At 52.8% G+C, this 49,524-nt stretch carries 30 protein-coding genes, 2 pseudogenes and 1 CRISPR repeat array; of the genes and pseudogenes, 11 read left to right on the forward strand and 21 right to left on the reverse strand.

The features are described from left to right. Nucleotides 1–210: 210 nt before the first annotated feature. From H6G62_RS13400 to crn3, 8 genes are read right to left on the reverse strand one after another with little or no spacing between them, the layout of a single operon-like run. Nucleotides 211–2,427 (reverse strand): TIGR03986 family CRISPR-associated RAMP protein, encoded by a 2,217-nt coding sequence (locus H6G62_RS13400; protein WP_190495917.1) that lies wholly within the window; start codon nucleotides 2,425–2,427, stop codon nucleotides 211–213. A gap of 13 nt (nucleotides 2,428–2,440) precedes the next feature. After that, the gene (csx19, locus tag H6G62_RS13405; RefSeq protein WP_190495919.1) at nucleotides 2,441–3,010 is read right to left on the reverse strand and encodes a CRISPR-associated protein Csx19; all 570 of its coding nucleotides are present in this window, start codon (nucleotides 3,008–3,010) and stop codon (nucleotides 2,441–2,443) included. After that, the gene (locus H6G62_RS13410) at nucleotides 3,007–4,479 is read right to left on the reverse strand and encodes an RAMP superfamily CRISPR-associated protein (protein WP_190495921.1); all 1,473 of its coding nucleotides are present in this window, start codon (nucleotides 4,477–4,479) and stop codon (nucleotides 3,007–3,009) included. The genes csx19 and H6G62_RS13410 overlap by 4 nt, the downstream gene beginning before the upstream one ends. Then, nucleotides 4,476–6,071 carry an RAMP superfamily CRISPR-associated protein gene (locus H6G62_RS13415; RefSeq protein ID WP_190495923.1) on the reverse strand — a complete coding sequence of 532 codons (1,596 nt, stop codon included), beginning with the start codon at nucleotides 6,069–6,071 and terminating at the stop codon, nucleotides 4,476–4,478. The genes H6G62_RS13410 and H6G62_RS13415 overlap by 4 nt, the downstream gene beginning before the upstream one ends. Nucleotides 6,072–6,074: 3 nt before the next feature. Then, nucleotides 6,075–6,731: an RAMP superfamily CRISPR-associated protein gene (locus H6G62_RS13420; RefSeq protein WP_190495925.1), complete on the reverse strand. Its 657-nt coding sequence runs from the start codon at nucleotides 6,729–6,731 to the stop codon at nucleotides 6,075–6,077. After that, nucleotides 6,728–8,317 carry a hypothetical protein gene (locus H6G62_RS13425; protein WP_190495927.1) on the reverse strand — a complete coding sequence of 530 codons (1,590 nt, stop codon included), beginning with the start codon at nucleotides 8,315–8,317 and terminating at the stop codon, nucleotides 6,728–6,730. The genes H6G62_RS13420 and H6G62_RS13425 overlap by 4 nt, the downstream gene beginning before the upstream one ends. Then, nucleotides 8,314–9,621: a DUF1887 family CARF protein gene (locus H6G62_RS13430; protein WP_190495929.1), complete on the reverse strand. Its 1,308-nt coding sequence runs from the start codon at nucleotides 9,619–9,621 to the stop codon at nucleotides 8,314–8,316. Before H6G62_RS13430 ends, H6G62_RS13425 begins: the two co-directional genes overlap by 4 nt. A 26-nt stretch (nucleotides 9,622–9,647) precedes the next feature. After that, nucleotides 9,648–10,613 (reverse strand): CRISPR-associated ring nuclease Crn3/Csx3, encoded by a 966-nt coding sequence (gene crn3, locus H6G62_RS13435; protein ID WP_242051983.1) that lies wholly within the window; start codon nucleotides 10,611–10,613, stop codon nucleotides 9,648–9,650. Nucleotides 10,614–10,892: 279 nt separating this feature from the next. On the opposite strand from crn3, the gene H6G62_RS13440 reads away from it, so the two are divergent. Continuing rightward, a complete protein-coding gene (locus tag H6G62_RS13440) occupies nucleotides 10,893–12,359 on the forward strand; it encodes a TIGR03985 family CRISPR-associated protein (RefSeq protein WP_190495931.1) in 1,467 nt (488 codons plus the stop codon). Nucleotides 12,360–12,367: 8 nt separating this feature from the next. Here the strand turns inward: H6G62_RS13440 and csx18 are convergent, their stop codons facing one another. Continuing rightward, nucleotides 12,368–12,721 (reverse strand): CRISPR-associated protein Csx18, encoded by a 354-nt coding sequence (gene csx18, locus H6G62_RS13445; RefSeq protein ID WP_190495933.1) that lies wholly within the window; start codon nucleotides 12,719–12,721, stop codon nucleotides 12,368–12,370. Between the two features lie 179 nt (nucleotides 12,722–12,900). Here csx18 and cas1 point away from each other — a divergent pair, with 179 nt between their 5' ends. Then, nucleotides 12,901–13,911 carry a CRISPR-associated endonuclease Cas1 gene (gene cas1 / locus H6G62_RS13450; RefSeq protein WP_190495935.1) on the forward strand — a complete coding sequence of 337 codons (1,011 nt, stop codon included), beginning with the start codon at nucleotides 12,901–12,903 and terminating at the stop codon, nucleotides 13,909–13,911. Between the two features lie 5 nt (nucleotides 13,912–13,916). Beyond that, entirely contained in the window at nucleotides 13,917–14,195 is a 279-nt protein-coding gene (cas2, locus tag H6G62_RS13455) for a CRISPR-associated endonuclease Cas2 (protein ID WP_190495937.1), read from the forward strand. A gap of 339 nt (nucleotides 14,196–14,534) precedes the next feature. Continuing rightward, a CRISPR array of direct repeats spans nucleotides 14,535–26,889; the repeat unit is 37 nt; unit sequence GTCAAACACCCTCAATTCCCCGCAAGGGGACGGAAAC. A 491-nt stretch (nucleotides 26,890–27,380) separates the two neighbouring features. On the opposite strand, the gene H6G62_RS13465 is transcribed toward cas2, so the two are convergent. From H6G62_RS13465 to H6G62_RS13470, 3 genes and pseudogenes are all read right to left on the reverse strand, one after another. Beyond that, complete coding sequence (locus H6G62_RS13465) at nucleotides 27,381–29,105, reverse strand: amidase family protein (RefSeq protein ID WP_199324958.1); 1,725 nt, start codon at nucleotides 29,103–29,105, stop codon at nucleotides 27,381–27,383. Between the two features lie 400 nt (nucleotides 29,106–29,505). Further along, nucleotides 29,506–29,655, reverse strand: a pseudogene (locus tag H6G62_RS27855) (IS4 family transposase); the annotation flags it as partial. 88 nt (nucleotides 29,656–29,743) lie between these two features. Continuing rightward, nucleotides 29,744–29,953, reverse strand: coding sequence for a helix-turn-helix transcriptional regulator (locus H6G62_RS13470; RefSeq protein ID WP_190495939.1), 210 nt, complete (start codon nucleotides 29,951–29,953; stop codon nucleotides 29,744–29,746). A 272-nt stretch (nucleotides 29,954–30,225) separates the two neighbouring features. Between H6G62_RS13470 and H6G62_RS13475 the strand changes: the two genes are divergently transcribed. From H6G62_RS13475 to H6G62_RS13505, 7 genes are all read left to right on the forward strand, one after another. Continuing rightward, entirely contained in the window at nucleotides 30,226–30,894 is a 669-nt protein-coding gene (locus H6G62_RS13475; RefSeq protein ID WP_190495973.1) for an IS1 family transposase, read from the forward strand. Between the two features lie 551 nt (nucleotides 30,895–31,445). Continuing rightward, complete coding sequence (locus H6G62_RS13480; protein WP_190495941.1) at nucleotides 31,446–32,999, forward strand: amidohydrolase family protein; 1,554 nt, start codon at nucleotides 31,446–31,448, stop codon at nucleotides 32,997–32,999. Nucleotides 33,000–33,101: 102 nt separating this feature from the next. Continuing rightward, entirely contained in the window at nucleotides 33,102–34,142 is a 1,041-nt protein-coding gene (locus tag H6G62_RS13485) for an ABC transporter substrate-binding protein (RefSeq protein WP_190495943.1), read from the forward strand. A gap of 298 nt (nucleotides 34,143–34,440) precedes the next feature. Further along, nucleotides 34,441–35,148, forward strand: a complete 708-nt coding sequence (locus H6G62_RS13490; RefSeq protein WP_199324959.1) for an ABC transporter permease — start codon at nucleotides 34,441–34,443, stop codon at nucleotides 35,146–35,148. A 38-nt stretch (nucleotides 35,149–35,186) separates the two neighbouring features. Next, nucleotides 35,187–35,993, forward strand: a complete 807-nt coding sequence (locus H6G62_RS13495) for an ABC transporter ATP-binding protein (RefSeq protein WP_190495947.1) — start codon at nucleotides 35,187–35,189, stop codon at nucleotides 35,991–35,993. Beyond that, complete coding sequence (locus H6G62_RS13500; protein ID WP_199324960.1) at nucleotides 35,993–36,478, forward strand: TIGR03943 family protein; 486 nt, start codon at nucleotides 35,993–35,995, stop codon at nucleotides 36,476–36,478. The genes H6G62_RS13495 and H6G62_RS13500 overlap by 1 nt, the downstream gene beginning before the upstream one ends. Before the next feature lie 193 nt (nucleotides 36,479–36,671). Continuing rightward, the gene (locus H6G62_RS13505) at nucleotides 36,672–38,207 is read left to right on the forward strand and encodes an amidohydrolase (protein ID WP_190495949.1); all 1,536 of its coding nucleotides are present in this window, start codon (nucleotides 36,672–36,674) and stop codon (nucleotides 38,205–38,207) included. Nucleotides 38,208–38,310: 103 nt separating this feature from the next. Here the strand turns inward: H6G62_RS13505 and H6G62_RS13510 are convergent, their stop codons facing one another. The 3 genes from H6G62_RS13510 to H6G62_RS13520 form a co-directional block, all read right to left on the reverse strand. Beyond that, complete coding sequence (locus H6G62_RS13510; protein ID WP_190495951.1) at nucleotides 38,311–39,066, reverse strand: aspartate/glutamate racemase family protein; 756 nt, start codon at nucleotides 39,064–39,066, stop codon at nucleotides 38,311–38,313. Nucleotides 39,067–39,174: 108 nt separating this feature from the next. Further along, a complete protein-coding gene (locus H6G62_RS13515; RefSeq protein WP_190495953.1) occupies nucleotides 39,175–40,971 on the reverse strand; it encodes a hydantoinase B/oxoprolinase family protein in 1,797 nt (598 codons plus the stop codon). Between the two features lie 202 nt (nucleotides 40,972–41,173). Further along, nucleotides 41,174–43,288, reverse strand: coding sequence for a hydantoinase/oxoprolinase family protein (locus H6G62_RS13520; protein WP_190495955.1), 2,115 nt, complete (start codon nucleotides 43,286–43,288; stop codon nucleotides 41,174–41,176). Between the two features lie 189 nt (nucleotides 43,289–43,477). Here H6G62_RS13520 and H6G62_RS13525 point away from each other — a divergent pair, with 189 nt between their 5' ends. Next, complete coding sequence (locus H6G62_RS13525; RefSeq protein ID WP_190495957.1) at nucleotides 43,478–44,728, forward strand: Zn-dependent hydrolase; 1,251 nt, start codon at nucleotides 43,478–43,480, stop codon at nucleotides 44,726–44,728. Here H6G62_RS13525 and H6G62_RS13530 read toward each other — a convergent pair. The 6 genes and pseudogenes from H6G62_RS13530 to H6G62_RS13555 all read right to left on the reverse strand — a co-directional run. After that, entirely contained in the window at nucleotides 44,725–44,988 is a 264-nt protein-coding gene (locus tag H6G62_RS13530) for an IS1 family transposase (RefSeq protein WP_277883025.1), read from the reverse strand. The two genes, H6G62_RS13525 and H6G62_RS13530, sit on opposite strands and share 4 nt — an antisense overlap. Before the next feature lie 63 nt (nucleotides 44,989–45,051). Beyond that, nucleotides 45,052–45,480, reverse strand: coding sequence for a hypothetical protein (locus H6G62_RS13535; RefSeq protein WP_190495959.1), 429 nt, complete (start codon nucleotides 45,478–45,480; stop codon nucleotides 45,052–45,054). A 347-nt stretch (nucleotides 45,481–45,827) separates the two neighbouring features. Further along, the gene (locus H6G62_RS13540; RefSeq protein WP_190495961.1) at nucleotides 45,828–46,520 is read right to left on the reverse strand and encodes a hypothetical protein; all 693 of its coding nucleotides are present in this window, start codon (nucleotides 46,518–46,520) and stop codon (nucleotides 45,828–45,830) included. Between the two features lie 52 nt (nucleotides 46,521–46,572). Further along, nucleotides 46,573–48,294: a hypothetical protein gene (locus H6G62_RS13545; protein WP_190495964.1), complete on the reverse strand. Its 1,722-nt coding sequence runs from the start codon at nucleotides 48,292–48,294 to the stop codon at nucleotides 46,573–46,575. Continuing rightward, nucleotides 48,291–49,061, reverse strand: a complete 771-nt coding sequence (locus H6G62_RS13550) for a hypothetical protein (protein ID WP_190495966.1) — start codon at nucleotides 49,059–49,061, stop codon at nucleotides 48,291–48,293. Before H6G62_RS13550 ends, H6G62_RS13545 begins: the two co-directional genes overlap by 4 nt. Nucleotides 49,062–49,104: 43 nt before the next feature. Continuing rightward, a pseudogene (locus tag H6G62_RS13555) lies at nucleotides 49,105–49,524 on the reverse strand (hypothetical protein); the annotation flags it as partial.

Here is a 49,524-nt window from a genome sequence, read left to right on the forward strand (position 1 = left end):
GAAAGGCTTTACATCAGCCAGTTTCGGACATGATGGGTCGATTGACTCAGCTCATGTCCGTTTTTCTTGGCGTCCCGCTACCGGATACAGAACTTCCCACTGTCCAGTATTGGATGATTAGCAAATATTTCAGGAGTCTAGATTTCGGCGTGAGTCTCATTGTGAGACAGTGCCTTCAGTATTTTTCGAGGTGCCCAATTCCGATTAAGTCTATTTTCGCTTTGGTTTCTTGGCTCGCTCGAAAGCCGCTCCCATACTGGTTTGTCCACCTTGACTAGATGAAGATTGTCTTCTTTCAGATTTCTCCTTAGAAGAATTAACTTTTTTCTGGGATTTGGAAGGCTTAGGAGTAGAGAGATCGCTCCCTTCTGAACCACTGGAACTAGGATTGTTATTGCTGGGAACCCGGCGTTGATCTGAGATTCCTCTGATATCTAAGGGGTTAGGAAGTACCTTTCGATCTTGGAATCTTTCGAGATCCATATATTCAATACCTTCGTCAGGAGGGTCACATTGCAACATAGCCAAAAGCATTTCAATTCGTGGAATTTCTCTCAGCTTGGTTGCTGTTCGGTCTTCAGGATGATCACTGTCACTAATGCCATCCTTAGGATGAAGGATAGAGAACTCAAAAGCATCGATACATTTTTGTTGCTCGTTAATAGTAGCAATATGCTCTATTTTCTCCCAATCTGAACCACTGAATAATTTCTGGTAGCGTAGGGGGCGATCACTTAAATACAATTTATGATTAATCTTCACCGCGCCCATGCCTAGCGGTTTACCCATACCCAGAGAAAAGCAATAGTGCTCACCTGCTTTTCCAGTCTGTAGTTCTTCCAATTTGTCACTGCTGAGGCTCAACACCCAAAGCAATAAACCTAGTTCAGCATCACTCAAGTTTTCAAAATGAATATCAAAAGTGAACTTTATCCCTATGTCAAGGGGCTTAATCAAGGTTGTCTGAGAGTCTGAGTTTTCAGATACAGATAAACCTTTGTATTCTTTATGCCAATACAATTTATGACCACGAATAGCAGTTTTTCCTGGCTCATTTTCTTTTGGCGAGCTGCTAGCGTAATGTTTTAGAGTTTTCTGTTTGGCTTGAGGCTGAACCAGATAGTGCTGAAATGTAGTTGGTTTCGGACTGGATAAAAGAATCTCTTGTGATTCCTTATCTAAACTAGCTTGAATATTTGCTTCTTGTTCAGGTTGTGGAATTGCATCGCTAATGAAGATACGACCACTCCGAGCCTGTTGATCTTGATTAGTTTGTTTATCACGTCGCACAAAACCAAACATAGCCTCAGCCATATCTAAAATTATGGGTTGATCTTTAGTATCTTTCAGATGGGGAGGAATGAAGTCTCGTGCTGTTGCAGCTTTGCCATTATGATCAGGAAAGAAAGGAATCCGAAAATTTGGACTCTGCCCGAATAGGATTACATCTTTTCCTGTTTCTTGAGGTTCACAGTAAAAAATGCATCGTCCGTTTACCAAAACCCCTTCTTGTTCGGTAAAATTTGGTGATTGTTTTTGAAAAGCGGTTAAAGAACTACAATAATCGCGAATAGTATCATTACTAATTTTAAGTAGTTGAGCTTGTGAATCAGGTTCACAGACTAGACAGTCATTCTTACGTTTTGTTTGATCAGCTTTTCCAGTTTCTGCCATGTTTCCACTAGTGACTAATACTCCTACATACTTATACTGATTCGGCTTGACGCTAATCTTCCTTGCAAAACGTCTCCCATTTTTTAGAGCAGTGTCTTCAAAACTAATATTAATTTTGTACTGTGGGTAGTATTCTTCGCTGTTTAAAGGAATGAAATCATTAATTACTTTTTTAACCAATTCATCCTTAATCCACACAAAGGATAAGTTATCTACTTTCTTTGCTGGACGAATAAACCACTCATCTCCTTTTTTCACGAGGTAGCCAGCCTGTACCTTTTTTAGAGTCTTCTTGTAAGGCTCTGCTAAAGGATCTTCTTTCTCAGCCGCTACAGCCCGAAAGAAGAATTTCTGAGCATCAGAAACTTGGTTGATTTTGCTAAAGCTAATAATCTCAACTAAAGTGCGGAGCATTCCTCGGATACTACTTCCTGGAATTACTGGTTTTTGAGTAATGGGATCGGAAAGAAAGTTAGCACGCCTTTGTTTTATTTCTGGCGGAAGTTCATGAAAAGGAATATCACCATATTTAGCAAAATCATCTGGTGTCCAACCACAGCGAGTGTAGAGGGGAGATTCAGTGGTGAGAGTACATTTGATTGTTCCTGTGTGGCGTCCGGGATGGTAAAGATCGCCATCTGGTAAAGAATCAGGATCAACAGTCACAACTTTATCTGGCAGCTCCACAAAATTATAAGGAGCAACTGCTTTACGATCTTCTGGTACACACTTAATATGTTTTGGAAAAGTCATGATCAACTCCTTGCTAACCTTCTGTGGTCAAATCTACAAGACGACTTAGAGTAACTCGAGCTAAGCCGTCATCGTCATAATCAATGAATTGATGAACAACTAATCGAACAGGTTGTACTAGCTTCCCATCATTTTCTAATTCAATTTCAGTGAAGGGAACAGCGTGTTTGAGCCCCTGAGAGCCGTCCTTCAAGCAAGTAAAACCTTCTGGCTCTCGTTTCTTGCCATGGGTGCCCCAGAGCAACTGCCGTTCTTCGATAATGTGCTTCTTATCTGGTGGATCAAATAAAAGGCGGGCATTCCAAGTATTGTTTGTATTCCAGAGTAAAACTTCTCCAGCCTTGCCGAAAATACGACATTGCTGAAGTGTCATTATTCGTAAAGGCGGAGATTGTTCAAGTACAGCATTAGATGTCGAGAGTTTGCCTGTTCTGAAATGCCCCCAGATCACACCATCATCAGCATGGGCCAGTAAGTATTTAAGATTATATTCCTTAAACTGAGCTTCAATCCAATCTGTTAAATCATCATTTGTCCTCAGGGATAGCTCCTTAATGGGTTCACAGATGTTTAGAATATTCATGCAGCCACCTCCTCAGAAACTTCATCCACAAGAGCTTTTACAAAGGATTCAAGTTCGTCTGGATTTTCAATCTCTAAATGCTGATCACCTTGAGTAATCTTCCATGACTTGTTTTGCGGTCCTGGTTGGTAATGAGTCACGGTTGCTTCTTTCCCTTTAAGTCGTCCCCGACCAATACTGCTCTCACCCCCAACAGGTAAGTCTCCTGTCCAGAGGTCTTTGAGTAAGAGTAGGAGTAGACCGATTTCGTATGCTTTGGGGTTATGAAGCTCTAGCTCAATAGTCAGTTTTGTGTTTTCGCCACCCCATACAGGTTGTTCGTTGAATAAGGCTCCGTGGTAAGCGCCGCCTGTAAAGCGATCGATCGCAATACGGTTTTGCACCATGTCATGTGATTCATTAATTTCAGCCTCATGAACTATCAGACGACTTGCTTGAGCAGTTTTACTCTTCTCATCAACATCCCCAAATAAAGTCTTCACTAAATTTGGCTCACCGTTTGATGGTGTTCCTTGTAAGGTTTTGACAATCCGCTCGGCTCGATGCCGTAACACTCCAGCGAGGCTAGTACCTGAGACTATAGGCTTGCCATTGGATTTGAGATGTACCACATCAGGAGCTTTGTCTGTGCTAGCTTGACCAGAACGAATGAGGAGCGAGCCATCTAGACTAAAGGTAGCTTTTAAGGTGAGGCGATCGCGCTTATCGTCCACCTTAGATAAATCAACTCCTAATGCGTTGGCAATTGATTCTGTTTTTGAGTAATTCTCTAGAAAACCTGGTGTCCAATGGTCAAATTTAAGCCATTCTCGACATTTCTGAGGATTAGTTAGGTCGAAATCCCACACTTGCCATTCAGTAACTTTGCATCGACCAAACCCACGGCGCTTTTTCATGCCTAAGCTAATTTCGCCTTTTTCAAGTCCTTGGAGGGCGATCGCCAGTCCTTGCAGCAGCTTATTTTGATTTGCCTGCTGATTAATTAACAACTCAAGTTGAAGGGAAAACTTCGTACCCGCTACCAGCACCTCCAGGTCATACTTTGCTTTGTCGCTGGCGGTGCCTGTTTTGCTCTCAATCTTTACCCCATCTCGTAATTCAATAGCTGGAACCGTGCTGCTAATCGCATCATAAACAATCAGCGGACTTTGATCGCCGTCATCATCTCGCCGGATTGCGCCAAAAAGGTAAGCTGCCATATCATCTCTGGTTTCCCTGGCACCGTAGTTATGCTCGTAGTCCCACAGGTAATTCCGCAGTGCCCCTGCGATTGAACTGCCAGTCAACAGCGCGTGTTGAGAAATGCTGTCTCGCAGTAGAGGCATATCCGTGGGACTATCGGCATCCCCACTGCCCAAACAGGTTGGTGACTCCAGCTTCAAGCAACCCCGGACAATCACCCGACGGATAATTTCACGCTGATTACGTTCGATGCGTTGAATGCTGGATGTTGGTTCAGCTTGTATCATCGTTGCTTCTCCTTGGTTGCCTGCTTCGCCACTGCCATAATCAGCTTGAGGGTGTACTCAACAGCTAATGAGTCATCGACGGTTGCTTTGACTTCTGTACTCAATTGAATTTCTGGTGGTTGAGCGATCCAACTTTGAGGATTTTTCAGTCGTTCTTGCAACCAACTATAAAAAGACTCATTAGTTTGCTTAAATCTTGTCTTCTGAAACTGCTCTAGAGCCGTTTTTGTGAGGTTGTCGCGATTCAGAAACTCACAAATATCTTGCAAGTTTACTGGTTCAGAACTTATTCCTCCACGAGCAACAAGTTGCAATCTGGAAAGTTGGCTGTTGGAAATATTCCCGATTTCCAGTTTTCTGTGATCGACTTCCGTTTTTAGAAGCTGGTCTAGTTTTTGACGCAGAAGCTGCGCTGCCATTCTCTGAGCCAAGGGCAATGATGCTGGATTGATCGAAGGTTGCTGAGATGCAGATTGAGATTTAGGGGGCTTCTTGACTTGAAGTTTTGCTTGTCGATGCCAGTTGATAGCCACGCGTCCAAAGCCTTCATTGCGGCGATCGCCAATCCCCTGCCAGTGCAACTGCTGGATTTGTTCATCGGTAAGGGTGGCATTCTCGAAAACAACTACTGTTCCAGCGGCAAGGGCTGCTACTTGGGGCAAGGGCAGTCCCCACTTGCGATTAAAGCCACCAATATAGGTCTGGCTGCAGAAGATATGATTTCGTTCAGGAATGGGTAGCTCACTACCGCAGGTTGCTTTGATAGCATCAACAATTAGGTTCGGATCAGCGCTGGGTTGGCCGTTGGTATCTCGTAGCAAAGTATCGCTAAGCAAGGTAATTGTGAGATGTTCTGCATCAATATTCTCCTCATCTCCTAATGGTTCAAACTCTTGCCATGAGTCCTTGATTTCATGAGAAATTTGAGTATGACCGTAGCCCGCGCTTCGCGATCCCCCTAGCCATAAATCGGATTGACTTAAGAGTTGTTTGAAAAACTCAATATCCTGGTTTTCACAAAGAATGACAGCCTGAAAAATTTGTCCTGCATCTAGCGCATCATATCGAAAAATTGCACCTTCACTGCTAGGTTGATCTTCTCGTTTGCTGGAGCGACCTTTGCGGCGATCACGGGTATTGTGGATGTTAATACGTCGCGCAGGCGTGTATAGTCGGACGCAGCCATCTTCAAAAATACAGAACTGATCTCGAATGACTTTCAGAGACTCTTGTTCGTCATCCTGTTCTAAGCTCAGATCGGAAACATCGATTACCTTGTCTTCTGCAATTTCATAATCCTTTGGTTTGTACCAGGAGCGAGGTATAGGTAATGTGCGATGCTGTTCTTGCTTAGTGACTAAATAGGCATTGAGATAGCGCGTGTTATTGGATTGAAAAAAGAGCCGTTGTGTTTCCGGATCGGCTAAATCTAGTTCTCTAAGTCCCTGGTGGTGCAAATAACGACCAATCAAAGCACCTCGAATCATGCTGCCCGGAATATAGTCATAGGAGACGTCACTGTTGGGATCGCCCTGAAACGAAGTTGCCAGGATGGGTTGTAGAGTTTTAATAGTGACTAAAATGACTGGCATTGTTTATGCCTCCGAAACAGCAAAGAAATGATCGAGGTGATTCTGGGGTAGAGATTCCCCATTAAGACTACAGCGCACATGACCACGCCCCCGATTACGTCCACTGCCCAGATAGCGGAGGGCTTTGGCTCCGATCATTAGCAAGCAAAGTTGATCATCTGTCGGTTGCTGCTCAAAAGAGATGTCAGCCGTAAAGATCAAGTCTCTCAATACAACACGAGCAGATCGTAAACTGCCCCGGTCTGGCACTCCTGTTTCAGGATGAATAGCAGTTTGACGACGAACTGTGGTGAGAGAATCCAGAATTTCAGCTCTGGTTAACTTTTCTTGGCTAATTTGGTAGGCAACTGCCTGACGTAAATCCTCTTCTGGTAAGCGGGCATCTCCAACATGAATCGCCCCCATCGTGTCCAGGGTGCTACCGGGTTTGCCAAACAATTCCCCAGCAACTTGTTGCCAGTCAGGTTTTTGATTGCTGGGCAACGCATGAATTAAATTATCGCACTCTTCACTTAATAAGCCTTTGAGTGTCCGTCCGCGCAAATAGGGAAATCCGTAGGGATCGTGTTCAACTTCCTGATCAATCAAACCAGCGACACCATCTCCTCTGCCAAAGGTGGTGTCACTGAGCAAGTGAATCTGAAGCTGGTAGAAACTCATGACTCACCTCCCAAAGAAATATAAAAATCCATTACTTCGATCGCATCAAAATAACCACAGGTATCATCCAGCCATCCCTGTTCCGCCAACGGAGATTTCAGTCTGTGATCGCTGCCAGGCATGATAGGAAGTGTCTCTAGCTGATAAGCCGTTAGAAACTCTTTGGTTGCCGCTGGTCCTCGTCGCAGCACTTCTCGTAAAGCTTTAACTTTATTACGCTTCTCTTGCCAGACTTCTCCCGCAAATGCTTTAATGATGGTTTCAAAACTTGCCCAGTTTTGCCAATCATCAGAGTCAGCATCTAACAGAAGCGGTCGCATTTCTAGGTCCTTACCATCTTGACTGCGGTATTCCCGCTCCCGAATTTCTGTCAGGTCGCCGAGTAAGCCACTAGCTGCAATATGCCAGTCAATAGCAGAAACTGCTTCTGAACGTTCACCTTCCATTAAAGAAAATCCTCGTTTACACTTGGCAACTTTTTTGGCAGATTGACACAGGGCTTCGCTGAGTTCATAGGCTCTAGCGAAGGGGTAGTGTGCCTTAACGATACAAACTCCGGCACAGGCAGTCAGTGATTTACCATCTGCGATTGGTTGCGATTCAAATAACTGAAGGGCGCGGACAGCTAGCGTTAAACCCAGACGACCATCGCAGACAAAGGTGATATCATCCCCACCATAAACCAGCGGACGGAAGGGTAATTTTTGTGCTGCCAGATCTAGTGTGTCTTGAAGAACTTCCCAGTTAGCAATGAGTTCTTGAGTCAACTGCTGGAGGACAGCTTTTCCAGCATTTTCAACACTCTGGGAGAGATCGCGCATGGCAGTGATGTAGTCGCGATCGCTCTTACCTTCAGCAAATGCTTGAAATCTTTTTCCCATGCTGTTGCCATCAAGATGCACGACGGCAAGGTAACTCATTTCATCCCTAGAACGCCCGAAATCGTCGAAGTCTAGAGGAATATCCCATCCATCGGGCAATTGCAGCGTCTGCTTCAATTGCGTATTGGCAGGTTGCTTATTCTTAGGGTTGACGGCATCTAGCTTCGCTACAATTTCCCTAGAAACTGGATAGTCCGTAGGCGAACCATGATTCTTGCTTTGATCGACCGCCACCAATCGGGTTGAGTTGCAGTCTTGAGTCACCCCTAAACCTAAGAGAGGAGAAGAGGGAATGCGCGATCGCTTTTTCACGTCTAGGTCATCTTTCATCATCTCCTGGACTGTATCATAGAGCTGATTTTGACCCCACTTAAAATCATGGCGATGGGCAACGATCAGGTTAATCCCTGGCGCTTCACTCAGAATCTTAAGACTGAGTTTTTCAGTGAAGCCTATGGCCAGGTCAGCAGACTTAAACAGTAAGACGGTGTTACCACCTCCGGCATAAACTAGTTCCACATTCTGAGTTTCAACCGAGTCTTCAGGGTTTGTAATCTCAAACTCATTGTGCAAAATTTGCCTGACCCAGGCATCCGTCACCTGTCCAACAATATAGGACGCACCAATATTTTCCCGCAGGCGGTTGCTGCCAAAAATATAGGACTGAATTCCAGTGGTATCAAGAACCGTCACAGTTAATTTCATCGGCCCACCTCCGCATCACTCTCTCGAATCCAACCAATGACTTCATCGGCAAAGTTAGCCAGATGCTTACGCCCAAAGAGTCTAATTTGCTTTTGTGACAGAAGGTTACCCATTTCAGAGGCTAATCCGCCTAAGTCGTCATTGAAACAAAATAGGGCTACTCTTGCTTCACTGCCGCCAAGTTGCTGCGATCGCAGGTAGGCTTCAAATAGTTTTGATTTGCATAAACTGCGATCTGATGTTGTCGTACAGGAAATTGCGAACAGTTGATAGCCGTAGGTAAACGCTACATCAAATTCAAATCCCTCCTGAGTGCCTTCTAATGGAACTTCAAAGTTCAGTCCATAGTCAGAAATACCAGCTTGATTGACAATTGACTGAATATCGCCAAGAAGATAGTGTTCTAGCCATATACCGTCTAGCCATTTGCAAAAGTGCTGAAGATCTTGAAAGCTTGGATGCTTGTGAACAAGTTCGAGGGAGAGGTCGTCATCTTGATTCAGAAAACCCTCTTGCTGAAATCCTCCTAAAATTTCCTTCGGCAAACAAGTCGTTGGAAACGATAGTCCCCTGAGATCAGTTTTTGATTTCCAATTGCCTAGTTTTCCACCTGTCTTTTTAGGTTTTCTTGCCGCCTGGCTAGAATCACCATCTCCCTCACAGAAGATTGAGTAGAACCAATGAAACCAAGCTCTTCCTTTCGTTGCATCTTTATGAACTTCAGCTAGTCGAGTTGCCAGATTGAGTAGAAGTGGATCTTTAGCGGGTTGCTTATTGTCTTTCCACTTGAGTCCATGAAGCTCAAAAAGTGTGCTAAGGCTAATCGTGACATCTTTTGAGTAAATAGGAATTCTGAGACTTTCGCCCCCTTCGTTATCAATGCATATCTCTAGCCGTCGCGGGTCAAGATAGCTAAAAACTGCTTGCTGCCCCTTCTCCTTTATCTCTCTGAAGACAGCGCGATAGGAATGGACTGCCATGGCTTTCGTTCCACCCGTATAATTCAGCCCGACTTGATCATTCAAATTCTTTAGAACTTGCTGAATTCTTGCTTGAATTTGATAAGCGTCAGACTCGTATTTTTCAATAGAAACTAATTGGGCTAACTGAAAATCAGCTAACTCGTTCTTCAAAATCTTTGCCAGACGATTAGCTGATCTTTCAGTTCCAGTGGTATAGACCAGATAGGGAGTGCCACCTTGTTTGAGCAGTAGTCTGGCTGCCACGTAGTTGGGCAAAGGATTTTCGCCGATTAGTAGAAAAAGATGATCAACTTGGTACGGACTAAATTTCGAGGCACTCACATTTTTTCTCCTTAATGTTTTCTGATCTATGCTTTTCCTGCTAACAATGTCTCGACCTGTTCTAGGAGGACGCCGGGAATGCCGTCGGTGGCCCCGCGCAGCCAGGGGCCGCAGGTCATGTCTAGGAAAGGCTGGCGGCGATGGACTTGGAGGGAGCGTTCTAGGGTGCTGTGGATCACGGCGACGGGTTTGAGGTTGGCGCGGTCGCGGCAGAACTCGTGCCAGGGTTCGATGGCGTCGGGGTTGGCGCTGATGACGAGGTAGTGGGAGCAGGCATCCAGCAGGGGCAGTTTGGTGTCTTGCACCTTGCCGCCCACATCGACCAACACCAGGGGCTTTTGGCGGCGCAGCTCAAGGATGCCCTGGGCCTGCCAGGAAAAGAAGCGTTCGCTGGGGCCACCCTTGAAGGCGCGTTTGAAGGCTTCCTGCTGGTCGGCGGTGGCGTTATCGGGCAGTTCTAGCAGCCAGTTACCTTCGCCGTCCCAGTTGGCCCGCTGCAAAAAGACATCGGGGTGGCGGGGCAGCAGGGCTTGGAAGAGGGCATGGCTTAGGACGGATTTGCCGCTGTCGGGGGGGCCAACGATCAGCAGGGCCGCCCCCAGTCGCGGGGGCAGGGGCATTTTGGGCAGGGGCACCACTTGGCCCACATTGGTTTGGTGGGAGTGGGTGGCGACGACCACACCGCCCCCCAGGCGCGGATCGTAGCAGGCGACCCAGGCGGTGGGGTGCAGTTCGTGGACGAGGTGGGCATAGAGCCAGATGGGGGCGCGTCCGGTGATGACCACACCGCCCGTGGTGTCGATGCCCGCTGGCAGGGTGAGATTTCCCAGGTCACGGGGTTCGATCAGGCGGTCGGGGCTCGTGAGATCGATGGTGAGGATTTGGTAGGTGGCGTCTTGGTGGGTTTGGGGTACGCTCAGGCTGAGGTGAATAGAAGACGGAACGGTGAAGGTCATAGCTACCTCGTCAACGGACAGCAGCCAACGATCCATAGATGGCTCTGTAGTGGTGTTGCCGTGATTATGGCATTCCCTTGGAATGGGTATCTTCCAAGATATTGAGGTGGCATGGATAAATGAACAGGAACGATCAAGGGAAGCTGAGGCAGGCCAGGAGCCAATATGGAGGGAAACGTGGGGGGCCTTTCCGCTCATCCTGTCCCAGGGCTAACCCTAAGAATGCCTGAGTTATCTCCGATAAACAACGGTTTTCCTGCATCGTTTTCCATCGTTTTGTTGGCTTTTTTAGCGTGATGTTACCCCTACTTAACAATGATTCAGTTTCGTTATGATTCAAACCCTCGGTTGCTTCAGTGGCTGAGTGGGAGCAGTCTGGCCCTGCGGTTACGGCGTACCCTACGGATCTGGGTATGGCTACGGCTGATCTATGGCGATGGGGCATCACCCCTAGCGGATTTGCCGCCCATCTTTCGCTATGGGGAGGTGCGGGATCGGGTGTTTGCGCCCAGTCATCCCCGGGACGATAGGGCCACGGTGGCCGATATGCAGCACCGCTGCGGCGGTAGCCAATGCCTCTGCCAAACCCCCACCGATACCCTGTTGTTTCAGCACCATCCCCTGTCCTCTGCCCAGCGAGATCAGGCGGACTGGGTGGCGGAAATGGCGGCGCTTAGCGGGCTGACGACGGAGGCGGTGGCGGCGGAACTGCGGGCCTGTGCCTTTGCGACGGTGCATCGCACCCTACGGGACGACCTGACTTGGCTCACCAAACTGGGCTGGCTGGAGTCGGCGGGGCGGGGGCTATGGCGTAAAAAAGCCCCCCAGGATTGGCCCACCTTGCCGGAACAGGTCGCGATGGGCTATGGGTCGTCGGACTGGTCGCCCCAGGAGCAGCAACAGGTTTTGGGGGTGCTGGAGGAAATCGCCTTTTTGCGCCCCCAGTTGGCGGTGGTGGTGGAGACCCTGTGGCAGCAGATTACCGTCCAGCCCCAGCCCTCATTACCGCTGGATCGCCCTCGGCGCTTGTTTGTGCATTTGGACTATGTGTTGTCCCAGGAGGCCCAGGATCAGGTGGATCAACACCAGCACGATCTAGAGCAGCTTTGGCACAGCCCGGAGGGGGGCGTGGTGCAGTTCGACTATTTCAGTGCGCGGCGACAGCGGCAAACCCAGGTAACCGCCTACCCCGTGTGTTTGCACTATGCCCGTCGGGCCAAGTACCTGACGGTCTATGGCCCCACCCCCCAGGGGAATCTGGGCTGGTGGAACTATCGCCTCGACCGGATTACCTCCCCCCGGCTAAAGGTGCTCCCCTGGGGCGATCCGGCGATTCCTGAAGACCTGAAGCACCTGCGCCAACGGGGCCAACTGCCTACGCCCACCGTGGTGGAAGGTCACCTAGAGGAGGCCTGGGGGTTTAATTTCTATCTGCCGAAGCAATGGTTACTGATGCGCTTTTCCCCCGATTTTGCCCGTTGCTATGTGGATGGCACCGACCGTCACCCCACCTTTGCCCCCGTGGACTATGGCGATCTGCCCCGGCTGATGGCCGCCCACGCCCCAACTGCCGCCCACGCCCAACTCCTGGCCCTGGTGGCGGATCGTTCGCCCCACGACCGCTACTACCAGGGCTGGATTCGGGTGGGGGATACCAACGTCACCATGCGCCTGCGCGACTGGCGACCCCAGGGCGAGGTGATCGCTCCTTGGGTGGTGCGCCAACAGATGATTGCCGAGGCGGAACAGGAACTGCGGCAATACCGAGGTGAGGACGGATAGCCCCTGCCTCATTCCTCATCCCGGCGGGGTAAGGATTGGCGGGGAGGATGCCCCTCAGAAATCCGGTTCCAGAAGTTGCCATCGTCCGCCATCTCCCCCCGTTGGGCCTGACCTGGGTAGCGAGGATCGTCTGGACGAGGAGATCGGGGGTCGTTATTCATGTCGTTGAGCAAGGCGTTGAGGGCCAGATCGCCCATGAAGCCCGTGACCAAGCTGGCCAAAAACACCATCACGGTACAGTTGATCACCGCAAACAACCCCAGGGGCGCAATGATCAAAATTCCCCAGGTAATCGCCGCATTCGCCAAGGCCACCAACAGATTGCGGTAGCGCACCAATTTTCGAGCCAGTGATCGAGACATCGTGAAACCTCCCTAGAACATTGCCTCAAGACCAATCGCCTCAAGAGCCCCCACTATAATCACCACTTGGAAGGCATCTCTTCCAAGAGCCTGCCATAATTGAGCCGCCTGAAGATCCCAGAGTTCTTCAAGAACCCTGGGATCTGAATCTCGGGAGCTAAATTTTTTCCCTCATCCCCATGACCACCCTCTACCTCACCGAACCGGGCACCGTGGTGCAATGCCGGAATGAAGCCTTGGTGATTAAGCGCCAGGGCCATGCCCAAACCCTGCGGCTGGTGGAGGTGGGGTTGGTGGTCGTATTGCCGGGAGTGCAGCTCACGTCCCAAGCCCTGGCGCAGTTGATGGATCGGGGCATTGAAACGCTGTTTCTCACCCGTGGGGGCCAGTTTCGGGGGCGGCTTCAGGGGCAGTTCCCTACCAATCCTGCCATTCGGCTGGCCCAATATCGCATGGTGGAAACGCCCTTTGGCTTGGCCCTGGCCCAGCGGCTGGTGGCGGGCAAAATTGCCAATCAGCGGGCGCTGTTGCAACGGCGCAATCGGGCGACTAGGGGCACCCTGGGCGCACTGTCGGAGGCCATTGATGCCATTGCCGCCTATCGGTCTACCCTGGACCACACGGAAACGCCCCTCAGTCGCGAGGAACTGATGGGGATTGAGGGCATCTGTGCGCGGGCCTATTTCCAAGGGTTACGCCACTATTTCGACCCCCGCTGGCAGTTTCAGGGGCGCAATCGTCGTCCGCCGCTGGATCCGGTGAATGCCTTGCTAAGCTGGGGCTATGGGGTGTTGTTGGCCAGGGTGTTTGCGGCCTCGGTGCAGGCGGGCCTAGACCCGTACCTGGGCTTTTTCCATGCCATCGAACCCTATCGGCCCAACCTGGTGCTAGACCTGATGGAGGAGTTTAGGCCGCTGGTGGTGGATCAGGCGGTGATTGCCATCCTCAATGAGGGTCTGCTGTCGCCGGAGGATTTTGAACCCTCGCCGGATGGGGCCGGAATTTGGGTGGGGGCGGTGGGCAAAAAGCTGTTTTTGGCGGCCCTAGAAAAGCAATTGCGCCAAACTACCGACTATCCCCCCCAGGGCCGACGGCTGAGCTATGGCCAAATTATCCTAGAGCAGGCCCGTTGGGTGGCCCGCTGTTTGGTGGATCGTCAGCTTGATTACGAACCGATGCGCCTGCGGTGACCCCGATGCTATGGCTGGTTTGCTACGATGTGGCCGATAATAAGCGCCGCCAAAAGCTGGTAAAGCTGCTGGAACAACGGGGCCAGCGGGTGCAATATTCGGTGTTTGAATGCCCCCTAACGGAAAAGGAACTGCGCCATTTGCTAGAAAAGCGCTGGCTGAAGGTGCTGAACCTGCGGGAGGATAATCTGCGGATCTATCCCCTGGATGCCACGGCGAAAAAACGAACCCTGGTGTTTGGTGGCTCCCCACCCTACGAACCACCGGACTATGTGATTCTGTAACAATTTCGTTATCATTTGGCGGCGGGTTGGCCCGGTGTTGATGGCCAAAAGGGCCACCAGAAGCCGGATTTTTTGGCATTGAGAAATGTAACGAAGTTTCGAGTTTTGTCGCGCCTAGCTGGGGAGCGTTAATCGTCGTAAACAAAACTTCGCTCAACGAAACACGATCTGTTTGCCAAAATTGGCCCCACTTTGTATCTTTTTCGTTGTAATTTGGCTATAATGACCAAGAAGGCTTGGGTCGATTATGAATGTTTCATCTTGTAAACAACGTTCTCCGTACCCCCGCTTTTTCGGTACCTTGAAAACTACATATTTCAATAGTTTCCAAAGCCGAGGGTCAAACACCCTCAATTCCCCGCAAGGGGACGGAAACGCTTCTTTCAAAGTTTGCCTGTCAACATCGGCACGGCGTCAAACACCCTCAATTCCCCGCAAGGGGACGGAAACGACTTGGCCACGGTATTCCAGATAATCAGCGTTCAGTCAAACACCCTCAATTCCCCGCAAGGGGACGGAAACTTGATAAGGCTTACTCTCCCATCGGAGACAGCCTCGGTCAAACACCCTCAATTCCCCGCAAGGGGACGGAAACAGGCCGGGGATTCAGTCAACATGATTCCTGTCCTGAGTCAAACACCCTCAATTCCCCGCAAGGGGACGGAAACGGAAAACCTCAGCGAGGAACCGCACATTGTCTACAAGTCAAACACCCTCAATTCCCCGCAAGGGGACGGAAACAGCGACTCTTGAGGACAGGCACTAGGCGGGTGCCCTGTCAAACACCCTCAATTCCCCGCAAGGGGACGGAAACAGGTCGTCCCTCGTTAGCCCCCGGTTTTCTCTTGTGGTCAAACACCCTCAATTCCCCGCAAGGGGACGGAAACGTGGATATCGCGGGACATAGGTGGCCTACGAAAAAAGTCAAACACCCTCAATTCCCCGCAAGGGGACGGAAACCTGAGATTAATGAGAACATCATCAATCAGCACCTCAATGTCAAACACCCTCAATTCCCCGCAAGGGGACGGAAACAGATGAGGTACCGGATTGACCCACCACCCGCGCATTGTCAAACACCCTCAATTCCCCGCAAGGGGACGGAAACGTAACGTAGATTCTAGCTCCCTCCGTCGCCATACCATAGTCAAACACCCTCAATTCCCCGCAAGGGGACGGAAACTGTAAAAGAGAGATGGTCTCTGGCTGAACCCACTGTCAAACACCCTCAATTCCCCGCAAGGGGACGGAAACACTATAAAACACCGAAGTGCCTTTCTGGTCACGGACCAGTCAAACACCCTCAATTCCCCGCAAGGGGACGGAAACACCTTTTCTCGCTGGAAGTAAGTCCAGATGTCCTCATCAAGGTCAAACACCCTCAATTCCCCGCAAGGGGACGGAAACAGAGATCGCCCTAGCCCTGACGGATGCTGTTGACCCCTGGTCAAACACCCTCAATTCCCCGCAAGGGGACGGAAACCATAAAGACCTTCACAGGTCTAATATCTGGGTCACAGTCAAACACCCTCAATTCCCCGCAAGGGGACGGAAACTCAATGGACAGCTGCTCCTCGCTAGCAGCATCTTCATTGTCAAACACCCTCAATTCCCCGCAAGGGGACGGAAACTGTTCTCTCCTTTTTATATAATTCAATCCTAGTTAATCTGTCAAACACCCTCAATTCCCCGCAAGGGGACGGAAACCTTCTCAGCCATCAGCTCACAGTACTCCTGCCCATACCAGGTCAAACACCCTCAATTCCCCGCAAGGGGACGGAAACTTAGGAACCCCATCCCAACTGCAATGTAGGTTTTGGGTCAAACACCCTCAATTCCCCGCAAGGGGACGGAAACTCGGATATTGGTCTCTTCCCCATTGGAGCCCTTCACAGTGTCAAACACCCTCAATTCCCCGCAAGGGGACGGAAACTATGCGGTATCAGCCGCAAGTGGCACGACGCTCACCTGTCAAACACCCTCAATTCCCCGCAAGGGGACGGAAACACCAAGTTGGCCCCAATATCTCGCCCCTTGATTTTGGCGTCAAACACCCTCAATTCCCCGCAAGGGGACGGAAACAGTAGTTATCTGGCCCTATTAGGTATCTATATTGTGTGTCAAACACCCTCAATTCCCCGCAAGGGGACGGAAACAGAGATACTCCTGCCAATCTTGCCAGGACTCCTTTTGGATGGTCAAACACCCTCAATTCCCCGCAAGGGGACGGAAACGCACAGCCCATGGATGAAAATGGCGAACTCATCACTGGTCGTCAAACACCCTCAATTCCCCGCAAGGGGACGGAAACCAATCTCCATCTGTTCTTGGAAGGAGACCTCAAACCCTTCTGTCAAACACCCTCAATTCCCCGCAAGGGGACGGAAACTCTGTTGAGCAAGCTCTTGAACTGGAGAACTCTACTATGTCAAACACCCTCAATTCCCCGCAAGGGGACGGAAACCCTAATATAGAACTACCTAGGGAACACAATGTAAGAGTCAAACACCCTCAATTCCCCGCAAGGGGACGGAAACAGAAGGATGTTGGATAGACATAGTGGTCTCCTACCCTAGAGTCAAACACCCTCAATTCCCCGCAAGGGGACGGAAACCGTAGGGACGAGAGATATTGCCGATGTGGTTTGGCAACAGTGTCAAACACCCTCAATTCCCCGCAAGGGGACGGAAACGGGAAAGGACTTAACCAAACCAGCGGCAATGTCGTCCGCGTCAAACACCCTCAATTCCCCGCAAGGGGACGGAAACACGGAACGAGCCAGCGGGGGGATAAACGGTGACGCAGTCAAACACCCTCAATTCCCCGCAAGGGGACGGAAACTGAAAAACCTATTAGTGTGAATTGATTATAGTGACCTTTTGTCAAACACCCTCAATTCCCCGCAAGGGGACGGAAACTTTAACCCAATACCTATATAGAGAATAGGGCTGAGCGTCAAACACCCTCAATTCCCCGCAAGGGGACGGAAACGCTGAGTTTTTCACTCTTCTGACGAACGTTGAAGTAGAGTCAAACACCCTCAATTCCCCGCAAGGGGACGGAAACATTTAGAAGCTGGTAAAGATATCACCAGCTTTCCCATTTGTCAAACACCCTCAATTCCCCGCAAGGGGACGGAAACTACAGTAGTCGGGCACATACCTCCATAGATAGGTTAGTAAAGAGTCAAACACCCTCAATTCCCCGCAAGGGGACGGAAACCATTGAGGTGGTGCGCTGGGCCAATAAAAAACCCCGGTCAAACACCCTCAATTCCCCGCAAGGGGACGGAAACGCCGCTTCGTGGAGGTGCCCTATCGCCAGTAGCTTATGCGTCAAACACCCTCAATTCCCCGCAAGGGGACGGAAACCACCCCAGCCGATCAAGTCCCTCGACATCTCATCCTCAAGGTCAAACACCCTCAATTCCCCGCAAGGGGACGGAAACCGAATGATGCACCACACACCCCCTAGCAGGAAAGTCAAACACCCTCAATTCCCCGCAAGGGGACGGAAACATTGAGATCCCCCGGTCAGACCAATCGACCGGACAAAGTCAAACACCCTCAATTCCCCGCAAGGGGACGGAAACTGGGCCTCTCGCCAAATACGGATTCTACGCGATCAGCTTGTCAAACACCCTCAATTCCCCGCAAGGGGACGGAAACCAAAACCCTAGCCATAAGCCCAGGATGAACACGGCTAGGGTGTCAAACACCCTCAATTCCCCGCAAGGGGACGGAAACCAACCTTAGAAGCGCTGGCAGCAGCTAGGGCGCGGATACTGCGTCAAACACCCTCAATTCCCCGCAAGGGGACGGAAACGCCGTTACTTGGGTGCGTGGCTGGGGGGCTGCGGTGTCAAACACCCTCAATTCCCCGCAAGGGGACGGAAACGTTTGAAAATGCCTGTGGAGGGGAAGCGGCGGGGGCGTCAAACACCCTCAATTCCCCGCAAGGGGACGGAAACGTTTCGCGAGGGCTTGCCCTTTGCCTATCAACAACTCCTAGTCAAACACCCTCAATTCCCCGCAAGGGGACGGAAACGGCTTTTTCATTGCTTGGCATCGGGACGGCTAAGCGACCAGTCAAACACCCTCAATTCCCCGCAAGGGGACGGAAACCGAGTAGATGCTAGGCAGGCGGCACCCGAACGCCCCCTCACGTCAAACACCCTCAATTCCCCGCAAGGGGACGGAAACGTGAGCAATCAACGGCAAGTCAGCAATTTTCCAATGAGCGGTCAAACACCCTCAATTCCCCGCAAGGGGACGGAAACTGCGAACTGTCCCCCAGGGCCACGCTTTACCATGCGTCAAACACCCTCAATTCCCCGCAAGGGGACGGAAACAATCGCTTCGATGAAGGGCCAATACCGCGCATTGATGTCAAACACCCTCAATTCCCCGCAAGGGGACGGAAACCATACCTGCGCGATGAAATTCAAGGGCTATCCCCTCGTCAAACACCCTCAATTCCCCGCAAGGGGACGGAAACCTTCGGTCGCTGGCACGATGGGTCTAAGCCCGACTCGGAGGTCAAACACCCTCAATTCCCCGCAAGGGGACGGAAACCTTCCTCAATTTTCTTGTTTCTTTTCTTTTCATCCTTTGGTCAAACACCCTCAATTCCCCGCAAGGGGACGGAAACTCAGTTCAGCCGCGAGGGCCAATACGAGAATCAGGAGGGTCAAACACCCTCAATTCCCCGCAAGGGGACGGAAACCTTGCATCGGAACACGTAGCAAAAATTCTGGAGGCGAGTCAAACACCCTCAATTCCCCGCAAGGGGACGGAAACCTCGACAGCCGATCATCCACCAGGCGCACACTGCGAGTCAAACACCCTCAATTCCCCGCAAGGGGACGGAAACATTAACTTGATCCTCCGTGGTGGCCCAATCGGTTAGAGCGTCAAACACCCTCAATTCCCCGCAAGGGGACGGAAACACCGTGGAGGGGGCCATTGCAGAAGGCATTGAGTTGAGTCAAACACCCTCAATTCCCCGCAAGGGGACGGAAACCAGGAGTTCATCACGAAGGTCTCGCTCTGCATCCCGCGTCAAACACCCTCAATTCCCCGCAAGGGGACGGAAACAATTGCCTGAAGTTCCTGCTCAGTCTTCCCATGCAACCGTCAAACACCCTCAATTCCCCGCAAGGGGACGGAAACCATTAGGCTTTTTGGATGAAGCGCTCACTAAATGCCGTGCCGGTCAAACACCCTCAATTCCCCGCAAGGGGACGGAAACACCTACATCATTTTCTTGGAGCCAGCCGACGATGCTCAGCCGTCAAACACCCTCAATTCCCCGCAAGGGGACGGAAACCTCCTGCTGTTCCGCAGTCCAAGTTCGCTTGTCCTTGGTCAAACACCCTCAATTCCCCGCAAGGGGACGGAAACGACGGGCATAGGTGATCGCGGAGCCGTTACGCTGCCCATCGGTCAAACACCCTCAATTCCCCGCAAGGGGACGGAAACTACATTAGCGGGGGCTACGAGTGCGATGCCCTTGATGTCAAACACCCTCAATTCCCCGCAAGGGGACGGAAACCGACCAGCCTACAGCCCAGCTCCTCGATCAGCTCCTCCAGGTCAAACACCCTCAATTCCCCGCAAGGGGACGGAAACGAATGCCCTCTACGGCATTGAAGATGTCCTTCATGGCAATGTCAAACACCCTCAATTCCCCGCAAGGGGACGGAAACCAAAATGGCCTGGGCCTCCCCCACCACATCTGTCTCATCGTCAAACACCCTCAATTCCCCGCAAGGGGACGGAAACGGGCCAGCAGCTTTTGGATCTTCTTAACAATCGAGTGTCAAACACCCTCAATTCCCCGCAAGGGGACGGAAACAAAGTTTTATCTGAACCTGTTACATCAATAGCCATGTCAAACACCCTCAATTCCCCGCAAGGGGACGGAAACGAATTGCAGGCGACAACAGGGCCAGGGTGGCGCTTGATGTCAAACACCCTCAATTCCCCGCAAGGGGACGGAAACGGGGCTTGAGAGCGGGGCAACTTAGCGACGATTGGAGGTCAAACACCCTCAATTCCCCGCAAGGGGACGGAAACACCTTTGAAGGCTATGGTACTTCTGAAAAAGAAGCTCTTCGTCAAACACCCTCAATTCCCCGCAAGGGGACGGAAACTCAAAATCGAAATGTTTCTGTTCCACCACCACCATGGTCAAACACCCTCAATTCCCCGCAAGGGGACGGAAACTTCGTTTGCGTCAAACCTAAAGCAGCTACGGCCCTCAGTCAAACACCCTCAATTCCCCGCAAGGGGACGGAAACCTAAAAAAGATCAAGTATAGGAAATACCATGTTTTGTCAAACACCCTCAATTCCCCGCAAGGGGACGGAAACCATCTACTCCTAGGAGGGAGCCGTGATTCAAGTCAGCGTCAAACACCCTCAATTCCCCGCAAGGGGACGGAAACCACAGTCATGTGCGATAGCCTGCAACTTCAAATACCAAAGTCAAACACCCTCAATTCCCCGCAAGGGGACGGAAACCTGCTGGGATCGGGCCCAGGTCAGAAGGGGCCAGAAGTCAAACACCCTCAATTCCCCGCAAGGGGACGGAAACACCGTGGAGGGGGCCATTGCAGAAGGCATTGAGTTGAGTCAAACACCCTCAATTCCCCGCAAGGGGACGGAAACAATGTCAATTACACTATTAACCCCCTCCATAAACTCGTCAAACACCCTCAATTCCCCGCAAGGGGACGGAAACTCAACAATATACCCCAACCTCCCTTAAACTTGTCCTTAAGTCAAACACCCTCAATTCCCCGCAAGGGGACGGAAACGATCCTCAATTTCTTCTTCTTCCACAAATTGCTTGATCCCGTCAAACACCCTCAATTCCCCGCAAGGGGACGGAAACTGACACAGACGGGGGTTCTTCCACCTCAATCGAAAATCCGTCAAACACCCTCAATTCCCCGCAAGGGGACGGAAACGGTGGTGACGGTTTGGCGACCGCCTACGGGAATCATCACGGGTCAAACACCCTCAATTCCCCGCAAGGGGACGGAAACAGTTGAACCATACATCCCCCTTCCACTATAGTCTTGAGTCAAACACCCTCAATTCCCCGCAAGGGGACGGAAACAAAGTTTTTTCAATCTTAGTATGATTTTGGCCCCAAGTCAAACACCCTCAATTCCCCGCAAGGGGACGGAAACGTACGCTCAAAATTCCCCTCGACCAAGCGCAATTTGGTCAAACACCCTCAATTCCCCGCAAGGGGACGGAAACAAATGGACGGGCGACCCGACCTACGCCCAGGCGTTGGAAGTCAAACACCCTCAATTCCCCGCAAGGGGACGGAAACTCCCAGAGTGCAGCGCCCCTGCAAATAGCCTGAATCTAAGACGGCTTGAGTCAAACACCCTCAATTCCCCGCAAGGGGACGGAAACCCTGTGGCAAGGGCTGGATTCCCCGATCTAAGAAATGGTCAAACACCCTCAATTCCCCGCAAGGGGACGGAAACTCAACTTCCAACGACACCGAAGCCGTGGAAGTGGTGATAGCGTCAAACACCCTCAATTCCCCGCAAGGGGACGGAAACCGGTCTGGCCATCGCCCGTAAAGCTGATGCGCTTTGGTGTCAAACACCCTCAATTCCCCGCAAGGGGACGGAAACAACTTAAAGTGGTGACAGTCACTAATATGGGCTTTGTTCACGTCAAACACCCTCAATTCCCCGCAAGGGGACGGAAACATAAATTAAATTAGTATGTTCAACAAAAAGGCAAGGTCAAACACCCTCAATTCCCCGCAAGGGGACGGAAACCTTGATCTTGTTCGAGTAGGGGATGTGGTGCGTCGTCAAACACCCTCAATTCCCCGCAAGGGGACGGAAACCAATGATTCGGGCGACATATTTGGGACTGAATATAGTCAAACACCCTCAATTCCCCGCAAGGGGACGGAAACAAGGTGCCTCGTTAATGAAACGAATGCTGGTGTCTAGTCAAACACCCTCAATTCCCCGCAAGGGGACGGAAACGCCTTGGACGCGGTCCACTGGTCATCGGTCATCAGGCATGGTCAAACACCCTCAATTCCCCGCAAGGGGACGGAAACACTTAACTCGATATTCAGAGAAAAATGATAATGAATATTGTCAAACACCCTCAATTCCCCGCAAGGGGACGGAAACGGGAAAACCCAGTTTGTTCAGGGAAATGAGGCGGTTGGGGGTCAAACACCCTCAATTCCCCGCAAGGGGACGGAAACGACAACGGTGTGTATCTGGGCAGTGAACGGCTACTTGGCGTCAAACACCCTCAATTCCCCGCAAGGGGACGGAAACGCTAGTTGGATTGTACCATCCTTGTGCCCTAAAGGGCAGGGCGTCAAACACCCTCAATTCCCCGCAAGGGGACGGAAACGAGGGGGTATCCCGACTCGTCCTGGCTCTCGGCCACATGGTCAAACACCCTCAATTCCCCGCAAGGGGACGGAAACGAGAAGGGGTTTAGCGGGGCTTGAGAACGATGGGGTTAGTGTCAAACACCCTCAATTCCCCGCAAGGGGACGGAAACTGGCCGTCTGAACTCATCGACACGATGCACCATTGGGTCAAACACCCTCAATTCCCCGCAAGGGGACGGAAACAATTCTTGTTCGTTCAAGAAGCTAAAAGAAGCAACGGTCAAACACCCTCAATTCCCCGCAAGGGGACGGAAACTTTTTATTATGCTTCTATACTATATACGCTATAATGAGTCAAACACCCTCAATTCCCCGCAAGGGGACGGAAACTGATCCTTGCGGCCTGGATAGTTGCCACCTTTTCCTTGGTCAAACACCCTCAATTCCCCGCAAGGGGACGGAAACGTTGATCGAAGTCGAGCATGTCGTAGATTTTTCGGAGTCAAACACCCTCAATTCCCCGCAAGGGGACGGAAACAGTATCTGACATGAGCGTCCACTACCTCCAGTTCATGTCAAACACCCTCAATTCCCCGCAAGGGGACGGAAACGTTTGAAAAATTTATTTTCAACAACCTCGTACCCATCGTCAAACACCCTCAATTCCCCGCAAGGGGACGGAAACATTCATGGGCGAACTTTTCAGTACCCACGAACTTAGAGTCAAACACCCTCAATTCCCCGCAAGGGGACGGAAACGCAACAGTACGGGAAAACTGCCAGTTCTCAATGGGGTCAAACACCCTCAATTCCCCGCAAGGGGACGGAAACTGGTCGTGATAGTGCCTGGGTTGTGCAGGTGAATTGGCGGGTCAAACACCCTCAATTCCCCGCAAGGGGACGGAAACCCCATGTTTTTTGTACTGGTCAACGTACTGAATTTGGTCAAACACCCTCAATTCCCCGCAAGGGGACGGAAACCCCCAGCGATGGCCCCGCCCCGTGGCGGGAGGAACCCTGCGTCAAACACCCTCAATTCCCCGCAAGGGGACGGAAACAAAGGTTAATTCCTTTTCTTCTTCCTCGGTAAAGCCTACTTGTCAAACACCCTCAATTCCCCGCAAGGGGACGGAAACGTGAAAATGCCAACCGCAGGGCCGGACACCACATCACCGTCAAACACCCTCAATTCCCCGCAAGGGGACGGAAACCGTCATCCACAACGACGGGGACGGCCCCGCTCACCACAGGGTCAAACACCCTCAATTCCCCGCAAGGGGACGGAAACTTAAATCGGCGGCGGGTCTTTGGCGTAATCTTAAACATGTCAAACACCCTCAATTCCCCGCAAGGGGACGGAAACAGGAAAATAGTGAAATTGTCAGCATTGTCAATTTTGGTCAAACACCCTCAATTCCCCGCAAGGGGACGGAAACTGTAGTTGAGAATCTCATAGGCAGATTCTCGCGTGGTCAAACACCCTCAATTCCCCGCAAGGGGACGGAAACCAGAGGCGTTGTCTATAGGGATGGTGTTCAGCGGGTGTCAAACACCCTCAATTCCCCGCAAGGGGACGGAAACCATCCCGCAAGCCAGGTAGTTGCCCCCATGGGTTTGTCAAACACCCTCAATTCCCCGCAAGGGGACGGAAACTTCCCGTGCGATTTAGTACAGCTTGAATTGTTGGCGTCAAACACCCTCAATTCCCCGCAAGGGGACGGAAACTTGACTTGGGGGCACTGCGGATGGAACCGGGACACGATTGGTCAAACACCCTCAATTCCCCGCAAGGGGACGGAAACTCAGGGTTGAGGAGCATATCAAGCTCGTCTTCATCTGTCAAACACCCTCAATTCCCCGCAAGGGGACGGAAACCTTCCTCCTGCGACACTCCAAAGTGCATCTGGCCGTAGTCGGTCAAACACCCTCAATTCCCCGCAAGGGGACGGAAACATCGTATCAACGGTGCCGCTGGCACTCGAATACTTCCACGTCAAACACCCTCAATTCCCCGCAAGGGGACGGAAACACAGGTATACATTGTTGACCTCAAAAACACTCACAAATAACAGTGTCAAACACCCTCAATTCCCCGCAAGGGGACGGAAACTCAAAGTCTGACCAGGGTAGAGCCAAGGTCACACCGAGTCAAACACCCTCAATTCCCCGCAAGGGGACGGAAACAGGTATTCACCACGCCAATCCCAGGCGTCAACAAGGGTCAAACACCCTCAATTCCCCGCAAGGGGACGGAAACTCTTGAACGAATTCACACCAAACACTCCACACCCACCCGTCAAACACCCTCAATTCCCCGCAAGGGGACGGAAACTTCAACTCTTTAAGCTGTTCCCATTTCTCGTATAGGGCAGGTCAAACACCCTCAATTCCCCGCAAGGGGACGGAAACACCTCTGAGTAAAAAAGTTCGAAAGAGAAAACCTTGGAGTGTCAAACACCCTCAATTCCCCGCAAGGGGACGGAAACGAGTCTACCTTTGCTATGGGATTGTTTTGAAATCTGTCAAACACCCTCAATTCCCCGCAAGGGGACGGAAACTGCAATCGCAACTCGCCGACGCCGACCTTGGCCGGGGGTCAGACACCCTCAATTCCCCGCAAGGGAACGGAAACGCTGCTGAGTTGTAATCGTCGAGAGCGCTACCGCAGCAAAAAGTCAAACACCCTCAATTCCCCGCAAGGGGACGGAAACGAACGTCACGACTGGTATTGTCAGGCAAGTATAGTTCCTGGTCAAACACCCTCAATTCCCCGCAAGGGGACGGAAACAGTCTCTGCGCCATCGGGGAAAAAATCCACGATTTCAGCGTCAAACACCCTCAATTCCCCGCAAGGGGACGGAAACTTCGTCCACGTTGAAAGTCCATAACTTCTTTCCTTCCTTTGTCAAACACCCTCAATTCCCCGCAAGGGGACGGAAACGTACAGATGAAGATGTAAGGCAGACCAGCGTGGTTACGTCAAACACCCTCAATTCCCCGCAAGGGGACGGAAACCGCAATGGCAAAGCGCACGTTGTCGCTGCGATCAAACGTCAAACACCCTCAATTCCCCGTAAGGGGACGGAAACCCGAGATGATGGGGAGTTATTCCTTGGCGCGGCTGTCGGTCAAACACCCTCAATTCCCCGTAAGGGGACGGAAACGCGTAGGCGGTTGATCACGTCGCTGGTTGAAACATAGGTCAAACACCCTCAATTCCCCGTAAGGGGACGGAAACGGCATTGAGGTGATCTACCCCAGTGCCGACGGCATCACCGTCAAACACCCTCAATTCCCCGTAAGGGGACGGAAACGCCAGGATACTGAGTTGGCTATCCCCCTGGCTACGGTCAAGGCGTGTCAAACACCCTCAATTCCCCGTAAGGGGACGGAAACCTGTCGCTGGTGATTTCATAGCTGTAGTTCATCGTGTCAAACACCCTCAATTCCCCGTAAGGGGACGGAAACCATGTGATTCGGCTTAGCCCCGGTTCTCCCTGCCGGGGCGTCAAACACCCTCAATTCCCCGTAAGGGGACGGAAACCCCATTCTCTTAGCGCTTCCTTTGGGACGGTTGTCACGGTCAAACACCCTCAATTCCCCGTAAGGGGACGGAAACCCGGACGCCTCCACAGCAACGGTAAGACCTCCAGCGGGGCGTCAAACACCCTCAATTCCCCGTAAGGGGACGGAAACTTGCTGGTCAGGTATTCAAGGGTGTGTTTCATGGTTGCCTGTCAAACACCCTCAATTCCCCGTAAGGGGACGGAAACTGCATGACCTTGTAGCGCTGGGGGTTGCGTAGGGGTTTGGCCGTCAAACACCCTCAATTCCCCGTAAGGGGACGGAAACGGAAGGACGGTGGCCCCCCGGTAGCGCTTGTAGGGAATCTGTCAAACACCCTCAATTCCCCGTAAGGGGACGGAAACTGGGCTAGGGCTAGATGGCAATGGAAGCGACTGGAAAGTCAAACACCCTCAATTCCCCGTAAGGGGACGGAAACCCAAATGGCGGAAGGAGAGAAGTCGCCCAAGATTGAGGAAGTCAAACACCCTCAATTCCCCGTAAGGGGACGGAAACGCCACGGCGGACAGCAACTTTAGTTTTCATGGTCAATAGTCAAACACCCTCAATTCCCCGTAAGGGGACGGAAACACGGCATCCGATAGGGTTTCAGCGAACTTCACAGGGGTCAAACACCCTCAATTCCCCGCAAGGGGACGGAAACTTCTTGGCCAGGGCATCTACGACCCCCTTAAGCCAGGTCAGACACCCTCAATTCCCCGCAAGGGGACGGAAACCTAGGATAAAGTTTTCTCGTACTGACTGTCGCCTCTGCCCACACCGAGACTTGTGTACAAAAGGCAAGTCGGAGCCGAGGTCGCTCACATTGCGGCCTCAAGCCGCACATGAGGCTATCCAAGCCGTCCGGCAAGCACAAGTGACAGAGGAATGGAAATCTCGATACAACGTACGCGCAGGGATTGAAGGTACACTCTCGCAAGGCATCCGTGTCTTCGGAATGAGACGAACGCGCTATATCGGGCTGGCTAAGACACACCTACAGCATTTGCTTACAGCCGCCGCAATGAACGTCGTGCGGCTAGCGAATTGGCTGGCAGGGGTTCCCCGTGCCAAGACACGAACTTCTCGCTTTGCAGCGCTCAACCCGGCTACTTAGGCTCGTTTCGACTTCGCCAACAGTATCCATTACTACTCAAACCCCAATTTGGACATTTCCAAGCTCTTAACTCATATGGATTTGGATATGTCTGTTTTCGTCTATACCAAATTAGATGCGATTACCCTGGGTCAGATCCTTAAGTGCTTGAAGAAGTCCATCTTGACGAGAGGTAGATATCTCATCTTCTATGGCTACGTCCAAAGTTTGTAGCGCCGCCTGAGTCAAATCCATAACTGGAGGCTGACGATGATCGGTAGCTTGTTCAAAGGCATAAGCATATTTGAGCAGCTTCGCTTCTGACCACTCAGGCCCTAATAATTCAATCCCTACAGGAACTCCAATGGGCGCTGTTTCAGTAGGACTTGAAAATCCACCCTGAAAGGTTACTGCTGGAAAGCCAGTACTGTTTGACAATACGCCATTCCGCTCTACCTGGTCTTCTCCCACAGGAACAACCAAACGCTTTTGGTGCGGATACAGAATCGCATCAAGGTTATTTTCAGCCATGACCTTCATTACTGCTCGACGTAAATCATTACGTCTCAGTAAACGATCTTTATAATCCTGATTACTGGATAGGTCAGCGAACTCTGCGGAGGTCTGCATACTACTGACGATGGCAGGGTCAAATCCACCCATCTGCATAACGTCGTCGAAAGACTTGACAGGGATATCTGGCTCACGGCTCGCTAAATATGCATTAAGCGCTGTCTTAAACTCAATATCGCCAACTTGGAGATTGGCCGTAAGGGCAGAGAGGTTAGGAATAGTAACTGGAATAATTTCAGCCCCAATTTCAGCCATTTTATCCGCAGCGGCTATAGTCACTGCATTAACCTCGGAATGGATATCCTCAGTGCCAAAGAAATCCTCTAGGACTCCTATTCTCGCCCCTTGTAAACCATTTACATCTAATTCATCAGTGTAGCTGCTAGGTATCCTACCCAGGCTGAATGCAGTGGAAGGATCCCCAGGATCATAGCCTGCCATTACATCAAGCATGATGGCAGCATCTCTAACTGTACGGGCAATCTGTCCCGTATTATCTTGGGTAAAGCTAACTGGAACGATCCCATGACGACTGACCAAGCCATAGGTTGACCGAATTCCAACTAGGTTATTAGCAGAAGCGGGGGAACGGGTAGACTGACCTGTATCACTTGCCGTTGCTAAGACACCGAAGTTTAGAGCAATTGCGGCTCCACCGCCACCTGTCGATCCACCAGGCGTTCTTGTCAAATCATAGGGATTCAGAGTTTGACCACCTAAAGAACTAACCGTCGTGCCCCCACGAGCAAATTCAGTTAAGTTCGACTTGGCTAGAATGACAGCCCCCGCCTCTCTTAATCTTTTAATCGTATAAGCATCATTCAGTGGAATTGAGTCTCTAAGACCAACCCAGCCAGCCGTGGTTGGCATATCAGCAGTATCATAATTATCTTTGGCGATTACCGGGATGCAATGTAGTGGCCCAACTGGTCCGCTACTTTCATACTGTGTATCTAGTTGAGCTGCCACCTCTAGTGCTTTAGAATTGACATAAAGAAGAGAGTTAACTACTCCATCGAATGCCTCAATTTGATCTAGGTAATAGCTTACGATCTGGGTACAAGTTAAATCGCCAGAATCAAATCCGGCATGAATGGAAGCAATGGTTGCCTCCCCTAGATCAACTGATTCGCTGGCAGATTGGGCAACTAAAGCACTTCTATTGCCTTGAAATGCTTCTACGACTAAACCTGTTGAAGTAGGCAAAATAAAAATCCCAAATAAATCACTTATAAGCAGCTTTTTATTAAGTTTGCTACGACTAGGATAATGCATTAACGACATCCTAAATCCTAGTAGAGTATAGATCTTAGCTCTTGTCTTAATTGTTACTTCGACTACTTTTTATCCTCTTATTTGCGGTTCTTAACAAAAGGGTAGACGATTAATTTCATCTATCTATCTATCTATCTATCTATCTATCTATCTAAAGGGCACCTCGATTAATACAGATCTTATTGAGAATGACTGCGAGATTAAAGGGGTTTCAGGTTCTTCAAGTTCGCAATAAGGCAATTAATCGAGGTGCCCTAAAGGTAGATGCCAAATATTTCTTTTTTGAAATTACCCCTAATCTATTGGGTTAAGTGCTAGAGCTGCCCCTCGAACAAGTAGGTTAATTTATACTGATTTCAGGACAGTCCTACAGGACAGCCCTAGATCAATGTCACTGACTTAACCTGAATCAGGCCGCCAGCTTAGCTTTGAGAACAGCACGAGGTTGTCGCATCCGAGGGAAAGGTTTGGGTCTTCGCTTGACGACTCTAGGTTCTTGTTGATGGGGATGAACCGGTAGCAGGTCAGTGGCTATCTCGTTGAGCAGATCGCTATACAAGGCGTTGCGCCCGGGTGGCTGACATGGCACAGACCCTGAGATACGTAAATTCCAGCGTCTCATGTCACCTCACCTTTTCCCCCTCGCATCACGAGATTTCAAGCCTTTCACCCACTTCTGTCAGGCAGTCAGGGGGACGACTGCTGACATGGATCGCCTCGCACACCTCCTTGAGGGTGATCGACTGATCCAGGTGGGCCAGCATATAGTCTTCCGCCTGCTTCACCAGTTGCATCCGGTTGAGGGTGGGCGGCGTTTTGAGGCGATCCACCGCCTGGGATGGAATGGCGTCGATCAACAGGGGAATAAAATCTTCTAGCAGCAGCGTTTTGAGGTGAGGCTGTTGTAAAAACTGGGGTTAGTGCTGAATCAAGTTTAGTAGTTGGCTCAGATACTCTTTAACCGCTGGCATAGCGGCGGGGGAATGCACATAGTTAATTGTCCACAATTTTTCATCGAGATCCGATCACTCCATGGCTTAGTTTTAGGGTAGTGCATTAATGTACGGGACGGAGGAAAATCAGGCTACGCCACCACGATAACCAGGGAGACAAACGCATGGCCATTGAGATGACCTGTCCGACCTGTGGGTCTCACGACATCTCCAAGAACGGCACCAGCCATCGGGGGAAGCAAAATTACAAGTGTCGAGACTGTGGGCGTCAATTCGTGGAAAATCCGCAATGGCAACCGAAGCCAAAGGAGACCAAGGCACTGGTGAATCGGTTGTTACACGAGAAGATCCCCCTAGCGGGCATTGCACGGGCGACGGAGACGTCGGAGAGTTGGGTACAAGGTCAGGCCAATGCGGCCTATGAATCGGTTCCCCAAACAGCGGAGGTCGTCCCTAAGCCGCAAGGCCCCCTCAAAGTCCAGATGGATGAATGGAGGTCGTTCGTCGATCACAAAGGGAACAAACAATGGGTGTGGTTGGCTATGGATGCCGAGACCCGGGAAATCCTGGGATGTCATATTGGCGACCGTTCTCGGGCGTCGGCGAGAGCGCTCTGGGAGTCCCTTCCAGGGGTCTATCGCCAATGTGCCAAGGTCTATACGGACTTCTGGGAAGCCTACGTCACGGTGATTCCGAGCAGACGACATGAGGCGGTGGGCAAAGACAGTGGCTTGACCAGTTACATCGAGCGCCTGAACAACACGCTGAGGCAGCGGGTGGCGCGACTGGTGAGGAAGACCCTGTCGTTCTCCAAAAAGCTCGAGAATCACATCGGAGCCATCTGACTATTTATCCATGACTACAATCGCTGCATCAGAGAGAAGCGGGCCAAGCAAGGTGACCCCATTTTTTCCTCTAGCCTGCACTAAAATGCACTACCCACTCTTGAAGCAGAAACTATAGGGGTGTGGGTAGGCGTTGCATCATGGGGGCTGTCAGGCTTTAGCCAGCGAATATGAATCAATCTTTTTGGCATCGAGTGTAATCTAGTATACAGTCTACGCATAAGCTTCCCCGTAGTATCGTCCCAACAAGTTTGGGCTTGGCTTGGCGTGGTTGAAGCCTCTGAAGGAAGGTGCCTTTGGCACTAGCGCAACATTTCCTGAAGACTTTTTTGGCCATGAATTTTTTAGTTTTGTCTGAATCCAGCTTGCCTGAATTTAGCTTATTCAAGGCCAGGGATGTATTTTCAGGAATATGTATAGCGCCTGGTAAAGAGCAATTGAAGTAGAGTCTTCAGAGTTCGTCCCAGGTGTTATGGATCTAGCCGATAACTCTGGTCAATTGGCTCGATGTTTTTCGGTTTATTTTGTCCTGGTATTAATCTAGGTGAAATATGGCATCAACACTTATTCACGGCAAGTACGTCATTACCAAGTCGCTCAGTCATACCGAGGCAGAAATTATTGAGAATGGTGCGATCTTCCAACAAGACGGTCGTATTGTTGAGATTGGCTCTTACGAAGACTTGGCTGCTAAATACCAACCCGATGAGGTTTTGGGATCAGACTGTGATGTGGTCATGCCCGGATTCGTCAACAGCCACCACCATGTTGGGCTAACTCCCCTACAGTTGGGTTCCCTCGACTATCCTCTGGAGCTTTGGTTTGCTTCTCGGCTGTCTGCCCGCCCGGTCGATTTTTATCTCGACACGTTGTACTCCGCCTTCGAGATGATTGAGTCAGGCATTACCACCGTGCAGCACATTCACGGTTGGCTACCAGGGCCAGCGGGGAATTGGCCCGACCTCACCGGCAAACTGTTGAAGGCTTATGAAGACATTGGTATGCGGGTGTCGTACTGCTTTGGAGTACGCACTCAAAACCATTTTGTCTACGAGTCTAACGACGAGTTTGTCGCCAAGCTACCCCCCAGCATTGCAGCGGATATGGAAGCTCTGCTGAAGCTCCATGAAGTGCCCCTGCAGGACTACCTGTGGTTCTTTGAGGGCCTCTGGAAAGAGTGGGAAGGGAAGGCCAGCGATCGCATTCGTATTCAGCTAGCACCGGCCAACCTGCACTGGTGTGATGACGACGCTCTCATTCAGCAAAATGAGTACGCCCAGAAGTACGGCGTCGGTATGCATATGCACCTGCTAGAAACCCCCTATCAGATGGAATATGCCAAGCGCCGCACTGGTACCACTGCCGTCAAGCACCTGAATAAACTCGGTATTTTGGGCAAGCATCTGACCCTGGGTCATGGCGTTTGGCTGACGGAAGACGACATTGACCTGATTGCCGAAACCGGTACCATGATCTGCCACAACGCCAGCTCTAACCTGCGTCTGCAGAGTGGCATCGCCCCTTTAAACTATTACGCCAAAAAGGGGGTGCGGGTAGGCATGGGGCTCGATGAAGCGGGTCTGAACGATGATCGCGACATGTTGCAGGAGATGCGCTTAGTACTCAAGCTGCACCGCGAACCGGGTATGGATAGTCTGGTGCCCGCTGCGGCGCAGGTTTTCCAAATGGCAACGGAAAACGGTGCCCATACCACCCGCTTTGCCCAGGAGATAGGCACACTAGAGCCTGGTAAAGCCGCCGATATCGTGCTGATGGACTGGAATCACCTGGCCTATCCCTACCTGGATGACACCATTCCAGTGTTAGAAGCGGTGCTCCATCGCAGTCGCACCCACGGCATTCACACGGTGGTCTGTAATGGTGAGGTGATACTCAAGGATCGCCAGTTCACCCGCGTCGATAAAGACGCTCTACTTGAGGAACTAGCCGAGTCTATGCGAACCCCACTAACACCGGAGGAATTACGGCGACGGGAACTCGCAAAAGAAGTTTTTCCCTACGTGAAGAAGGTCTATGACGGGTGGTTTGATCCTAAATCTTGTGAGTCCTTCTATAGTCCAAACTGTCGTTGTCCGGCTTGCTAAAGCGGGTTGCTAAGTTGCAATCGTGGTGATCTAGCAGCATCTGCCTAGATGAGTTGAGACTTTTCGTTTTGTTGACTGCATTTGAATTAAGGAGAACACGTTATGTTTCGCTCTAGTACCAGTCGCCGCCGTTTTCTGGGGATGAGCCTAGGCGCTGCCCTCACTCCCGCCATGCTTTCACTTTTAAGCAGTTGTGCCGGTGGAAGCAAAACCGCCTCAGGGGGAGAGCGGGCCATCAAGTTCGCGCACGGAACTGGGCTCTGCAACATGCCTCTATTTTATTCAGCGGAAAAGCAACTCTTTAATCAGTATGGCTTTACCGGAACGGCGGCCCTCACACCTATGCCTGCTGACGTGGCAGTTCAACTCGCCACAGGACAAGTAGAAATGGCGGTAATTCCGTTTACCAATGCGATCGCAGCCTATCTCCAGGGAGCATCCTTCCAGGTCGTGGCAGGTAGTGGTGTGGAAGGTTTAATTGTAGTTGCCAAACCTGAAATTAAATCCTTCGCTGATCTGCGGGGTAAGAAAGTTGCTACCTTCCAAGCCGATACTTTAGATGTCGTCGTCTACGACTACTTGAAGAAGGAAGGAATGACCTACGACGATGTTGAAATGGTGTACTTGGGCGATGCCACCGAATTGCTCAATGCCTATATAGCGGGTCAGGTCGATGCGGTCAGTCATATCGAACCCTTCGCCACCAAAGCAAAAACAGCTACCAACGGCAACATCTTAGGCGATGGCACTGATATTTACGGTAAGGGTTATCCTGATTGTGTGTTGGCCGTGCGTAACGAGGTGATCGAAGCCGACCCAGATATGGTGAAGGATGTAATTCGGGTCTTCTTCGAAGCCCAGTATCAAATCGAAAGCAACTTTGAAGAGGCGGCTAAAACGACCATCGACAAATACTACAAAACGGATATGGAAAGCCTGCTGGCGGCAGCTCAGGCTCAGCCCCCTGGGGTGGATATTCGGGACAAGCGTGACTTTATGTATAGTCGGGCTCAGAGCATGAAAGAACTGAACTACATTAACGCTGACCTCGATGAAAACTTCGTCAACTTCTCCTTGCTCGAAGAAGTGATTGCAGAAAGTCCTGAACTTTGGGAACGAGTAAAGGTAAAGGTCACAACTTGATCTCTAGGCTTAGCATGGGGAACCTTACAAAATCTTACTCCTGACTAACCACCCTCCCCATGCTTTTCCCATCTCCACAATTGTTCGTTGATAGTCACTTCTATCCCCCACCATGACAACCAAAATGCAACCGCAGCTTTCCCGCACCACAGGCCCACCATCGGCTACCCGAACCAGGTCAACGGCAAGGGCTCGGTGGGCAAAATCCACCGCTCAATCGGCTATGTGGTGGATACTTTCATTGGGGTTATTCATTGGTATTTGGGAGCTAATTACCGTTCTAGGGTGGACTAATCCCATGATTCTGCCACCACCCCATGAATTTCTGGCGGAAATTAGCAACCAAGATCAGTTCCTAGCCCCCAAAATTGGGGTAGCCCGTACGGGGGGCAATTTTGTACTATTGACGGCTATTGTAGCAACCCTAAAACGGGTGCTGATTGGTCTGGTGCTAGGCTTCATTGCCGCCCTAGGGGTAGGTGGCTTGGCCTGCTACTTCAACTTATTCGGTAAGTTGACCTTGCCGGTCATTACGCTGCTGGCTCCCATCGCCCCCATTGCTTGGATACCCTTTGCCATTATGGCCTTTGGCATTGGCGACAATGCGGCTATTTTTGTGGTGTTTATCGGAATTTTCTTTCTGCTGACCCTGGCCACAGTCAATGCCATCCGCAATGTGAATCAGCTTTATATCGATACGGCCAGAGTGCTAGGGGCTAATCGTCGTCAGGTGATGTTTAAGGTGATTTTACCGGCAATTATTCCTGACTTATTCTTCATTTTGCGAATTAACTTTTTTGCAGCCTGGATGGCGGTGCTAGCGGCGGAAATGGTCGGCGTCAATACAGGTTTAGGTGCGATTGTGATGGTGGGTCGGCAAATGTTTAATGCTAATCTGATGTTTTTGGGTATGGCGGTCATTGGGTTGGTAGGCTATTTGTTGGATGTTGGTTTCCAGCAGCTTCAAAATCGCGTGCTCTGGTGGAAGGGCGGTTCGCAGTTGTAGCAAAATTTTGTACAGAGCTAGTAAGAGCACAGAAAATCATGGGGCAAATCATTTGCGATCGCGTCTCCAAAATCTGGAACCCAGACGATGCGGATGGCAACCTAGCCATTGATGACATTAGCTTTACCGTTAGTCCAGGGGAATTTCTGGTCATCATCGGCCCCAGTGGCTGCGGCAAAAGCACCCTGCTGAGCATGATGGCCGGTCTGGAAATGCCCACCACTGGTGTCATGCTCCATAACGGTGAGCCCATTACCGCGCCTTCCCCCCATCGCTCGATGATTTTTCAACAGGCCTCCCTATTCCCCTGGTTGTCGGTGCTGGATAATGTGGCCTTTGGGCTCGACCTACAGGGAATCAGCAAAAAAGAGCGGCTTGAACAGGCCAAGCACTATCTCCAGCAAGTCGGCCTGCTGAAGTCGGCTAACCGCTACCCCCATCAGCTTTCTGGGGGTATGCAGCAGCGGGCCTGCATTGCCCGCGCCCTCTGCTTGGGCACCGACGTCCTGCTGATGGATGAACCCTTCGCGGCCCTCGACGTGCAAACCCGCCATCAGATGCAAAAATTTTTGCTGGAGCTGTGGGAAGGCTTAGACAAGACCGTGGTGTTTGTCACCCACCACATCGATGAAGCCGTTTACCTAGCCGATCGTGTCCTGATTCTTACCGCCAACCCTGGTCGTGTGTTGGAGATGATTCCGATTGATATGGAACGCCCCCGCGACATGATGGGCAAAGGCTTTGAGTATCATCGCAACCTGTTTGTCGAACACCTGCGCTCCGAGGTGGTGCGCGCCTTTGAAGAGCAAGAACTCGCCGAAATGCTGGATACGCGGATTAAGTGATGATGTTGAAGCAGTTTCCCCTACTCCAAAATCTGGCCCAATTTATCACCGGTAAAGAGCCTCCCACCGATGCACCCGCTATCGATATCTGGGCCTATGCGGAACCCGCTGGAGAAGAGCCCGACCCCTTGCAGCGCAACGTCTTACAGTGGCGACGGTTAATCTCCTCTGTGCGGGAACCGGTGGAAGAGTTTCCTGGGCAACCGGTCAACATTATTGGCTTCGTCCATCGACCCTTTCCGCCTATGCCAAATCAGTTTGTGCTGGCCCGACGAGTCATTCGCTGCTGTCTCGCTGATACGATGCCCCTCGGTCTAGCCATTGCGACGGAAGCCGCTGACACCTATGAGGCAGACCAATGGCTACGGGTGCAAGGCTGCTTTGGCACCACTCTCTACCGCAATCGCCCTACGCTGGTTGTCATTCCTGCCTCCATCACCCCAATTGCAGTTCCTCAAAAGGCTTACATCAACGGGGTTTTCTAACAGGATAGCGATGAACCAACGGACTTTATTGGGTCTGCTGACGCCACTGTAACAGTGCCTTGCAGCCCTAAAAGTAGGGCCTGGAATGGGTGGAGAGTATAAGTAGCCAAGAATGCGCCCTAGATTGGGACACGACGATTTACCACGATTTTCCTTGACTGTTCATCTGTAGTCTTCTATTTACCGTGTTGCTATGGCTACTTCTAGGTACCTTATTAAACAGGCCACCGTTCTACCCTTTACCCTACAAACCGATGGTGCTTTAGATTTAGAACCTCATATCCAGGATGTGCTGATAGTAGACGATCGCATTGTCGAAGTCGCTGATCACATCGAGCCAGGTTCCGAGCCAGCGCAGGTCATCGATGCCCGTGATCATCTTTTGATTCCGGGTTTTGTCAACGCCCATGCCCACTCCGTCGAAATTTTGGAGAAAGGCCGCTACGAGGCTCTTCCCCTAGAAGCCTGGATGCTGTACACCTATCCCCCGCTCAAGGGAAAGCACCTCAGCCCGCGCCTGTGCTACCTACGCACCATGCTAGGAGCCCTGGAGATGGTCAAATCTGGGGCCACAACCATTCAAGATGACCTGATTGAGCTGCCCTACATCACCCCAGAAATCTTTGAGGCGGTCGCCCAGGCCTATATAGACATTGGCCTGCGGGCCAGCCTCACTCACCACGCCATTAACCTGCCCCTGTACAAAACCATTCCCTACCTGGAGGAGTTTTTGCCTGACGATGTCCGGCAGGATCTAGATGCCATGGCAGGGCTAGATGATGACACCTGGCTTTCCATGTTCAAAGATTTCTACGCCGACTGGCATGGTAAGCAGGGGCTGATCACCCTCGCTCTCGCCCCCTCGGCCCCCCAGCGGGTAACGCCGGATCTGATGCACCAGATTGCCGCACTTTCCGAATCCCTGGATCTGCCTATCCACACCCATATGCTGGAGACCAAAACCCAGGCGGTGACGGGGCCAGAGTTTTACGGGCCGGGAGAGTCGGTGGTGAGCTATGCTAAGCGCCACGGCATTCTCACCCACCGTACCGCGATCGCCCACGGAATCTGGCTGACGGATCGGGATGTGGAGTTAATTGCGGAAGCGAGGGCCACTGTTGTCCATAACGTGGTCAGCAACCATCGCCTGTGCAGCGGCATTGCCCCCATTCGCCAACTGATGGATGCTGGGGTCAATATTGCCCTAGGGTCTGACGGTATGAGTTCTAACGACTCCTTCAATATGTTCGATGTGCTGAAGATGGCAGGTCAGGTTCACTCTGTTACCCATCCCGACTATTCCCGCTACCCTCGCGCTCGGGATGTACTGAAGTGGGGTACCTACGGGGGAGCCCGATCGGCACTACTTCAGGAACAGGTGGGTGCAATTGCGCCTGGCCTCAAAGCCGACTGCGTCCTCTACGATCTCAACACTACCAACTTTATTCCCCGTGGCCACTTGCCCATTCATTTGGTCTACGCCGAACATGGTCAGTCGATCCGTAAGGTCTTCATCAATGGCCAACTGGTCATAGAAGACGGCACCGTGCTAACCATCGATGAATCGGCACTGCTAAGCGAATTGCAGGATTTACTCACCGAGTATGAGCCAGAACGGGCCGAACTCTACCGCCAGGCCGAACGCCTAATGCCTGCCATTGAAGCCACCTACCAGAAAGCCATGGCTCAACCCCTGCCCATAGAGCGATTCACCCGCATCGAGAAGTAATTTTCTTGATCTCCAACGGGGGCCGGATCGAGACTTCAGCTACGACACTATCCATCCTAAGGCCGAGCCTGGTGATGGGTGCGAACTTCAATCTGGATCTCGCTCAGGTCAAGTTCTTGACCTGAAAGTGGGAGCCATAGCCACGCATCAACTTCTTCTCGGGAGTTCGGTAAGTAAGGTGTTTGCTAGTGGATTTTCCTAAACTCACCAACGACTCTGCCATCTTCACCGCCGCTGCAACCGAATCAATGACGGGCACACCTAGGTGATCCTCTAGCTGCTGCTCCAGGCCACTCATACCGGCACAGCCCAAACAAATGGCTTCGGCACCATCCTCCTCAATGGCAAGTTTGCTGGCCTGAAGGAGGACTTCTACGGTGTTGGCGCGATTATTTTCCGTCTCCAATACCGATAGGGATGTCGTGCGCACGGAGGCACATCGGCCCGTCATCCCAGCCTTATGAATGGTCTTCTCCACCATGTCCCGTGCCCGGTGCAGGGTCGTGACAACGCTCCACTTCGCCGCCAGCATATTCGCCACATAGAGGCTGGCTTCAGCAATACCGACCACGGGTTTGGCGGTAATTTCTCGGGCCGCTTCAATGCCGGGGTCGCCCCAACAGGCCAGGATAAAGGCATCTGAGTTCTGGTCTAAAAGAATTTGCTCCAAAATGCCGGGAATGGCTAGGTATTCGTCGTAGAACCCTTCGATGGATTCTGGCCCCGCCTGGGGTGTCACGGTGACGATTTCGGTGTGGGCAAACTTGGCGGCCTGGGCAGAGGCGTCGATGTTGTGGGTCATCGGCTCGCAGGTGTTGCCGTTGATGACTTTGATGCGACAGGTCGAGAGGTTAGCCATGATCTAAGCAATCAAGCACAAAAGACTGAGGTAGGGGTTAGTACGACCATGGGATGATCCTGCGGTCGAGAACACGCCCTACCTAAACTCAGGTTTTCAGGGATTTCATTATCCCATGGCCTGGCGCAGGACACGGGTTGCGGCGTCATCAACGACCATACCGGCTGGATCAATCACCACCCCATAATCCCCCTGTGCAACCTCAATACTGACATAGCCATCCAGCACATCCTCTAGCACGAGAGCGGGGTCACGTTCCAAGGGGTTGCCGTAGCCGCCGCCGCAGGGGCTAATGGTCCGCAGGGTGTCGCCCACACGGGTTTTGCGACAGGGAAACTTGGAGGGGAGATCGTCTTCCCTGCCTTCCATCGGGTTCAAGATCTGCACCCCGCCGGGGGTGCCATCGCTGCCGCCAAAAATGCCCCAGGGGGCATACTTGTTGCCTTCCCCTTCTAAGGACATTTGGCCTGGGGCTAAAAACTGAATATCGCGAATGGAGCCCAAGCCACCCCGATACTGGCCAGCCCCGCTAGCGTTTTCGATCAGCTCGTAGCGGGTCACCCGTAGGGGCAGGTGGGCCTCGATATCTTCGATGGGGTTGTTGCGGGTGTTGGCGTAGAGGGTATCGACTCCATCCATACCGTCTTTGCCGTAGCGACCGCCGTAGCTGCCTTCAGTGATATCCATGTAGACCCAGTAGTCTTCGTCGAGGGCACCACTATAGGAGGCCACTTTAATATTGCCAATGCCGCCGCTGACGTTGTGGGGGGCCACCTGGGCCAGGGCTTTCATCAGGGTGTCGGCGACCACGTTGCCGGGGCAGCAGCGGGCAATCACCGGGGCGGGGTAAATCGGGTTGGCCAGACAGCCCTTGGGGGCGGTGATGTGGATGGGCCGCGTCAGACCCGAATTTTGGGGCACGTACTCCATCAGGGCGGTGTCGAGCAGCACCGATCGCAGGGTCACGAAGATGGCAATGTCTACGGTGCCGACGAAGGGCATGTTGATGGGGCGATCATCGATCTGGGGCGAGGTGCCCGCCAGGTCGATGGTCATGTCGCTGCCGTCGATGGTGACAGTGACGGCCACTTTGAGGTCTTTCTTAGCCGGGTCAGGGTCGTCGAGAAAGCCATCCATATAGCCCTCCGCCGAGTAGGTGCCATCGGGCAAGCGCTCAATCGCTTGACGCATCATGCGCTCAGAGTAGGTCATCAGGGTTTCGCTGGCAGCGAGCACGGTGTCGAGGCCGTACTGATCAACTAGCTCCAAAAACCGCTGTTCTCCCACTCGGCAGGCGGCCACCTGGGCTTCGATATCCCCCACCACCACCTGGGAACTGCGGATGTTTTGCCGCAGCATGCGCCACACCTGGCGGTTTTTCACCCCGTTTTCGTAGAGCTTGACCGCTTTGAACTGAAGCCCCTCGGCAAAGGCATCGACGGCATCGACAATGCCGCAGCTACCGGGGGATGACGAGCCAATATCCAAATGGTGGGCGGTAGTGAAGGAATAGCCGATCAGCTCGTCGTTGCGAAAGATGGGAATCCCGATGCCAATGTCTGGCCCGTGGGAGGCCCCGTAGTAGGAGTGGTTGTGCAGAATCACATCGCCGGGGTAAAACGCTTCGCCATCCTCGGCCATGGCCTTAAGCACCCCCCGCATGTAGCCTGGAATCGGCCCTAGCTGTAGAGGCGTGCTGTAGGCGCATTCGGCCAATTGCTGGCAGTCGGCGTCGAGAATAGCGGCTCCAAAGTCTTCGGACTCGCGAATGATGCTGGAGTAGGACATGCGGGCCAGTTTGTGGCCCATTTCTAGGGCGATGCCATTGAGGGCACCAGCCACCACCTGGGCAGTAACGGGGTCAATTTGGGGGAGCTGGCGAGGTTGGGGCAAAGCGACTGTCATGGCAAGTTAGGTGGAGATACGGTGTTTGGTTTAGGGTGGTCTGTTTTGAGGACTGTCTGACTTATAGAGGGAGCCTGACCTTGATGTCGTAACCTGTACTACGGACGGGGGGGCTTGTGGTGGAGCCCCTGGGCGGTGCATTACTCGCGAAGGCACCCTACAAAAGGCCCTGGGTCTCAGCTTGACGAAGCCGCAGAGGATCTCAGCCTACGGCGGCCTCAATGGCGACCCGCTGATCTACGGGGGATTCTGCGGCCAAGCGAATCAATAGATTGCCATTAGCCTCTACCGTGGTGTGGCTGTGGGGCGGTAGCAAAATCGTCGAGTCTTTTTGAAAGATCACCGCTGGCCCTTCGATCTCGCCGCCCACGGGCAGGCGATCGCGCTCAAAGAAATTGGTTGAGTATTTTTCGAGCTGGCCCTTGACGCGGAAGTAGGTGACCGCCGTTTTGAGCCAGGCATCTTTGACGTCGCCCTCGGTGGGCACGGGCAGCCCCGCCAACTTAGGCATGGGGCCAGTGCCCGTCACCCGCAGGGTCACCAACTCCACCACATTCTCTGGAAAGGCGTGGCCGTATTCGGCGGTGTGCAACTCGTGGAACTGCTGCCAAACCTCTTGCAGGGTGGTCTCTGCTAGCTCACCGCCGGGAATCAGCGCCCGCAGCTCGTAGCCCTGGCCGACGTAGCGGCAGTCAGCAAAGCGTTGCAGCGTCATCTGGTCGTCGCTAAAGCCATCGGCCCGTAGCTGAGCTTTGACCTGGTCTTCTAGGGATCGCAGGTCGGCATTGAGTTTGTCCAGGTTGGGGGCGGTGCTGAGCACAAACTCGTTTTGAATCAGGTCGTGCTTGAGGTCGGTGGTGAGCAGCCCCATGGCGGAGGTAATGCCGGGGTAGCGGGGCACAATCACCTCAGGAATACCGAGTGAGCGGGCCACCTCGGCGGCATGGAGCGGCCCCGCCCCCCCCTGGGCCACTAGGGCAAACTGGCGCGGGTCTTGCCCCTTTTGAATGGTGCGGGAGCGAATGGCGTTGGCCATGTTGTTGTTAACGATGGTGACAATGCCCGCCGCCGTTTCGTAGAGGTCGAGCCCCACCCGGTCAGCGAGGTCTTGCACCGCCGCAAAGGCGCGATCAGGGTAGATGGCCATTTCACCCCCTAAAAAGTGGTCGGGGTCGAGGCGGTTGAGCACCACGTTGGCATCGGTGACGGTGACCTCGGTACCGCCCTTGGCATAGCACACCGGCCCCGGCTCGGCCCCGGCGCTGCGCGGCCCGACCCGAAAGGCACCACCCTCATCAACGTAGGCGATGCTGCCACCCCCCGCCCCAATGGTGTGAACATCGATCATCGGCACCATTACCGGGTAGCCAGCGATCCAGGTGTCGCGGGCGGTGGCCTCGGCAAACCCCCGCTCAGTGACTAGGCCAATGTCGGTGCTGGTGCCGCCCATATCAAAGGTAATCAGGCGATCTCGGCTCGACCGTTCTCCGGCGGCGGCTCCCCCCAGCACCCCGGCAGCCAGCCCCGACAACAGCAGGGTAACAGGCTGCGCTCCGGCCACCTCGGCAGTGGCCACCCCGCCGTTAGAACGCATAATGTGCAGCTCGCCCCGCATCGATTGTGCCTTAAGGCGACGGCTGAGGTTGTCGATGTAGCGCTTGACCCTAGGGCCAACAAAGGCGTTGATGCAGGCGGTGGTAAAGCGCTCGAACTCGCGAAACTGCGGGAAGATGCTGGCACTGGTGGTGATAAACGCCTCAGGAAATAGCTCCTGGGCCAGGGCGGCGACTCGGTCTTCGTGGCACGAGTCAAAGTAGGAGTTGAGGAAGCAAATAGCAATCGATTCTACCCCGGCGGCCTTGAGTTCGAGAATGGCGGCGCGGGCCTCAGCTTCGTTGAGGGGGGTAAGCTCTTGACCTTTAGGATCGAGGCGTTCGGCCACCACCTTGCGATCACGCCGTTTGACCAGTGGCCTAGCCTGCCAGGGAATATCCTGCATAATCGAGTAGTGCTGGGGCCGCTGATGCCGCCCAATGTGCACAATATCGCGGTAGCCCTGGGTTGTAATCATGCCGGTACGAGCCCCGTCGTGGGTAAGCAGGGTGTTGGTGGCAATGGTGGTACCGTGCAGCACATGCTCAATGGCGGCGTAGTCGGTTTGGGCCATCTGGCAGAGGGTGGCAATGCCCGCCATCATGCCGATGGAGGGATCTTCGACGGTGGTAGGCACCTTGTGAATCCAGGTCTGAGCCTGGGCCACATCGGCCAAAATGAGATCGGTAAAGGTCCCTCCAATATCTACGCCGATCAGTTTCATGGTTAACGACCTCTGCCAAAGGAAACGCCCGCATCTTAGGCAAAGACAGGCTTGTTACGCTGTTCAGCCTGCACTGTTTTATTAGCGACTGGCAGGTTTTAGGGGGAACTCCTCAGTTAGTAGCGGTTGAAACAGTGAACCGATAGCTTTTCTGACCAGGATAAATCGGCATAGTTTGAGGTCAATTGTATGGCGGTGATTACTTCTCTGAGGATTAATGGCGATCGCCTACAGCAGCGCCTCAATGCCCTTGCCGCCATTGGCCGATTGCCCGAGGGTGGGGTGCGGCGCATTGCCTACAGTGATGATGACTTAGCCGCCCGCCAGTGGGTCACCGCCGCCATGGTAGAGGCCGGTATGACCGTCACCTGCGATGCGGCGGGCAACATTATCGGTCGGTACGCTGGCAAAAAATCCCTGCCAGCCCTGGCTACCGGCTCCCACATTGACACGGTACCCGCCGGGGGCCGCTACGACGGTACCCTGGGGGTGCTGGCGGGCATTGAAGTCGTCGCCACCCTGCATGAGGCGGGGCAGCGGCTCAACCACCCCATCGAGGTGATCGTCTTTACCGACGAAGAGGGGGAGATGATTGGCAGCAAAGCCCTGGCAGGCACCGTTAATGGGGATGACCCCGAGCCCTTGCGGCGGCTCGACGGCACCGCTATTCAAACCTGCCTTCAGCGGATCGGCGGCGACTGGGACGCCCTCCCCACTGCCCGCCGTACCGCCCAGGATATGGCCGCCTACCTAGAACTCCACGTCGAACAGGGCGGCGTGCTGGAATCGGTGCAGCGCCAGATCGGGGTCGTGCAGGGCATTGTCAGCCTGCACCGCTACCAGGTGGTGATTATCGGGCGGCCCAACCATGCAGGCACGACCCCTATGCCCCTGCGCCAGGATGCCCTCTACGCGGCATCGCTACTGGTGGCTGCTGTCCACGACGTGGCTGCCAACCCTCCGGGCGATCAGGTCGCCACGGTCGGATATCTCACGGTACAACCCAACGCGGCTAACATCGTGCCGGGCCGGGTAGACCTCACCATTGACCTGCGCGATCTATCCCTAGCGGTGATCAACAGAATGGTGAATCATCTCCAGCAGCGTATTCAGGCGATCGCATCGACGACCCAAACTAAGATTCAGATGCAGCCCCAGCACGCCGTGGATCCTACGCTGGCCAGTTCTACTATTCAAGCCACCATTGCCGCCGTTTGCGATCGCCTTCAGATCAGCCATTACTCCATGCCCAGTCGGGCCAGCCACGATGCCCAAGAAATTGGCCGCATTACCCCCATGGGTATGATTTTTGTGCCCAGTCAGGCTGGGGTCAGCCACGCTGAAGACGAATACACCTCCCCTGAGCAATGTAGGCAGGGAGCTGATGTGTTACTCAACACGCTGCTGCAGTTGGATAGTTCATTTGAAAAGCTGAATTAAGAGATGAATCTTGCAAGAGTCGGGACATCGCCGAACTTGAGGTAGCGCAGTAGCAACCGTACCGAGTGGGCCAACATATCCACGGACTTGGAAGAACACAGTGTTTTGCGATGCAGGCGGGCTAGATAATGTCGTAACCGCGTGTTCTCGCCTTCGACCCGAGTCATGTAGCCGGCATTCCGCAGGTTGGCATTGCTGAATAGCAGTGTGATTTCCCAGAACTTTGAATAAAGCCTCAGTACTTGCAGAATTTGGTTCATAGCCTGAATCAGCAACGTCGAAAATCATATGTCAACTCGCGGAATATCAGTTTAAAACTCTAGTTACTCACTGAGGTCGTCGTCAGCCCATCCTGGAGGTGAATCATACAAAAAGTCGTCTTCCTCATCGCCGTAGTCCCAGGCGGCCCGGAGAGCGGGGATGGAGCCTGTCAAGATTTCGTTGTACTCATAGAGCAGCTTACGCAGGGCCACCACCCGACGATTGTGGGCTTTGGCGGCCTCACTCTTATCCTCCAGTCGCTGGGCGAAGGTTCGCACCCAAACCAATGGGCCTAGACCCGCTAAGTCTTCCCCCTCAGGTACGGGTTGAGCTTGACCGTCACCTGGGTCATAGTAGGCTTTGGCTCCAGGCACCGGGAAGGCAAAGTGAATCTGAACAGAAACCCCCTGGTCTTGGTACTGAGATCGTGTTCGTTTGGCCGGATGATAGGCCCAGTAATGGGCTTTCTCTAAGTCAATGACTTCGTTCAAGATCCGAATCTTCAAGCCCTGTTCAAGCCACTGAACGCCGTGTTCTTGACCCCGTTCACGATTCTTTTGAAGGAAGGTGTGGGCGTCATTAGGATCGGTGAAAGGAAACGGACAGCGCATTAAGAAAGCCTGAAGATATTCAGACGATAGCGCACTTGCTTTTTCAAGTTTGATCTGAGCAGAAAGAGCCATAGTTTTTGAGTTGCAAACTGAGTTCAAATCATTCTATCTTAACGAACACATGATCTGGAATAAAACCTACAGAAATTAGGTCAATCTATTGATCAATTTGATTCAAATTGTATCGATTCTCTAGGCAAGAAGGAGAAGAGAAAATTTAAGCCAATCTAAATCTTTTGAACCTGAATGTCAGCATCATCAAACTGACGTTGTTCTTGACCTAATGCCGCCAAGGCTTCAAGGATTTCGACGTCAACGCCTTGAGCCTTGGCGGCCTCCCGTAACGATTGGCCTGCGTCAACCTTGGCTAATACGGCTTGAACATCATCGACAATGGGATCATCTTCAGGTGTAAGCCCCTGGGCAATCGCAGCCTCCAACCCCTGGGCGATGAGTTGGGGCGATAGATCAACAGGTGGAGCAGGGTTAGGACCAGCTAGGTCACCAGGTCGATCCCGTTCAGGCGTTGTCGTGATTACAATGCCCGTATGGGGTGCCGCTCGGTCAGATTGCCACACATTGAAAGTGTAAAGCCGCAGATCACCACCGGGTGTAATGGTCTGTACCTGAAGCGTAGTGACGGCATTCGTAGTCAGTCCAGGAAAGGCTAACGCTTCAATGGGCGTGACAAATAACGTTGTGGCGAGCCCAGATTCAACGGGAGCATTGCCCGTAAATACGGTTCGAGACGGGTCAGCTAGATTGACAAAGACAATCCGTTCTTGGACTTGGCTAAAATCGATGACCGTCGAGCGTCCTGGTTCTAACTGAACCTCGATGAGGTCGCGAAGGGCCTGATCTTGAGACACTTGGCGGTAGGCGGTTGCTTGGACGGATTGTGCCAGCATCACTGGCGTCATGGCAACCATGCCAGCCGAAATGATTGGTAAACCACGCATCATTGTGTGTCGATTAAGGAGCAATCTCTAGAAAACTGTTGACGACCACCGTGACCGCCATCCCTTCAGGTAAAACGGCCACCGTATTGGCCTCAATGTTGGCCTGGGTATTTTGCTCGGAGCGTCGCCGAATCCGGTCTGAAATCGTACTGCCAAACCCTTCTAACACCCCGCCCAGCAGGTTAGGGTCTCGAGTCGTGCGGATCACGGTGGAGCTGGTACTATCCCCCGACGCCGCACTCCTAAATTCTTCTCTAGGCTGGTTCAGGACGGCCCCGGCCTGACCTAGGGCAGACAATGTGCCCACCAGCAGGTCTTCAGCGGCCAGGTTGGGGCCAAGGTCGTTCAACCGTTGGGCCACCAAAGGCTGAGCCCCCTGGCCCTGCACCAGCAGCGCTCCTTCGGGTAGGGTTTGCTGAACGGTCTGACCTCCAGCAGGATAGACCACAGCAATGGCGCTGGCCTGAACCAGTTGATGGTCGGGGCTGACGGTGCTGGCCTGAACCACCAGGGTTGTGCCCTGCGGGAGTCCGACTCGTCCCCGTGAATCCGTGAGGTCTTGCTCCAGTTCAATCACAAACCGACCTGCGCCCAGGTCTGGCGATTGGGCTGAGCCTGACGCTAAGTCCCATGCCATCGGAGTCACGACCTTAGCTTGAACCTGAGTGCCGAGTTCGGGTTGGATGGGTGAAGGCGACGAGGGCTGAGCCTGACGATGGTGGTGCCAATCGAGGATGCCTTGAGTGCCCGGTGTCGAGGCCACCAATGTCGATGGATTCGATTCACCCGGTGCAGCAGGTTGACGAGGCTGGCCAGATCGTGGTCTAGGGGATGGAAGCTGAGGCCGCACTGAAGCTTGAAACCCAGGACGGGCTAGGCCAGGTTGGGCTGACGATTGAGGTAGAGACTGAAGCTGAAGGGTAGGCTCACCAATCGACACCCGCTGGAAAGGACTTTGGGTTGGTTGAGCCTCGGTCGCCGCCTGAGCCAACCCGTCCGCTGGGGTCGTGGCCATCGCACTGTCTATCTGACGCTCCCCAGCTTGTGCGGTGCCCAGTTGCGCTAACTGTGACCAGCGCTCAAACGGGTCAACGGGTGGGGCTGAAGCGGCTGGAGACGGTGTGGGTGTGGGCCGAGGAGCAGGCCGAGGGGCAGGTTGGGATACGGGCCGGGGCGATGGCGACGACACCACCGGACGAGCTGGGGACGGTTCTGGCTCTGACACCACTTCGTCTTCTGGTTCTTCATCTACCACCAGTTCTGTGTCCTGGGCCTCTAGATCCTCTAGAATCGTGCGCTGATCCTGAAGGGCAAGCTGACTACGAAGTCGCGCACTGTCGTCCTGGAACACCAATTCTTCCACGGCCTCCTCTTCGGGTGCTTCGGTAACGGGCTGAGGTCGTCGGGTGAGGCCTAACAACAGCAAGGCACCCACCCCCGTCAAGCTACCGAGGGCTAGGACAATGGCCATCGTCTTTTGGACGGGCTTGCGGTTGACGGTATGCACACGGTCGTTGTCTAGGGCCAGTTCGTGGGCAACGACCTCATCGACGACCCCTTGGGCCTCAAGGTCAGGGTCAGGGCTGGGTGCGGATGATTCAATGGCACTGTCTCCGTCAAACAGCCATTCCTGGGGCAGTGGCCCACCTTGACCCGCTAGGGCACGTTCTTGAGCGGGGTCAATCTTTTCAACTTCAGAGAACCCCATCAAACCGATTTCCGTAGGGTTGGTCATGACTCATTTGGATCGAAAGGAACAATATCAACAATCTGAAGGCCAGCCCCCAGGGTGTCGTAGACCAGTTGCTCGACGCGGGAAGCCTCGTCACCGAGGGGAGAATTCGGAATCTCGACGGCCTGCAAGGTGTAGGTGCGATTCCAAGGAATGGCGCGCTGGGAGCCATTTCGACGGTCTAGCAGCCGTCGTGTGGATACAATATCGACCTCCCATCGCCCGTCGGCGATCTGTCGGGGGTCAGAAATATCTTCAATCGTGATCACCTGGCGCAGTTCACCTGTGAACACACCACTGGGGACGATTTCGGTGGCAAAAAGCTGAAGCATTTCAGATCCCAGTTCAGGTTCTAGTAGGAAGCTGGCGATGGACACCGAAAACGGCACTCGGCCCCTGACGCCCTCCACCGCGACGCCCTCATCGGGTTCATCGGTTCCGGGCAGTGTGCCGTCCCAGTTGAAGCTGAGCATCGTCCAGTCATTGACGACTTGGCGAATCACCTCAGGCCGACGATAGTTCCGTTCCCGTTCACTGATGTAAACGGTATCGCCGTTGGTCAGTTGCACAAAGGTGGGCTGACGATTGACGATCCGATTGACGCGCACCGTCAAAAACAAGATGAACACCAGCGTGACGCTGCTGAAGCCCAGAATGGCGAGCTGAAGCAGGGCCAGCAGACTCTTATTGTTGCCATCTAACAAACGCTGTCTCGACAAACCATGCTCTGAGCCTTTGTTGCGGCTAAATCGACCAATTCTTCCGGTCATGGGTCACAGGTGATAGGTTGGACAAATCTTTAAAGAGCGGTCTTTATCCCGTCGTGGGGCTGCGGTCATCGGCCCGCACTAGGTTGTTGGCCCCGCCAGCACCGGGTTGGCCCGCGCTACTCACTTGATTGGCCATCCGCCACGCAAAGGCACTTCTCACCCCCAAGGCCGCTGTACCGACGAGGGCACCGTTGATGCGAGCGACCGTACTCTGAAGGCCGGAATAGACCGCCACGCCACCCCCTTTCGCCACCAGACCCGCCACCACCGGAGCGCCGATGGCCAGAAGTAAGGCAAACCCCAGGTCGTTGAGGGTGCTGGTAGCGGTCTGGCCAATGCGGTTGGCGACTAAGCCAACGACGAGGTTGTAGCCAAACTGAACACCGAACAAGCTGATAAAGCCCACCAGCCAAGCGAAGATCAATCGGCCCTGGAAGGGCAACAGGGACAGGCCCATGGCCAC

Source organism: Phormidium sp. FACHB-1136 (assembly GCF_014697375.1).
Lineage (GTDB): Bacteria > Cyanobacteriota > Cyanobacteriia > Phormidesmidales > Phormidesmidaceae > Nodosilinea.

Bases quoted from the DNA above. Each gene is read 5' to 3' on its own strand.
- H6G62_RS13400 (WP_190495917.1), bottom strand. From the start codon at position 2,427: ATGACTTTTCCAAAACATATTAAGTGTGTACCAGAAGATCGTAAAGCA.
- csx19 (WP_190495919.1), bottom strand. From the start codon at position 3,010: ATGAATATTCTAAACATCTGTGAACCCATTAAGGAGCTATCCCTGAGG.
- H6G62_RS13410 (WP_190495921.1), bottom strand. From the start codon at position 4,479: ATGATACAAGCTGAACCAACATCCAGCATTCAACGCATCGAACGTAAT.
- H6G62_RS13415 (WP_190495923.1), bottom strand. From the start codon at position 6,071: ATGCCAGTCATTTTAGTCACTATTAAAACTCTACAACCCATCCTGGCA.
- H6G62_RS13420 (WP_190495925.1), bottom strand. From the start codon at position 6,731: ATGAGTTTCTACCAGCTTCAGATTCACTTGCTCAGTGACACCACCTTT.
- H6G62_RS13425 (WP_190495927.1), bottom strand. From the start codon at position 8,317: ATGAAATTAACTGTGACGGTTCTTGATACCACTGGAATTCAGTCCTAT.
- crn3 (WP_242051983.1), bottom strand. From the start codon at position 10,613: ATGGATCGTTGGCTGCTGTCCGTTGACGAGGTAGCTATGACCTTCACC.
- H6G62_RS13440 (WP_190495931.1), top strand. From the start codon at position 10,893: ATGATTCAGTTTCGTTATGATTCAAACCCTCGGTTGCTTCAGTGGCTG.
- csx18 (WP_190495933.1), bottom strand. From the start codon at position 12,721: ATGTCTCGATCACTGGCTCGAAAATTGGTGCGCTACCGCAATCTGTTG.
- cas1 (WP_190495935.1), top strand. From the start codon at position 12,901: ATGACCACCCTCTACCTCACCGAACCGGGCACCGTGGTGCAATGCCGG.
- cas2 (WP_190495937.1), top strand. From the start codon at position 13,917: ATGCTATGGCTGGTTTGCTACGATGTGGCCGATAATAAGCGCCGCCAA.
- H6G62_RS13465 (WP_199324958.1), bottom strand. From the start codon at position 29,105: ATGTCGTTAATGCATTATCCTAGTCGTAGCAAACTTAATAAAAAGCTG.
- H6G62_RS13475 (WP_190495973.1), top strand. From the start codon at position 30,226: ATGACCTGTCCGACCTGTGGGTCTCACGACATCTCCAAGAACGGCACC.
- H6G62_RS13480 (WP_190495941.1), top strand. From the start codon at position 31,446: ATGGCATCAACACTTATTCACGGCAAGTACGTCATTACCAAGTCGCTC.
- H6G62_RS13485 (WP_190495943.1), top strand. From the start codon at position 33,102: ATGTTTCGCTCTAGTACCAGTCGCCGCCGTTTTCTGGGGATGAGCCTA.
- H6G62_RS13490 (WP_199324959.1), top strand. From the start codon at position 34,441: ATGATTCTGCCACCACCCCATGAATTTCTGGCGGAAATTAGCAACCAA.
- H6G62_RS13495 (WP_190495947.1), top strand. From the start codon at position 35,187: ATGGGGCAAATCATTTGCGATCGCGTCTCCAAAATCTGGAACCCAGAC.
- H6G62_RS13500 (WP_199324960.1), top strand. From the start codon at position 35,993: ATGATGTTGAAGCAGTTTCCCCTACTCCAAAATCTGGCCCAATTTATC.
- H6G62_RS13505 (WP_190495949.1), top strand. From the start codon at position 36,672: ATGGCTACTTCTAGGTACCTTATTAAACAGGCCACCGTTCTACCCTTT.
- H6G62_RS13510 (WP_190495951.1), bottom strand. From the start codon at position 39,066: ATGGCTAACCTCTCGACCTGTCGCATCAAAGTCATCAACGGCAACACC.
- H6G62_RS13515 (WP_190495953.1), bottom strand. From the start codon at position 40,971: ATGACAGTCGCTTTGCCCCAACCTCGCCAGCTCCCCCAAATTGACCCC.
- H6G62_RS13520 (WP_190495955.1), bottom strand. From the start codon at position 43,288: ATGAAACTGATCGGCGTAGATATTGGAGGGACCTTTACCGATCTCATT.
- H6G62_RS13525 (WP_190495957.1), top strand. From the start codon at position 43,478: ATGGCGGTGATTACTTCTCTGAGGATTAATGGCGATCGCCTACAGCAG.
- H6G62_RS13530 (WP_277883025.1), bottom strand. From the start codon at position 44,988: ATGAACCAAATTCTGCAAGTACTGAGGCTTTATTCAAAGTTCTGGGAA.
- H6G62_RS13540 (WP_190495961.1), bottom strand. From the start codon at position 46,520: ATGACGCCAGTGATGCTGGCACAATCCGTCCAAGCAACCGCCTACCGC.
- H6G62_RS13545 (WP_190495964.1), bottom strand. From the start codon at position 48,294: ATGACCAACCCTACGGAAATCGGTTTGATGGGGTTCTCTGAAGTTGAA.
- H6G62_RS13550 (WP_190495966.1), bottom strand. From the start codon at position 49,061: ATGACCGGAAGAATTGGTCGATTTAGCCGCAACAAAGGCTCAGAGCAT.